The sequence below is a fragment of the Allobosea sp. OK403 genome (genome assembly GCF_900113835.1).
In the GTDB taxonomy this organism is placed as follows: Bacteria; Pseudomonadota; Alphaproteobacteria; order Rhizobiales; family Beijerinckiaceae; genus Allobosea.
In genome coordinates, this window is sequence record NZ_FOQV01000001.1 from 518,128 (window position 1) to 572,670 (window position 54,543).

The following is a 54,543-nucleotide window of genomic DNA, read 5'->3' on the forward strand; positions in this document are numbered from 1 at the left end:
GCTTTCGGGGCGGCAAGGGCGTCGCCACCTATCTCGGTATCCTGATCGGGCTGAAATGGCCGATTGCTGTCACTTTTGCCGCGATCTGGCTCAGCGTCGCCTATCTCAGCCGATATTCCTCGGTTTCGGCGCTGCTGGCGAGCGTGCTGGCGCCGCTCCTGCTCTGGTTCTGGGCGCATGAGTACCAGATGGCGGTGGGAATGGCGCTGCTCACCGTGCTGCTCTGGTGCATGCACCGGGAGAACATTGCGCGGCTGCTCGGCGGCCGCGAAGGCAAGATCGGCCAGAAGGACTGAACGGGCATGGCTGGCGTCGCCCTCACCGATCGCCAGCGCCTGGATTGGCTGAGACTGATCCGCAGTGAAAGCGTCGGCCCACGCACCTTCCGCGCGTTGATGAACCGCTTCGGCGGCGCGGCCGCTGCGCTTGAAGCCTTGCCGGATCTCGCACGGCAGTCCGGCCGCACGCTGCGGCTCTGCACGGAGGCTGAGGTCGAGCGTGAGTTCGCGGCTCTACAGCATCAAGGCGGCCGTTTGATCGCCCTGGGCGAGGCGGCCTATCCGAGGCCATTGCAGGCGATCGATTCGGCGCCGCCCTTGCTGGCGGTGATCGGGGCTGCGGACGCGCTGCTGCGGCCTTGCGTTGCACTCGTCGGCTCGCGCAACGCCTCCGCCGCCGGGCAGAAATTCACAGCCAGGCTGGCGCGCGATCTTGGGGAGGCGGGTTTCGTCGTGGTCTCCGGGCTGGCGCGCGGCATCGACACCGCAGCCCATGAAGCGAGCCTCAAGACCGGAACGATCGCCGTGCTGGCCGGCGGTCTCGACCAGGTCTATCCGCCTCAGAATGAGCCCTTGTTCCAGCGGCTTCTGGAGACCGGTGCCGGGATCAGCGAGATGCCGATGGGCTGGGCCCCGCGTGGGCGCGACTTTCCGCGCCGCAACCGGCTCGTCTCCGGTCTGTCATTGGGAACAGTGGTGGTCGAAGCGGCCCGCAAATCGGGCTCGCTGATCACGGCGCGCTTCGCCAATGAGCAGGGCCGGCAGGTTTTTGCGGTTCCCGGTTCGCCGCTCGATCCGCGCGCCGAGGGCGGCAACCACCTGATTCGTGAGGGCGCGACGCTTTGCGCGGAAGCCGCTCACGTCATCGAGGCGTTGCTGCCGCTGGTCGAGTTCGACCAGAGGCCTGGCGGCGGAGCCGTGATGCGGGATGGCGCGGGAGAGGCTCCGCCTCAGGCGCTGTGGGACGAGCTCGATCTGCCAGGGATTACGCCCGCGCCGAAGACGGAGCTCCCGGCGGAGACGGCTCGGCAGGACAAGGCTTGGCAGGACAAGGTCTTGCCGTCGGAGACGGGCGATCAGGGCATCAATCTGCTCGATCTGCTTGGTACGGCGCCGATCTCGATCGACGATCTCGTGCGCGCCAGCGGCCGTTCCGCTCGCGATGTCAGCCGGGAGCTCTTGGAGCTGGAACTCTCAGGCACAGTTTTACGACAGCCAGGCGGCCTGCTGACGCGCCTGATGCCCTGAGGTCATCCGGCTCTAGTGATCGGGGCGGCAACGCTTGATCTGGTCGCTCGCTTCTTGGCGCGTGAGTTCGAGGAAATAGACCAGATGCCGTAGATCGGCGGCGCGCGCCATCGTGCCGAGTTCGATGAGCAGCAATTCGATATAGTGCGAGACCTCGAACTGAAGCTGGCGTTGCTGGGCGACGCAGCCATCGATCGCGCCAGCCGGTGCCGCGGCCACGGGAGACAAAGCTTCGCCGCCCTTGCGCGGCTGGGTTCCAGGGAGGGCTTGGCTGGGTTCGGCAACTGCAGTCACGTCTATGCCTCCATGGGGTGCAATTGCGCTAGAATGCAACCTGTAGTTTAATAAAGATTGACCTGGCTTTGCCCTCTGCCTTGCAGGTTCACATCAAGGTCGCGCCGGCCTCGCGCTTGAGCTGGACGGATGCTTCGAGCCGCGTCATGTCCAGGAAATAGGCAAGGCTCTCCAGGCTGGCGGATTTCGCCATCCCGAGCATGTCTGCGCTCATGCGCTCGATGTAGAGCGCAGTCGCCTGCTGCAATTCGGAGAGCTGCGGCTCTTCGGTGAGAATCGCGTCGGGCGAGGCGGAAGCGGTGCCGCTAGCTCCGCCGTGCGCGGCGCCGCCGGAGCGTGGGAAGGTAACTCGTCCTCGCGATATCATGGGGCTGAACTCCCGTGACAATGTGCGCGACGTCGCGCGACATCTGGACCCCAATCATACTCGCGGCGTCTTATAAAAACGCAATCAATGCGTGTAAAATTGAATAGTAACGTCCTAAACGTAACGGAGACCACTCAGGTGAGGACGAGCACGGCCAGCGGCAGGGTGCCGAGTGCGAGCAAAGTCTGCATCGTCGTGATCTCGGCCATCAGCGGCGCGTCGCCGCCGAGGTCGCGTGCCAGGAAATAGGCGGCCGTGGCTGTCGGGACTGCGGCGGCGACCACCGTCATCGTCAGGGCAGGCCCCGAGACGCCGAGTTGCCGGGCGAGCGTCCAGGCCAGCACCGGCATGACGACGAGCTTGAGCGCGATGGCCAGGCCATGAGCGAGCCGGGGCTTGGCGAGGCGGCCCAGATCGAGCCCGGCCCCGACCACCAGCAGCCCGATGCCGAGCGCCGCGCGGCCCAGAATGTCGACATAGGTCGCGACCGCGACCGGGAGCAGCCACTGCAACTGGTTGAGGATGAGCCCCAGCGCCGACGACCAGATGAAAGGGTTGAGCGCGACCGAGCGCAGCGTTGCGCCTGGGCTCATCGGCTGCCCGTTGGCGTAGCGCGCCAGCACGATCACGCACATCACGTTCAGCAGCGGGATCATCGCCGCTACCGCGATCGCCATCATCGTCGCGCCGTCGCGGCCAAGGAGCCCCGAGGCGAGCGCCAGGCCCACAAAGGTGTTCCAGCGCACCGAGCCCTGGAAGATCGAGGTGAAGGCCGGGCCCTCAATCCCGAGACGCCGCAGCAGGGGGCGGCTCAACAGAAGAGCCGCGGCGACGCAGAGTATGGTCAGGATCAGGCTCAGGCCCATTGCCAGCACGGGCAGGCGGCTCAGATCGGCGACAGCCAAGGTATGGATCACGACCGCGGGGAACAGCACCTGATAGGTCAGGCGCTCGACGCCGCTCCAATGCGCCGCCGTGACGAAGCCCGCGGTCTTCAGACCCCAACCGGTTGCGATCACCAGGAAGACGGCGACGAGGCTGTTGATCATCGGGCTCATGTCGCGGGCGGATCCAGGTGACGGCAGCTGGTCACGGCGGGCTGGCGGCGCCCGGAATCGGAACAAGCGGCCGAGACGCTCGTTGTTGAGACCGAGAGCATCGTCAAGGCGGGCCATTCTCCTGTCATGATGATGATGCCCGGACAAGGGCGCAGAGGAATGGGCGGGCTGCTGTCGCCGCAATACTGCCGCGATTGGTTCAGGCCGTGTTCAATCCGGCGCAGGCATCTTGTGGATGCTGCTGCTGACCACCTCAGGAGATACCAACATGGCTTCCAAGAGGAGTGTTTTGATCGCGGGCGTGACGGCTGCGGCTATCGCAGGTGCAGGGCTCGTGACGCCTGCCTTCGCAAGCGAGGCGCGCCTGCGGGTCGATGCGCAGAGGCTCGATGCGGCCCCGGCCGAGTACAGCTATTATCGCGGCTATCGTCGCGGTTGGCATGGCGGGCGCGGTGCGGCCATCGCCGGCGCGGTCGGCCTTGGTGTTCTCGGCGCGGCGGCGATCGCCGCGAGCCGCCCGGCCTATGCTGATCCCTATGACGGCTATGACGACGGCTATACCGTTTATGCCCCGCGTCGCCCGATCTATTACGAGCCGGAGCCGGTCTATGAGGCGCCGGTCTACGCTCCGCGCTATCGCTACTATCAAGGCGGCTACGACTCGGGCTATCGCTCACGCAACGGAACGGTCGATCCGTCTCGCGGCGGTCGTTGACCACATAGACAGACCCGGTCTTTCCGGCCGGGCCTGCCGACATGATTTGGGGGAATTCGATGTCTTACGATCGCAAGGCGATATGGCTTTGCCTTGGCCTCGTCGTGTCCGCCATTGGCGGGGCCGGGTCGGCCTCGGCCCAGTATTATCGCGGCTATGACCGCGATCCCGACTATGATCGGCGCAACGGCTACGAGCGCAGGGACGGCTACGAGCGCAGGGACCGCTATGAGCGGCGCGATGGTTACCGCCGCGATGATCGCGGTGGCTACGATCAGGGCCGGCGTGGCTATGATCAAGGTCCCGGAGCACGTCCCGGTCCGGGTCGGGGGAACAGCAATCCTCTCGCCGGCATGAGCCTCGAGGACCAGAAGCGCGCCATCAAGAACCAGCGCGAGGCCGAGAAGAAGCTGATCAAGCGCGGGCTCCTCGGGCAGTGAATCAGGCTTTTTAGCCCGCCTAACGCGACGCGTCGGCTTCATCCGGCGCGGCGTCGTCATGTCCGGTATCGCCCGGCTCCATGCGCATCAACCTGTCGAGTGCACCCTGCAGGATGTAGGCGGCAGCCATCTTGTCGACGACCTCGGCCCGCTTGGCGCGCGAGGCGTCGGCGAACAGCAAGGTGCGGGTGACGGCCATGGTCGACATACGCTCGTCCCAATAGGCCACCGGCAGCGGCGTGAGCGGTGCCAGATTGCGCACAAAAGCGCGCGTCGACTGGACGCGGGGCCCTTCCGAGCCATCCATGTTGAGCGGCAGGCCGATGATCAGCCCCGCGACGGCGTGGCTCTGTGCGATCTTGAGCAGGGCCGCCGCATCAAGCCCGAACTTGACCCGGCGGATCGTCTCCAGAGGCGTCGCGATCTGCCGTTCGACGTCGGACAAAGCGAGCCCGATCGTCTTGGTGCCGAGATCGAGCCCGAGCAATCGGGCATGGTCTGGCAGATCCAGGAAGGTCTCGAGCGGCACGACATTGCTTGACATGCCATGGCCGGTAGCACGCGCCGCCTATCGAGGCGAGCGGCGCGTGCTTGCGTGCCTAGAGCGTTTTCGAGCGAAGTGGGTACCGGTTCGCGTAAAGAAAACGCGTCAAAACAAGGATTTAGAGCAATTGAACGATCCAGTCCGATCGGAAATTGCTCTAATTCACATTTTGCGGCGTGATACCGGCAGCCTGCAGCGAGGCCGCCCATTTCGCGATCTCCGCATTGAGGCGCTTCGCATGCGCCTCGCGGGTCCAGTCGCTCTCCGGGAAAACCTGGGTGCCGGCCGATTTGAAGCGCTCGAGCACTGTGGGATCCTTGAGCGCCGCCCTGAGCGCGCCGTTGAGTTTGTCGAGCACAGGGGTGGGCGTGCCCTTCGGGGCGTAGAGCCCGTGCCAGATCGTCATCTCGAGATCCGTGCCGGTTTCGCGCGCCGTCGGCGTGTTGGGCAGGACATCGAGGCGCTGGGGCGAGGTTACGGCATAGGCGCGGATTTTGTCGCCCTGGATCTGCGGCACCGCCGTGGTCGACTGGTCGCAAAGCAGATCGACCTGCCCGGAGACGAGATCGTTCATTGCCGGCCCTGTGCCGCGATAGGCGACTTGGGTGAATTTCACGCCGAGCGCCTGGCCCAGCAGCACGGCGCAGAGATGCGCGTTCGAGCCGATGCCGGCATGGGCGATCGTCAGCTTCTCGGCCTGGAGCTTGGCATAGGGAAAGAACGCCTTGGCATCGACCGGCGGCAAGGCGAGCTTGCCTGCGAGCACCATTGGACCGGCATTGATCAGGCCGACCGGCGCGAAGGCCGTGCGTGTGTCATAGGTCAGATTGCCGTAGAGCGCGGGCGCCGCGGCGAGGGCGAGATGGTGGATCAGCAGCGTATGTCCATCCGGCTCTGCCGCCGCGAGGCGTCGCGCTCCTGCCGTGCCGCCGGCGCCGGCGACGTTCTCGACGAGGATCGGCTGACCGAGCGTGCGCCCCATATGGTCGCCGACCAGGCGGGCGATGACGTCGCTTGGCCCTCCGGCGGCGAAGGGCACGATCAGGGCGATCGGCTTGCTGGGAAAGCTCTGGGCCCAGGCTGGCATGGCAAGCCCCAGGGCCAGCAGGCCTCCGAGTGCTAGGGCAATTTTCGATCCTATTGGATCGTTCAATTGTTCTAGCCCTTTGTTTTGTCGCGTTTTCCTAGCGCGAACCGGTATCCACTTCGCTCGAAAACGCTCTAGGCGTCTTATGATGTTCGCTGGCATCCATTTCCTCCGGTTTTGAAACCGCTCTGCGGCGGCTTGGTGGGAAAGCGAGCGATCGGACCTGGCGCGTCAGCGCAGGTCGGACAGGTAGTGGGCCTCCTTGGTCAGGCAGATGCTCAGGCGTCGCTCGACCGGCGAGCCATCGAGCGAAAAGGCGATGCGGTCGATCCGCAGGGCAGCTGTGCCGACCGGGGCTGCGAGCAGGCCGGCCTCGTCGGCGTCGAGCGCCACGGCCTTCAAGCGCTCCCGCGCATTGGCGATCGTCACACCGTAGCGGGCGGCGAACAGGCTGTAGAGATTATTGGGGATCGGCCCCGCCTCCAGCCCTGGAAAGACGCGCTGCGGCAAGGTCAGCGTCTCCAGAATGATTGGGACGGCATCGAGCGACCGCAGTCGGCGGATGCGGATGACATCGGCTTCTCCGTCGAGGTCGAGCGCCACGCATTCGGCGTCATCGGCCTTGCCGGTCTCCACCCCCAGCACGGTGCTGTCAGGAAAGCGGCGCTCGCCATCGTCGTGAACCAGCTTGAAGAACTGGAACAGGATGCGCCGCTCGTCATGCTCGGCGACGAAGGTGCCGCGGCCCTGGCGGCGAACCAGCAGGTTCTCGGCAGCGAGCTCGTCGAGCGCCTTGCGTACCGTACCCTGGCTGACGCCGATCTCGGTGGCGAGCTGGCCTTCGCTGGGCAGGCTTTCGCCCGGCGCCCAGACGCCATCCACGAGCCGCCTGACGAAGATCGCCTTGACCTGCCGGTAGAGCGGCCGGAAGCCGAGTGGCTCGGCTGTGTCGGCGATGCGGCGCCCGGGATTTTCTGTCTTGTGCACACTCATATGTCTTATATAAGACTTGGTCTCATCAAGGTCGAGCGCCGATTTGCCGGACCGATCTGGCGTCACCCCCGGAGGAGCCCCGAATGAGCAAGCCCCATCTCCTGGTCCATGAAAAGAAGGACACTGTCGGTGTCGTCGTCGTTGAAGGCCTCAAGGCCGGCACCGACATGCTCGGCGTCGTCACTCACGACAATTCCGATTTTCGCCTGACCGCAAAGATGGACATCCCGATCGGGCACAAGGTCGCGCTCAAGGACATCAAGGCGGGCGATACGATCTGGAAATACGGCCAGGACATCGGCAAGGCCGTCGCCGATGTGAAGCGGGGCGAGCATCTGCACATCCACAACGCCAAGACAAAGCGTTGGTGAAACAAACAAACCCGCGCAACGGCCTGAAAAGAATCAGCAATGGGCTCCCGGCAAGGTTGAGCCCGCAATGAATAGAGGAAGCGCCATGTCGATCGTCGCCAATTTCGATCTCGTGAAGGGCAAGCTCGGCCGCATCAAGGGCCGCAAGATCGAGGTGCCGGAATTCAAGGCCCCGATGGTCCGGCGTCCGACCGGTCGCAGCCTCGATGCCTTCCATGGCTGGCGTCGTGAGAATGGCCGCGTCGGCGTGCGCAACCATGTGCTGCTGCTGCCGCTCGATGACCTCTCGAATGCTGCCTGCGAGGCCGTCGCCAACAACATCAAGGGCACGCTGGCGATCCCGCACGCCTATGGTCGGCTCCAGTTCGGCGAGGACCTCGATATCCATTTCCGCACCCTGATCGGCACCGGTGCGAATCCCAATGTCGCGGCCGTGGTCGTGATCGGCATCGAGGACGGTTGGACCAAGCGCGTCGTCGACGGCATCGCCGCCACCGGCAAGCCGGTCGTCGGCTTCGGCATCGAGGGCCATGGCGACATCGCCACCATCGCCAAGGCCTCCTATGTCGCCAAGGAGTTCGTGCAATGGGCGAGCGAATTGCAGCGCGAGAAATGCGGCATCGAGGAGCTATGGGTCTCGACCAAATGCGGCGAGTCCGACACGACCACGGGGCTCTCCTCCTGCCCGACGGTCGGCAACATGTACGACAAATGGATCCCGCGCGGCATCCATGGCGTCTTCGGCGAAACCTCGGAGATCACCGGCGCCGAGCATCTCTGCAAGGCGAGGGCTGCGACGCCCGAGGTCGGAGAGCGCTGGTACAAGATGTGGAAGGCCTATCAGGACGACGTCATCGAAGCCCACAAGACCGACGATCTTTCGGATTCACAGCCAACCAAGGGCAACATCGCCGGCGGCCTGACCACGATCGAGGAGAAGGCGCTCGGCAATCTCGAGAAGATCGGCCGCGAGTGCAAATACATCGACATCCTGCAGCCGGCCGAGGCGCCGTCGAAGGGGCCAGGCCTTTATTATATGGACACCTCATCGGCCGCGGCCGAATGCGTGACGCTGATGGCGGCGGGCGGCTATGTCGTGCACACCTTCCCGACCGGGCAAGGCAACGTCATCGGCAATCCGATCGTTCCGGTCATCAAGATCACCGGTAACCCGAAGACGATGCGCACCATGCCCGAGCATATCGACGTCGACGTCTCCGGCATCCTGCGCCGCGACCTCACCATCCCCCAGGCTGGCGATGCGCTGATCCAGAATATCGTGCGCACCGCCAATGGCCGGCTGACCGCGTCCGAAGCATTGGGGCATCGCGAATTCTCGATGACCAAGCTCTACCGCTCGGCCTGATCCGCTGCTATCAGCCGGAGCGGCGACGCGAGCCGTCGCTTCGGCCCTGTTCTTGCTGAAGTCATTTGCCGAAGCCATCTCGACCAGACGAGTCGGAGCCGCGTTCTTGCCCGTTGCGACAACCTCACCGCTGAGCGCCTGGCGCCCCCTTTTCGAGGGCATCGCGCTCTCGGTCGTCGTCGCCATCGCCTCCGTGCTGGTCGAGCCGCTGCTCAAGGCCGCAGCCGGCGGCCGCGTCGGCGTCCCCGCCGTCGTGATCGCGCTGGTGATCGGCATGCTGCTGCATCCCTTCGCCAACACCGCCCGCTTCGAGCCGGGCATGACCTTCTGCGTCAAGAAGCTGCTGCGCTGGGCGATCGGGCTGCTGGGCCTGCGCGTCGCGCTTGGCGACATCATCGCATTGGGCCTTTCGACCGCTCTGCTCATCATCGCCTCGATGATCGTGACCGTGATCTGCGGCTTCCTGCTGGCGCGCTGGCTCGGCCGCGAGGCAGGGGTCGGCGCGCTCGCCGGCGTTGCGACAGCGGTCTGCGGGGCGTCGGCTGCGCTCGCGACCGCGACCGTGGTGCCCGATTATCGCGGCAAGGCGGCCGATGTCGCCTTCACCGTCATCGCCATGAACGCCTTCGCGACCCTGGCGATGCTGGCCTATCCCTTGATCTGCGCCTGGCTCAATCTCTCGCCGATGCAGACCGGCATCATGCTGGGCGCGACCATCCATGACGTCGCCCAGGTCGTCGGCGCGGGCCAGGCGGTCTCCGACGAGGCCGCCAATGCGGCGATTATCGTCAAGCTGTTCCGGGTGTTCATGCTGCTGCCGGCGGTGCTGGCGGTGGGCTGGTGGATGGTGCGCGAGGGTGGGCATGCCGAGCATGCGAAGGTGCCGGTCCCGGTCTTCGCGATCGTCTTCCTCGGCCTGTGCCTGCTCAACAGCCTGCTGACGACGCTGCCGGCGCTGGCGGGCATCTATCTGCCGCTGCGCGACGCCTTGCTCGAGGTTTCTCGCTGGGGTTTGCTGATCGCCATCGCGGCACTTGGGCTCGGCACCTCCATGGCGGCGATGGCCCGCCTCGGCTGGCGGCATCTCGTGCTGGTCACGGGCACAAGCCTCGTCATTCTCGTCATCGTCACCGGCGGCCTTCTGGCGCTGGGCTGATCAGGGGAGCGCGAGAAGCGGAAGGCTGCTTCAAGGCGATCTCACCTTTCAACGCTCGAACGAGAGCCGGCCGGAGACCCCATGGCAGATATCATCATCACCGAATTCATGGATGACGCCGCCGTCGCGATGCTGCGCGCGCGCTACGAGGTCCATCACGATCCCGAGCTTTTCGGCAAGCCGGACGAACTGGCTGCGCTGGTTGCGACATCGCCCGCCTTGATCGTGCGCAACCAGACGCAGGTGAGGGGTGCCGTGCTTGCTGCGGCCAAGGCGCTCAAGGTCGTCGGGCGGCTCGGCGTCGGGCTCGACAATATCGACATGGAAGCCTGCACGGCGCGCGGCATCAAGGTTTTCCCGGCGACCGGCGCCAACAGCCTGTCCGTGGTCGAATACGTCATCGGCAGCGCCATGGTGTTGCTGCGCGGCGCCTATTTCGCCAATGCTGCGATGGTCGCCGGAGAATTTCCCAAGACCAAGCTGATCGGCCGCGAGATCGCCGGCAAGCGGCTCGGCCTGGTCGGCTTCGGCGCAATCGCGCGCGACACCGCCAACCATGCCCGATTGCTCGGCATGAACGTCGTCGCCTACGATCCCTACGTGCCAGAGGACGATCCGGCCTGGCAGGCGGCCCAGCGTCTCGACCTCGACGCCGTCCTTTCCAGCGCGGATGTCATCAGCATCCATTTGCCGCTGACGCCGGAAACGCGAGGATTGATCGGCAAGAAGGCCTTTGCCCGGATGAAGCCGGACGCCGTGCTGGTCAATGCGGCGCGCGGCGGCGTCATGGATGAGGAGGCGCTGATCGCGGCGCTGAAAGGTGGCAAGCTCGGCGGCGCGGCGCTCGACGTCTTCGAGGAGGAGCCTCTGCGCGAGGGTGGGAAGCGCTTCGCCGGAACGCCCAATCTGATCCTGACGCCGCATATCGCGGGCAACACGGTCGAGTCGAATGGCCGCGTCTCCGGTCTCGTCGCCGAGCGCGTCATGGCCGCGCTGGAGGGGCGAATATGACAAAGCTGTCGTTTGAGGCGGTCGAAACCAGGCTCGCGGACCTGTTCGCAGCGGCTGGCGCATCTCCCGCCAATGCGGCCTCGGTCGCCTGGGCGCTCGTCATGGCCGAGGCCGACGGGCTCAAGGGCCATGGCCTGTCGCGCGTGCCGACCTATCTCGCCATGCTCAGATCCGGCAAGATCAACGGGCAAGCGGTGCCGATTGCACGCAAGCCGAAGCCCGGCGTTCTGGCGATCGACGCTTGCCATGGCTTCGCCTATCCGGCGATTGATCTCGCCGTCATCGAATTGCCGGCGCTCGCGCGAGAGCAGGGCGTGGCGATCGCCCCGATCCGGCGTTCGAACCATTGCGGCGCAGCAGGCCTCCATGTCGAGCGGTTGGCCGAACAGGGGCTGGTTGCACTGCTTTTCGCCAACACGCCGGCGGCGATCGCGCCTTGGGGCGGGGCGAAACCCGTCTTCGGCACCAACCCGATCGCTTTTGCCGCGCCGCTCGCCGGCCGCGACCCGCTGGTCATCGACATGGCCCTGTCGAAGGTCGCACGTGGACCGATCGTGGCAGCGAAGCAAAAGGGCGAGGCCATTCCCGAAGGCTGGGCGCTCGATCCGGCCGGGAAGCCGACAACCGATGCCGCCGCCGCACTCGCCGGCACCATGGTTCCGCTTGGCGACGCCAAGGGCGCGACGCTGGCGCTCATGGTCGAGATCCTGGCTGCCTCGCTGGTCGGCGCGCATTTCGCTTTCGAGGCCTCCTCCTTCCTTGACGACAAGGGCGGCCCGCCCGACACCGGCCAGCTCATCCTCGCGATCGATCCCTCCGCCATGGGCGGTCATTGGTTCGATGAGCGTATGCGGATGCTGGCGCATGCGATCGAGGACCAGGACGGCACGAGGCTGCCAGGCGTCAGACGCTTGAATTTGCGTGCGAAGGCGAGGGCGGAGGGGATTGATGTCGCTGAGGAATTTCTGGCGGGCACCTGACCTTGATCAGGGGGCGCCATCATCGAGAAGGCCCGCCAGATCGCGCCCACCATAGAGGACGCGCAGGACTGTGACTGTGTTTGCATCGATACGGAATGCAATCGTCACGCGACGATCGAGGCCATAGATGCGCAAGCCCGGCACGAGGTGATCCCGTCGCGTTCCGCGCTCGGGAAACAGGGACAATGATTCGAAGCTCGCACGGATGCGCAGGATGAAGCCCTTGGCGGTTGCCGGGCTGCTGCTGTAGGCGATCCAATCGTAGAGCGAATTCAGATCGCCTTCGGCGAGCGGCGATAGCGCAACTTCATACGCCTTCACGATCGCGTGCCAATCGTTTCAGATGGCGCTCTTCAAGGCGTGCAAAGACCTCATCCATCGGAACCGAAGGCCGCGGATCGGCGAGCGCTTCTTCGACCTTGGCTTTCAGGATCGCGTCGAACTCGCGCTCCTCGCGCTCCAAGGCTCGCAAGCCAGCGCGTAGAACCTCGCTCGCCGAAGCATAGGCTCCAGACTCGACCCGCGCCTCCACCTTTGCCTGCATCTCGCCCAACGTCACTGTCATGGGGCGACTGGTTCTGGCCATAGATTGCTCCTTGCTTGCAGAGTGTATGACACAGTCATGCACTCTGCAAGAATGCTCACACGAAATCGAACCGGTCCACGTCGACCAGCCCCTTGTCGGTAATCTTGAGATGCGGGATCACCGGCAGCGTCAGGAAGGCCACTTGCAGGAAGGGCTCCGCCAGCACGACGCCAAGCGCCTTGGCGGCGGCGCGCAGATCCTCAAGCCCATGCCTGACGGTCTCGAATGGCTGGTCGCTCATCAGCCCGGCGACCGGCAGCGCCAGCTCGGCCGTCACGACGCCCCCATCGGCGACGGCGAAACCACCGCCGAGTTCGATCAATCGGTTGGCGGCGGCTGCCATCGAGGCTTCGTCGACGCCGACGACGCAGAGATTATGGCTGTCATGGCCGACCGACGAGGCGATGGCGCCATGCTTCATACCGAAGCCATGGACGAAGCCGGTGGCGATGCCGCCGGATTTGCCATGGCGTTCGATCACTGTGACCTTGACCGCATCCTGCGCCAGATCGGGCAGCGCTTCGCCGCCGCGTGAGGGCAGAGCCATGCCTAGTCGCTCGGTGATGATGCGGCCGGGCACGACGCCGATCACCGGTGTTTCGCCTTGGCGCGCCCGCGCCTTGAAATCCGCCGGCATGAGCTGCCGATTTTTGACACTGCCGAGCCCGACCGGTGCAACCGGGATGCGATCTGCGAACAATGCGTCCTCGACCAGCCGGCCGCCGGCAAAGACCACCTTCGGATGGCAGGTTGCGAGATCGTCGAGCAGCACGATGTCGGCGCGTTTGCCCGGCCCGATGAAGCCGCGATCGAACAGTCCGAAGTTCCGCGCGGCCGAGAGCGTCGCGACGCGGTAAGTCGCCAGCACATCCGCGCCATGGGCGATGGCGGTGCGGATCATGTAGTCGAGATGGCCTTCCTCGGCGATGTCGAGCGGATTGCGGTCATCGGTGCAGAAGGCGAGGAAGGGCGAGGCGTCGCGGCTGATCAGCGGGATCAGCGCATGCAGATCCTTCGAGACCGAGCCTTCGCGGATCAGGATGGCCATGCCCTTGGCGAGCTTTTCACGGGCCTCGTCGGCGGTCGTGGTTTCATGGTCGGTGCGGATACCGGCCGAGAGATAGCCGTTGAGATCCATCCCGCGCACAAGCGGCGCGTGGCCGTCGATATGCCGGTGCGAAAAGGCTTCAAGCTTGGCCAGGCAGCCGGGATCGCGATGCAGCACGCCCGGAAAATTCATGAACTCGGCCAGCCCGATCACCTTGGGGTGATCCATCAAGGCAACCAGATCGGGGGCTTCCAGCCGCGCACCGGCGGTCTCCAGATGGGTCGCCGGCACACAGCTCGAGAGCTGGACGCGCAGATCCATGCGCATCGCCTCGGCGCAGGCCAGGAAATAACGGATGCCCTCGACGCCCAGCACATTGGCGATCTCATGGGGATCGCAAATCGCGGTCGTCACGCCATGGGGCAGCACGCAGCGCTCGAATTCGAGCGGCGTCACCAGCGAGGATTCGACATGCAGATGCGTGTCGATGAAGCCCGGCACGGCGATGAGGCCGGATGCATCGACCTCGACCTTGCCCTGATAGGAGCCATAGGTGCCGACGACGGTGTCGCCGCAGAGCGCGATATCGGTCCTGGTCAGCCCGCCTGTGACGAGGTCGAGGAGCCGCGCGCCGCGGATGACGAGGTCGGCCGGCTCGTCGCCGCGTCCCTGGGCAATCCGGCGGGCGAGGGTTGCGGCGTCGGTCATGGCGCTGATTCCGTATGGCAGGGATGCGGAAGCCTGCACGCAGCCCGGCGGATTGTCGACTTGGAGGCCGCGTGTGCAAAACTACGAGGTCGTCCCGGGCAAGCGGCGTAGCCGCGCCGACCCGGGACCCATTCCGGAACATTGGCAAGTTATGTCTCAGCAGCCGCTGTCCGGCTCTTGCAATGCACCGTTCCGGAATGGGTCCCGGGTCTGCGCTTCGCTTCGCCCGGGACGACAGTGCACTATGATGCAATCATGTGGGTCTATCTTCTCGCGAGCAAGAAAGGCGGCACGCTTTATGTGGGCGTGACCAATTCGTTGTCGCGCCGCATTCTGGAGCACCGAGAAGGACGAGGTTCAGAGTTCGCTAGCCGCTACCGAGCGTTGCGCCTCGTCTACGCCGAGCATTACGAGACCCCCGAGGAAGCCATCGCGCAGGAAAAGCGCATCAAGCATTGGCGTCGACGCTGGAAGATCGAACTGATTGAGCGCTCCAATCCCGATTGGAATGATCTATACCCCACGACGCATCTCGATTGAGCGAGCATTCTGGAGACCGCGATGAAACTCACCTGGTACGGCCATTCCGCTTTTCGCGCCGAGATCGACGGCGCTGTCATCCTGATCGATCCTTTCTTCACCGGGAATCCGGCTTTCGAAGGCGACATCGCCGCGATCTCGCAGGGCGTGAGCCATATCGTCGTCACGCACGGCCATGGCGACCATGTTGGTGACACGCTCGCCATCGCCGAGAAGACCGGCGCGACGGTCATCACCAACTACGACCTCGCTATGCATCTGGCCTCGAACGGGCTGAAGAACTTCCAGCCGATGAACACCGGCGGCAGCGTCGATCTCGGCCCGTTCAGCGTGACGCTGGTACGGGCCGATCATTCGGCAGGCATGGGCGAAGGCGGCGTCAACGTGCCCGTTGGCAATGCCAATGGCGCGATCATCAAGGCAAGGGGCGAGAAGACGCTCTGGCACATGGGCGACACCGACATCTTCTCCGACATGGCGCTGCTTGCCGAGATCCACGGCGTCGAAGCCTGCATCTGCCCGATCGGAGATCGCTTCACCATGGGCGGCAAGGTCGCGGCGCTCGCCATGACCCGCTTCGTCAAGCCGAAACTCGCGATTCCCTGCCATTACGGCACCTTCCCGATCATCGACGCCAATGCCGATGCGTTCGTGGCGGGGTTGAAGGGCAGCAACGTGCAGGCGCTGGTGCCGAAGAAGGGCGAAGCGGTTTCGCTTTGATCAGTCAGTCATTACTGACTTACGTGTTTGACGCCCGCGCGCTATAGCGCGGGCAAATCATTTTTCAGGAGCCCGCCATGTCGGTCGACCTCGCCACCGTCAAGCGCGTCGCGCATCTCGCGCGCATTGCCGTTCCGGAAGCCGATCTGCCCAAGCTGCAAGGCGAGCTCAACGCGATCCTTGGCTTCGTCGAGCAGTTGAACGAGGTCGATGTCGCGGGCGTCGAGCCGATGACCTCGGTGACGCCGATGGCGATGAAGCTGCGGGCCGACATCGTGAATGACGGCGAGATCGCCGACACGATCGTCGCCAACGCGCCGGCGTCCGAAGACAATTATTTCATGGTGCCTAAGGTGATCGAATGAGCGGCTGAGACCGCTCATTCGATCATCCTCGGGGGCGCGAAGCGCAACCCGGGGATCTCCTGACGTTTGCTGAACGGATATCCCACGTGACCGATCTCACCCGCCTGACCCTGACCGAGGCCCGCGATGGGCTGAAGGCGAAGACCTTTTCCGCAACCGAGATCACCAAGGCCCATATCGCCTCGGTCGAGAAGGCGCGCGCGCTCAACGCCTATGTGCTGGAGACGCCCGAGCATGCCCTGAAGCAGGCGGCCGCCTCGGATGCGAAGCTTGCGAAAGGCGAGGGCGGCCCGCTTGAGGGCCTGCCGCTCGGCATCAAGGATCTGTTCGCGACGCAGGGCGTACGCACCACGGCCTGCTCGAAGATCCTCGGCAATTTCGTGCCGGCCTATGAATCGACGGTGTCGAGCCAGCTTTGGCGCGACGGCGCGGTCATGCTCGGCAAGCTCAACAACGACGAATTCGCCATGGGCTCGTCGAACGAGACCTCGGCCTTCGGCCCCGTGGTCAACCCGTGGCGCCGCAAGGGCTCGAATGTCGGGGCAGGGGCGACTGGCGCGATCGAGGGCGCCCATCTCGTTCCCGGCGGCTCGTCGGGCGGCTCGGCTTCGGCCGTCGCGGCCGATCTCTGCCTGGCTGCGACCGCGACCGACACCGGCGGTTCGATCCGCCAGCCCGCCGCCTTTACCGGTACGGTCGGCATCAAGCCGACCTATGGCCGCTGCTCGCGCTGGGGCATCGTCGCCTTCGCCTCCTCGCTCGACCAGGCCGGGCCGATCGGCAAGACGGTGCGCGACTGCGCCGTGATGCTGCGTTCCATGGCGGGCCACGACCCCAAGGACACGACCTCGGTCGATATGGCCGTACCGGATTATGAGAAGGCCGCCGGCCGCTCCGTGAAGGGCATGAAGATCGGCATTCCCCGGGAGTATCGGCTCGAAGGGCTCAATTCCGAGATCGATGCGCTCTGGCAGAAGGGCATCGACTGGCTGAAGGCGGCCGGCGCCGAGATCGTCGAGATCTCGCTGCCGCATACGAAATACGCGTTGCCAGCCTATTACATCGTTGCCCCGGCAGAGGCCTCGTCCAATCTCGCGCGCTATGACGGCGTCCGCTACGGCCTGCGCGAGCAGGGCCGCGATATCGTCGAGATGTATGAGAAGACCCGCGCCGAAGGCTTCGGCGCTGAGGTCAAGCGCCGCATCATGATCGGCACCTATGTGCTCTCGGCCGGCTATTACGACGCCTATTATCTGCGCGCCCAGAAGGTCCGCACCCTGATCAAGCGCGATTTCGACCAGGCCTATGCCGCCGGCATCGACGCCGTGCTGACGCCGGCGACGCCGTCGGCGGCTTTCGGCATCGGCGAGAAGGGCTCGGCCGACCCGGTCGAGATGTATCTCAACGACATCTTCACGGTGACGGTGAACATGGCTGGCCTGCCCGGCATCGCCGTGCCGGCGGGGCTGGACAGCCAGGGGCTGCCGCTGGGCCTTCAGCTCATCGGCCGGCCCTTCGACGAGGAGACGCTGTTCTCGCTCGGGCAGGTGATCGAGGACGCGGCCGGACGTTTCCCTGTGAGCGAGCGCTGGTGGGGCTGATGGCGGACCGCGATCTTCTCAAGGTTCCTGCTCTCGCGGGGCTGAGGCGGGAGATCGACGCCATCGATGCCGAGCTCGTGGCGCTGCTGCGCCGGCGGCTCGACGTCGTCGAGCGCGTGCTGGTGGTCAAGCGCGGCGACGGCCTGCCGGCGAACATACCGGAGCGGGTCGAGCAGGTGGTCGAGACCGTCAGGGAAAGGGCGCAGGAGGCGGGGCTTCCGCCGGAACTGGCCGAGACCCTGTGGCGGCCGCTGATCGGCTGGACAATCGCCTATGAGGAAGGTCGCCTGACGCGGATCTGATCTAAGAGTTCGGCGCGACCGACGCCATCAAACGGAAAGGGCCTTCCGCGCTGTGCGCGGAAGGCCCTTCTTTTGTCAGTGTGTGGGCTGTGCTGTGTGAGGCGTCGGGGTGACTGCCCTCTTCTTGCCGCGGAGCTCCGCCAGCCAACGCACGATGACGTAGAACGCCGGAGTGAAGATCAGACCGAAGAAGGTCACGCCGATCATGCCCGAGAACACCGCGACGCCGAGCACCTGGCGCATCTCCGCGCCAGCGCCGATCGAGATCGTCAAGGGCAGCACGCCGAGGATGAAGGCGAGCGAGGTCATCAGGATCGGCCGCAACCGGGTCCTGGCCGCGGCGACCGCGGCTTCACGCCGGTTCATGCCCTCGTCTTCGGCTTGCCTGGCGAACTCGACGATCAGGATCGCGTTCTTCGCGGCCAGGCCGACGAGCACGACGAGACCGATATCGACCAGCACGTTGCGGTCGAAGCCCTTGTAGCCGACGCCGATCATCGCCGCGAGAATACACATCGGCACGATCAGGATGACCGCGAGCGGCAAGGTCCAGCTCTCATACAGCGCCGCCAGCAGCAGGAAGACGAAGACGACGGCGAGACCGAAGGCGATGATCGCGGTATTGCCGGCGAGCTTCTCCTGCAGCGCAATCTCGGTCCATTCGAAGCCGAAGCCGGTCGGTAGCACTTGGCTCGCGATCTTCTCCACGGCTGCGATGCCCTGTCCCGTCGAGTAGCCGCGCGCCATCGAAAGCTGCACCTCGGCTGCCGGATAGAGGTTGTAGCGCGGCACGCGATAGGCGCCGGTCGTGTTCGAGAAAGTCGCGACCGAGCCTATCGGCACCATCTCGCCATCGGCATTGCGCGTCTTCAGGGCGGCGACGTCACGGACGTCGAGCCGATAGGGGTTGTCGGCCTGTGCCGTCACCCGGAAGGTGCGGCCGAGGATATTGAAGTCGTTGACATAGGCCGAGCCCATATAGATCGACAGGGTCTCGAACACACGCGTCACCGGCACACCGAGCATTTCCGCCTTGGTCCGGTCGATATCGGCAAAGATCTGCGGCGTTTTGGTCGAGAACAGGGTGAAGGGCTGCTGGATGCCCGGAGAGTGCCCTGCTGTTCCCGCCACGGCCCAGGTCGCGCCTTCCAGCGCCGCGAGGCCGCGTCCACTGCGATCCTGAACATAGCCCTTGAGACCGCCGCCATTGCCGATGCCGGGAACGGCCGGAGGCTCGATCACCAGGGAGAAGGCCTCGTTGATCTGGAACAGCTGGGTGCGCAGGTCGTTGAGGATGCCTTGGGTCGTCAGGCCAGCCTTGGCCCGTTCCCTGAAGTCCGAGAGGGTGACGAAGGCGACGCCGGCATTGGGCGCCAGGGTGAAGGTCGCGCCATCAAGACCGGCAAACGCAACCGCATGAGCAACGCCAGGTCGCTTCAGCAGCATGTCTGTCGCTTTGCGGATGACCGCGTCCGTTCGCGGCAGCGAGGAACCCGCAGGAAGCTGGAAGACGGCGATGAAGTAGCCGCGGTCGAGCTGCGGCACCAGGCCTGTCGGGATTGCAACGAGGCGCTGGCCGGCGACCGCGATCAAGGCGGCATAGACCAGAAGCATCAGGACGCTGACGCGAATGAGACGCGAAGTCACCGCGCCATAGCCGCGCGAGAGCCAGTCGAAACCCTTGTTGAAATACTTGAAGAACCAGCGGATCGGCGCGCCGAGCGCTGCGATGAACCCCTTCGGCTCCTCATGGCTGTGCGGCTTCAGCAGGATCGCCGACAGCGCCGGCGACAGCGTCAGCGAGACGAAGCACGAGATCATCGTCGAGGCTGCGATGGTCACCGCGAACTGCTGGTAGAACGTGCCTTGCAGACCGGTGATGAAGGCGGTCGGGATGAACACGGCGCAAAGCACGAGGGCGATCGCCAGCAGGGCGCCGCCGACCTCGTCCATGGTCTTGTGCGCCGCGTCCTTGGCGCTCATCCCTTGCGCGAGATAACGCTCGACATTCTCGACGACGACGATGGCATCGTCGACGACGATGCCGATCGCCAGCACGAGGGCGAGCAGCGAGATCGTGTTGAACGAGATCCCGACCGCGCTCATGATCAGGAAGGTGCCGACCAGCGAAACCGGAATGGCGATGATCGGGATGATCGCGGCGCGCCAGGTCTGCAGGAACAGGATCACGACGATGACGACGAGCACGATCGCCTCGAGCAGCGTCTGCACGACCGCGGAGACGGATTCCCCGATAAATTCCGTCGGATTGTAGACGATCCGGTATTCAAGCCCGCCCGGGAAGTCCTTCGACAACGTCTGCATCGTCTTGATGAGGGATTCGGAGGCCGCGAGCGCGTTTGAGCCCGGACGCTGGAAGACACCGATCGCGACCGCTTCCTTGTTGTCGAGATAGGAGTTCGACAGGTAATCCTGCGCACCGAGTTCGACGCGAGCGACGTCGCGGACGCGGATCGTGCCGCCATCGGCGTCGGAGCGCACGACGATGTCGTAGAACTCTTCGATGCTGGTGAGACGTCCGAGCGTATTGACCGATAGCTGGAAGGCGCCGTCCGACTTGGCCGGTGGCTGGTTGATCGCGCCCGCCGCGACCTGAATGTTGGCGGCGCGGATCGCGGCGACGACATCGCCGGCGGTCAGGTTGCGCGACGCGACCTTGGCGGGATCGAGCCAGACCCGCATCGAGTAATCACGCGCGCCGAAGACCTGGACGTCGCCGACGCCATCGACACGGGTCAGCACGTCCTTGACGTTGAGCGTGGTGTAGTTCGAGACATATTGCTGGTCGCGCGAGCCGTCGGGCGACAGCATGTGGATGACCATCAGGAAGTCGGGCGAGGCCTTGCGGACCTGCAGGCCAAGCGTGCGCACATCCTGAGGCAGGCGCGGCTCGGCCGCGGAGACGCGGTTCTGCACCAGCACCTGAGCCTGGTCGACATCGGTGCCGGCCTTGAACACGACGCTGATCGTGACGCGCCCGTCGCCGGTCGATTGCGACGAAATATAGAGCATGTCGTCGACGCCGTTGACCTCCTGCTCGATCGGGGCCGCGACCGTCGAGGCGACGACCTCGGCCGAGGCGCCGGGATAGGTCGCCGTGATCGTGACCGTCGGCGGGGCGATCTCGGGATATTCGGCGATCGGCAGACCGCGCTGGGCGATCGCGCCCGCGATGGTCAGAAGGATCGACAGCACGGTCGCGAAGATCGGCCGGTCGATGAAGAAATGCGCGAAACGGAACATGGGCGTTTCCTGGCCGGAAGGCAGGGCGGACGGCGAAGTGCCGTCCGTGGCTCAGATCGGGTGGCGAACGGTCAGTTCGTAGCGGTCGGCTTGATCTCGCCGGGTTGTGGCGTCACCGTCCCGCCCGGCCGCACCATCGGGTTGGCGAGGCCGCCGATGATGACCTGGTCGGTGGGGCTGAGGCCCTCGCGGATGACGCGGAGGCCATCGGTGATCTGGCCGAGCACGACGGGCTTGGGCACGACCTTGTTCTCGGGGCCAACGGTCATGACGATCTTGCTGGCCTGGTCGGAGACGATGACGGTGTCGGGCACGAGCAAGGCATCGGCCTCGCCGGCGAAGAGGCGCAGCCGCCCGAAGGTGCCCGGCGTCAGGAACTGGTCCTTGTTCTCGAACACGGCGCGGCCGCGGATGGTGCCGGAGCGGGCGTTCAGAGCATTGTCGACGAAGTCGATTTTGCCCCTGCGCTTCCACTCGTGCTCATCCGCCAAGCGCACCTCGGCTGGGCTGCCCTCGTTGCGGCTGGTGACCTTGCGAAGGTTTCCAGCTAGCCGCGAATAGCGCAGATAATCCGCCTCAGAGGTATCGAAGACGAAGTTGATCGGGTCGACGGCGACGATCGTGGTCAGCAGGGTCGCCCCCGATTGCCCGCCGGCGACAAGATTGCCCGGGTCGACACGCCGGTTGGAGATGCGGCCCGAGAGGGGCGCGCGCACCTGGGTCCATTCGAGGTTGAGCTCTGCCGTCTTGAGGTTGGCCTCGGCTCCCTGCAGGGTGCCGATCGCACTGTTGAGGTTGGCGCGGCGCTGGTCGATGTCGCGGGCCGTGATGGTGCGGTTCTGGGTCAGGCCCTCGGCGCGCTCGACCTCGTTCTGCGCCAGCTCGACCTGCGCCTTGGCGCGCGCCACATCGGCGCGCGAGACGTCGACCGAGAGCCGGTAGGGGCGCGGATCGATGGTGAAGAGCAGGTCGCCCTTCGTGACGAGATCGCCGTCACGGAAATGCAGCGAATCCAGGAAGCCCGAGACCCGGGCGCGAATTTCGACCTGTTCGCTTGCCTCGAAGCGGCCGGTATACTCGTCCCAGTTGGTGACGCGCTTGGCGAGTGGAGCCGAGACCTGCACGGGTGGCGCCGGCGGCGCACCCTGGGCGAGGGCCGCGGTGGCGGCAAAAGTCAGCGCGGCGGAAGCGAAGACGAGTCCGAAACCTGTGGCGCGGCGATATGTCATGGACGGACTCCGGAATAGCAGGACCGGCGCAACCAGCGAAGGTTTCCGGATTTTGCTGCAAGAAGGGGGGCGGACTGACGATTGTCAAGATCGTTCACTCGACACTAAGGCCAACAAGGGGCAAATACGCCACAATACGGCCAAGTGGTGACAGGAGGGCAACAGCCGCTTGCCGGCCGCGCGCCGAAATCGTAACCCGTAGCCGAGATTTTCAAGTCGAAAGAGCCAAGATGAACGCGCATGTTCGCCCCGCCGACCCCAAGAAGCTGATCAAGGGAGCGACCGGCGATTGGGAAGTGGTGATCGGCATGGAGATCCATGCACAGGTGACCTCCAATGCGAAACTCTTCTCCGGCGCCTCCACGGCGTTCGGCGCCGAGCCGAACGAGCATGTCAGCCTCGTCGATGCCGCCATGCCGGGCATGCTGCCGGTCATCAATGCCGAGTGCATCCGTCAGGCCGTGCGCACTGGCTTGGGTCTCAACGCCCAGATCAACAACCGTTCGGTCTTCGACCGCAAGAACTACTTCTATCCCGATCTGCCGCAGGGTTACCAGATCAGCCAGTACAAAAGCCCGATTGTCGGTGAGGGCGAGGTCGTCATCGACCTGTCGCCGACCGAGCAGATCACGGTCGGCATCGAGCGACTCCACCTGGAGCAGGACGCCGGCAAGTCGATCCATGACCAGCATCCGACGATGAGCTTCGTCGATCTCAACCGCTCGGGCGTGGCGCTGATGGAGATCGTCTCGAAGCCGGATCTGCGCTCGGCCGAAGAGGCGCGCGCCTATGTCACCAAGCTGCGCACCATCCTGCGCTATCTCGGCACCTGCGACGGTGACATGGAGAAGGGCAATCTGCGCGCCGACGTGAACGTTTCGGTCCGCAAGCCCGGCGCGGAGCTGGGTACGCGCTGCGAGATCAAGAACGTCAACTCGATCCGCTTCATCGGCCAGGCGGTCGAGGTCGAGGCGCGCCGCCAGATCGGCATCATCGAGGATGGCGGCACGATTGACCAGGAGACGCGGCTCTACGATCCCGGCAAGGGCGAGACGCGCTCGATGCGCTCCAAGGAAGAGGCGCATGACTACCGTTATTTCCCGGACCCGGACCTGCTGCCGCTCGAATTCGACGACGCCTTCGTCGCGAAGCTGAAGAGCGTTCTGCCGGAATTGCCGGACGCCAAGAAGGCGCGCTTCATCGCGGAATACGGCCTCTCGCCCTATGATGCCTCGGTGCTGGTCGCCGAGCGCGAGCAGGCCGACTATTTCGAGGCCGTGGCGAAAGGCCGCGACGGCAAGGCCGCCGCGAACTGGGTGATCAACGAGCTCTTCGGCCGGCTGAACAAGGAGGGCCAGGATGTCGGCTCCTCGCCGGTCTCGGCTTCCCAGCTCGGTGGGCTGGTCGAGCTGATCGGCGAGGGTGTCATCTCGGGCCGGATCGCCAAGGACCTGTTCGAGATCCTCTGGTCGGAAGGTGGAGATCCGCGTGAGATCGTCGAGGCCCGCGGCATGAAGCAGGTCACCGATACCGGCGCTATCGAGAAGGCGGTGGATGAGCTGATCGCCGCCAATCCCGACAAGGTCGAGCAGGTCAAGGCGAAGCCGACCATGTTGGGCTGGTTCGTCGGTCAGGCGATGAAAGCTTCGGGCGGAAAAGCCAACCCGCAGGCCCTGAACGAGATCCTGAAAGCCAAGCTGGGCATCGAGTGACACCAGACGGTCTCATCATCCGCGACGCGCTGCCCGCCGATCTCCCGGCGGTGCGCGGTCTGTTGGTCGAGACCTGGCATGCGACCTATGACGGCATCTATGGCTGGCAGCGCGTCGCCGAGATCACCAATGCCTGGCATTCGCTGGAGAACCTCTCGGCCCAGCTCGGGCGCGACAGCGGAGCCTTTCTCGTCGCTCTGGTCGGCGAGGAGATCATCGCGACCTCCTCGGCGCGGCTGGAGCGCGACCGCGCTGCGCTGCTGACGAGGCTCTACGTCCTCCCAAGCTATCAGGGCATCGGTGTCGGTCGCACGCTGCTGCAGGTGACGCTGGCCTGTTTTCCGCAAGCCCCGGTGGCGCGATTGGAGGTCGAGGGCCAAAACGAGCCGGCCATCGCCTTCTACGAGCGCATGGGTTTTTTCCTGCAGCGCCAGGCCCGCTTCGACGGGCGCGAGGACACGCCGAACACGCTGCTGATGGCGAAGCGGCTTTTCGCCGAGTGATCGTTCCAACGATTGGGGCGCCGGCGAGTTTCGAGTGATGACGAGATCAAGGACCAGAGCATGAGCCACAGCGCCATCGATCCCGCGGAGATCACGATCCGCGAGGCCGTGCGGGCCGACGCGCCCCGCATCGCCACCCTGATCATGCTGGGCGCGGCGCGGCAGGCCAAGAGCCCCGAGGAGATCGCTGTCGAGGTCGCCCATCCAGCTTATCTCGACGCCTTCGACGAAATCGCCGCCAGCCCTCACAATACCTTGTTCGTAGCGGAGCGGGTGGGGCGGGTCGTCGGCACCTTCCAGGTCACGCTGATCCCCGGGCTCGTCGCGCGCGGTCGCAAGCGGGCCAAGATCGAAAGCGTCCATGTCGCGCCGGAGAGCCGCAGCCTCGGCATCGGCGCCGTGATGATGCGCCACGCGCTCGCCTTCGCTAGGGAGAAGGGAGCAGGCCTCGTCGAGCTGACCTCCGACAAGGCTCGGGCCGATGCGCACCGCTTCTACGTCAATCTCGGCTTCGCCCAGAGCCATGAGGGCTTCAAATTCGTGATCGCGCCGTAGCGGGCCGACCCGTCAGGTCTCAAAAGGCTTGCAGAATCCAGAGAAGCTGCATCGAGAGATGGAGGGCGGCCACGGCGATCTGCACGGATCGCCGTGCGACGAGGAAGCCTATGAGGCACAGGGCGAGGCCGATGGGAATCTGCAGCAGATAAGCGCTGCTCAGCTGGCTCCAGCGCTCCGACCCCTTGATCAGCGTATCCATCACATCAAGGGCAAAGGTCGCTGCCAGCAGGCTGAAGAACCAGCGGCGCCTTTTGATGAAGAAGTCCTCATAGCCCGCATATTCAGAGATATTGTCCGGAAAGAGCAGGGCTGCCAACACGTAGAGGACGACGGCATAGCCTATGAGGAAGGTGAAGACGCCGAAATTCCAGACGGGAATCCGCGAGAGTGCGAATTCCCACCACCAGAACAGGATCAGTTCGAGCAGGATCGAGCCGACCCAGAGCAGGTGGATCAGCGACAGGCGGTGACGGGCAGGATGCTGGATGAAGCCAGCGGTGCCGGTCAGCAGCCGGGTCACGCCGAGCCCGGTGACCATGCCCATGACGATTCGGACATGAGCGAAGAGTTCTTGCGACGGAACAGTCTCCATGGGGCGTCCATAACCTGCTTGCTGCGACGCGCCTAGAGCGTTTTCAGGCGAAGCGGATGCCTGGTCACGTGAATAAATCGCGTTAAAACAATAATTTAGCGCATTTTTTGATCCAACGAGATCGGAAATTATGCCTGTGCCTCGGCTGAGGATGTGGAGGCCGGTTTGGAGAGGACGCTGCAAAGACAAGGCGCCGCGGCTGTTCGAACCTCGGCGCCGCCGCCTTCTCCGATCGCGCCTTTCACCCGACCTCACGACATGGTGAGGCCGCTCACGGCGCAGGTCCCGGCGCTTCCAGGACGGTGTGGGCGAGACTAGATCTGTCGCATCCAGCAACCGACGGGAAGCGCAGCATGGCACAGGTTCAGACCAAGCCGATCGATCTCCATTACTGGCCGACGCCGAATGGCTGGAAAATCACCATCATGCTCGAGGAGTGCGGGCTGCCCTACACCGTCATTCCCGTGAACATCGGCAAGGGTGACCAGTTCAAGCCGGAATTCCTGGCGATCTCGCCCAACAACCGCATGCCTGCGATCGTCGATCCCGAGGGGCCGGACGGGAAGCCGATCTCGGTCTTCGAATCCGGAGCGATCCTGCAATATCTCGGTCGCAAGACCGGCAAGTTCTATCCAGCCGATGAGCGCGGCCGCGTCGCGGTCGATGAATGGCTGTTCTGGCAGATGGGCGGCTTTGGTCCGATGCTCGGCCAGACCCATCATTTCCGGCTCTACGCGCCCGAGCAGGTGCCCTATGCCATCGAGCGCTATACCAATGAGGCGAACCGCCTCTATGGCGTCCTGAACAAGCGCCTCGCCGGCCGCGACTACATCACCGGCGATTATTCGATCGCCGATATGGCTTGCATCGGTTGGGCGCGCGGTTGGGAGCGCCAGGGCCAGGACATCAAGCAGTTCCCGCATGTCGAGCGCTGGATCGCGACGATGCTGGCGCGCCCGGCCGTCGCGCGTGGCCTTGCCGTCGCTTCGGAGCTGCGCAAGCCGCCGGAGCAGCGCACGCCCGAGGAACACGCGATGCTGTTCGGCCAGAAGGCGCGCTGAGGTTCAAAGCCGTCATGCTCGCCCTTGTGGCGAGCATCCACGTCTTGAACACGATCCGCGACCAGCGAAGACGTGGATGGTCGGGACGAGCCCGACCATGACGATGATGCCGCGGTTGCCCCTACGCTTCGCGGGTCAGTTCGCCCTTGCCCACTTCACCGAGCGGCAGATCAGCCCGCCGAGCACGCAGCCCGATGTCGTCAGCGCGTCGCCTGCCAGCGTCATCGTGCCGGAATAGGTCTTTCCGTCCTCGGGGTTGAAGGCGCTGCCGCTCCACTTGCCGGCGCCGGCCGGCTTCATGTCGTAGAAGATGCGCTGGCCGATCTTGGCAGGGCCGTTGGGATCCTTGAGCCAGGCGATGGTGCCGCAAACCGCTTCACCGCATTTGGCGAAGCGGACGCGCGAGGCGCCGGTGTCACGCAGCCATGTGCCGGTGACATCCTGGGCCATGGCAGGCGTCGCGGCCATTCCGATCAGGAGTCCGAGTCCCAGAAGCCCGCAACGGCCCGCGAGTGCATGCTTGTTCATGTCGATCCTCCCTTGTCCGACCAGCTATGCTGCATGGTTCAGATATGAACCATATCGGAGGCGGGATGGGTCTCCAAGCCTGCTTTAACGAGAGGATGAAGCGGGTAACCGCGCGCCAAGGTGAATAGCGCGTCAACGTGGCGAATGCTGACCCAACGGGAGGCTTTTGAAATCACGCGGTTTTTCGCGCTGGCAGCATGAATCGATCGTTGATTTAACCCGGCGATTACATCTCGTTGAGCTTCGATTCATCGCGATTTTTAGCGGCCTCTTTAAGGGCGGCGGCCAAATCTCGTCGTCACAAGCCGCGGCCTCTGACGGGGACCCGGCGCAACAGGACAAGAGGGTGGCTATCATGGCACGCATGGAAATGAGCGCGATCCCCGCTTCGCTGGTGATCCCGACGGAAGCCTCCGCCGAGGCCTATTACGAGCTTGGGCTGATGTATGCCGCGGGCCGCAATCAGCCGGTGGACCTCGTCGCGGCGCAGAAATGGTTCAACGTCGCCCTGGCGCGTGGTTGTGGCCGGGCAGCCGCCCATCGCCAGGAACTGGCGCTCGAAATGACCCGCGACGAGATCGCCGAGGCGCTGCGCGAGGCCCGCAGCTTCCTGACGCGCCACTAGGAGTTGAGAGCATCGCTCACGCGAAAAACCGGTACCCATTTCGCGCAATGCTCTGATCGCCGCAGCGATCCGCTGAAGCCTCGGCGAGCCTTGTGGGGCGGGAAGGCGGCCGCTATAAGCCGCGCACTCCCAGATTATCCCTAAGGAACCAACGATGGCTGTCCAGCGTACCTTCTCCATTCTCAAGCCCGATGCGACGCGGCGCAATCTCACCGGCGCGGTCAACGCGGTCATCGAGAAGGCCGGCCTGCGTATCGTCGCGCAGAAGCGCATCCAGATGACCAAGGCCCAGGCCGAGACCTTCTACGCGGTTCACGCGGCTCGTCCCTTCTTTGGCGAGCTGGTCGAGTTCATGATCTCCGCTCCGGTCGTGGTGCAGGTTCTCGAAGGCGAGAACGCGATCGCGACCTATCGCGACGTGATGGGCGCCACCAACCCGGCCAATGCCGCCGAGGGCACCATCCGCAAGCTCTTCGCCCAGTCGGTCGGCGAGAACACCGTGCACGGCTCCGACGCGCCTGAGACCGCCGCGATCGAGATCGCGCAGTTCTTCGCCGGCAACGAGATCGTCGGCTGATCTCTCAAAATCCACGCCGTTGTCTTGGGCAAGCCGCATAGCGGCGCAGTCTCAGGATGACGGTGGGTTGCATGATGTGCAGGCGGGCTCTCGAGCCCGCCTTTTTTCGTTCACGCCACGCGGTGATCGTGCAGACAGTGGCCGTGATCGGCGAGCGACTCGATCACACGGCATTCGGCCACGCGGCCGTGCTGGCATTCGCCGACCATGCGCTGGAGCTCGCCGCGCAGCGACTGGAGCTGGGCGATGCGCCGCTCGACATCGGCGAGATGGCGTTGCGCGATGCTGTCGGCACGGTCGCATGAAGCTTGCGGCTCGGCCGCCATCGCCAGCAATTCGCGGATATCGTCGACGGCGAAGCCAAGATCGCGCGCATGCCGGATGAAGCGCAGGCGCTGCAGATGAGCGTCGCCATAGCTGCGACGGTTGCTCTGCGTGCGAATGGGGGCGGGCAGGAGCCCGATCTCCTCGTAGAAGCGGATCGTCGGAACCTTGACGCCTGTCGCTTCCGACAGCGCGCCGATCGGCATCTGCTCCATGGCGGCGGCCTCCCAATCCTCTGCATCGGCCGGCTCGAAGACCGGGAGCCGGTTTTCGGGCCGATGCTCTAGTCTCTAGAGGATATAGCGCGCAGGCCTCACCGATGAAACCCCGTGACCTGATCCTGGCTCACGGGGCTCGGAGTTCGCGCTTAGAAGCCGAGATCGAAGGCGTAGCTCGCCGAGATGCCGAGCGTGATCGAGTCGCGCGAGCCATAGGTTTTCACGATCGGTGCCTTGGCTGCGTCGCCGACCAGGCGCTTGTACTCGATATAGGTCGTGGTCGAGAGGCGCTCGGACCAGTTATAGGTTGCCTGCGCGATCGCGCCGTAGGAATGGACCCCGGCATTGAAGCGCTGCAGCAAGCCGCCGGTGCCGGCGGCGCCGGGATAGGAGCCGAAATAGGTCCGCAGATAGTCGGCGCCGACGATGCTCATGCGCGGACCGGCACCGAACGACCACTGGCCGACTCGGGCGATGGCGTCGAGCTTGAGTTCGGCGACCAGCGCGTCATGGGCGATGAAGCCGCGCCGCAGATCGACGCGGGCGCGCAGCCAGGAGGCCGGGTAGAACTCGGCGAAGCCGCCGGCCTCGAAGCCGAATTTCGTGTCGGGAACCGCGACCAGAGCGGGGTTGGTGCTGGCCTTGCGCTCCCAGAGCAGGTTGCCGGAGAAGCCGATGCGCCAGCCCTTGCCGGAGAAGAAGCCGATCGAGAGCGCATCATCCTCGGCCACCCACCAGGTGCTTTTCACGCCCTTGCCGAGCGAGATGATCGGGCGCGGCCGGAAGACGTAGTTGTTGGAGCCTGAATAATCGGGCTGGTAGCGCAGGCCGGCTCCCAGCGTCAGATTCCAGTGCTGTGCGGATTCGGGCGAGGTGAGGGTGGTGTAGTCGCTCGACTGCGCAAAAGCGCGCTGGCCGGACGAAAGGGCGAGACAGGCCAGCAGGCCCGCCAGGAACACAACGCAACGCATCGATGAGAACTCCGGCGCCAGGGCGCCTTTACCGAACACAACCTCACTCAACTTGACTCGTTAGTGTTAACCGCCGGTTGACACTCGCGCGCCGGCTGCGTCGAGAGGTGCCGAGAAAGGTGTGGCTGCGCGGGCCCGACATTTCTCCTGCACTGAACTTCGCATAGATCACGTCGCAATCGGACGGTTTCGTCCGATTGCGACGTGATCGATTCTAAAAGTTTAGAGCATTGCTCACACGAAAAACCGGTACCCACTTTTTCGCGCAATGCTCTAATAAGCAGCTATGACCGAGCTTCCCCGCATCGCCCATCTGCCATCCGTTTGCCCGCATGACTGCCCTTCCGCCTGTTCTCTGGAGGTCGAGGTCATCGATGGGCGCAGCATCGGGCGGGTGCGCGGCAGCAAGCGCCAGAGCTACACGGACGGGGTGATCTGCGCCAAGGTCGCGCGTTATTCGGAACGCATCCACCATCCCGACCGGCTGCTTCATCCGCTGCGCAGGACCGGTCCGAAGGGCTCGGGCCAGTTCGAGCGGATATCCTGGGACGAGGCGCTCGACGAGATCGCGCGCCGTTTCCTGGCGATCGAGCACGAGCACGGTGCGCAGGCCGTCTGGCCCTATTATTATGCGGGTACGATGGGCCTCGTCATGCGCGACGGCATCAACCGCCTGCGCCATGCCAAGCGCTATTCCGGCCAGTACTCGACGATCTGCACAACCATGGCCTGGACCGGCTTTATCGCCGGCACCGGCCGCCTCGCAGGCCCCGATCCGCGCGAGATGGCCAAGTCAGATTGCGTGGTGATCTGGGGCACCAACGCCGTACATACCCAGGTCAATGTGATGCACCACGCCGTCAAGGCGCGGAAGACGCGCGGCGCCAAGATCGTCGCGATCGACATCTATCACAATGCCACGCTCGCCCAGGCCGACCTCGCCTTGGTGCTGCGGCCGGGCACGGACGCGGCGCTGGCCTGTGCGGTGATGCATGTCCTCTTCCGCGATGGCCATGCCGACCGTGACTATCTGGCGCAGCACACCGATGCTCCAGACGAGCTGGAAGCGCATCTCGCCAGCCGCACGCCGGAATGGGCGGCCGCGATCACCGGGCTCGAGGTCGCGCAGATCGAGGAGTTCGCAGCCCTCGTCGGCACGCGCAAGAAGAGCTTTTTCCGGCTCGGCTATGGTTTTGCGCGCCAGCGCAATGGTGCGGTCTCGATGCATGCGGCGCTGTCTGTGCCAACCGTTACAGGAGCCTGGCAATACGAGGGCGGCGGCGCCTTCCACAGCAACAGCGGCATCTATAAATGGCGCAAGAGCCTGATCGAGGGGCTCGACCTCATCGATCCCAAAATCCGCCAGCTCGATCAGTCGCAGATCGGCCGGGTGCTCACCGGCGATGCGGAGGCGCTGCGCCAGGGTGGGCCGGTCAAGGCGCTCTTCATCCAGAACACCAATCCGGTTTCGGTCGCGCCCGAGCAGGAGCTGGTCAAGCAGGGCTTTGCTCGCGACGACCTCTTCACCGTCGTGCATGAGCAGTTCATGACCGAGACGGCCGGGATGGCCGACATCGTGCTGCCGGCGACCCAGTTCATGGAGCATGACGATATCTATCAGGGGGGCGGCCACCAGCACATCATGTGGGGCGGCAAGCTGGTCGACCCGCCGGGCGAATGCCGCTCGAACCATGAGGTCATCTGCGCGCTCGCCGAGCGGCTCGGTGCGCAGCATCGCGGCTTCCAGATGTCGCCGCGCGAGATCGTCGACTGGACGTTGCGCGAGAGCGGGCGCGGCACGCTCGACGAGTTGATCGCCAATGATTTCCACGACGTGCAGCCGGATTATCGCACGGCGCATTATCTCGACGGCTTCGGCTACCGCGACAAGAAGTTTCGCTTCAAGCCCGATTGGCCGAAGGTGCCCAACGCCAATGCCGGCACGGTCGGCCCTTACCAGGAGATGCCGGCGCTGCCCGACTACTGGGCCGTCATCGAGAACGCCGACGCAGAGCATCCCTTCCGCCTGGCGACGAGCCCGGCGCGCAGCTTCCTGAACTCGACCTTCACCGAGACCCCGGGCTCCCAGAAGAAAGAGGGGCGGCCGACGCTGATGCTGCATCCCGGCGATGCGGAAAAGCTTGGCATCGCGGCCGATGACGAGGTCATGGTCGGCAATAGCCGCGGCAGTGTGTATCTCCATGCCGTGCTGTTCGAGGGGCTGGTGCGCGGCGTCGTCATCGCCGAGTCGATCTGGCCCAATGCGGCGCACAAGCATGGGCGCGGCATCAACACGATCACGGGGGCGGATGCCGTCGCCCCCTTCGGTGGCGCTGCTTTTCATGACGTGAAGGTGTGGATCAAGCGAGCGTGACCTTCCGCGCTCTTGACCTTTGCGAGGCGCTGTGAACCATCGCCGACGCGCGGGCGAGGCATGAATCATGCGATCAGGGGCCCGTTTTCTTAGGGCTTGTGAAATCATGATGATGCGGCGGATGGGTGCGGTCGTTTTGGCCGGTGGGTTCTCTGTGCTGATGGGCTCGGTCGTGCTGGCCGCGAGCAGCTCCGCGCCGCTTCCGCCGCCGGACCCGACGGCGAAAAATCTCACCCCCTATATGATCCAGCTGCGCGCCTTCGACGCCTGCCTGCACACCCAGTCGCAATTGCTGCAGACGACCCGCGAGGCGGTGCATACGCCGTGCAGCTGCTACGCCAAGGGCACGGTCAACGCCATGTCCAAGGATGAGATCCAGGCCTTCCGCGACACCGGCTATTTCAACGACACGGCGCGCGAGAAGGGTCTTGAGTTCCTCGACAAGTGCAAGCTCAAGCGGCCGCTTTGACGGCTGCCGCTTCCGGAAAGAAACGCGCCCTGATCCGCGCTTCATAAGCGACGAGATTGGGGTGGCTTTCGACGACACCGCGAATGGCGGAGTCGAAGACCGGGCTGAGCGCCGACATCGTGAAGGCGCCCAGCGCCGCGTCGGCGCCGCAAGGCGTGTCGCCGAGCAGGAACTGGCGCTCGCCCAGAATACCGACGATCGCGGCATAGGCGCGTTTGGTCAGGGCCAGACGCTCCTCGGCGCTGTGTCGCCCGATGCCCTGGCCGTCGAGATTGTTCCGCACCTTGCGTTTCACCATGGCTATGACCAGCGGGCGCAGCGGGGCCGGCACTGTCTTGAAGAAGTGACGCGGGCCGCGGTCGAAATTCCCGCTGTCGATCCAGCGCTCGTGCACGACGATCCAGTAGAGCTGCTCTTCCAGCATCTTCTCCACGGCCCAGGCGACACCGCGCTGCTCCGGCGTCAGGCCCGCGTCAAAATCGATGCCGTATGCGCTCTCCAGATGGAAGCGGATGAAGCTCGAATCCGCAATGGTGACGCCGTTGTCGACGATGATCGGCAGCTTGCCCTTGGGTGCGTTGCGCATGTTCCCCGTCACGCGCTCGAACGGTAGCCCCGACATCCGCAGCAGGATCTCGGTCTTGATGCAGAACGGGCTCGGATCGGGCAGGCCGAAGCCTGGCCCGAAGCTGTGCAGGATGATCATGTCGCGGTTTCCTCTTGGCATTCTCGTTGGCCTGGAGCTACTGCCACGCTCCTGACAGAATTCGTCAGCAGCCTGGGCCATTCTGAGCCCGACGAAGCTCGGGTGGAAATCAAGAACATGCAGCGCGCCGAACGATTGCTCGATCTGATCCAGAGTTTGCGCCGTCGGCGCCGGCCCGTGACGGCCGATACGCTCGCCGCCGAGCTCGATGTCTCGGTTCGCACCGTCTATCGCGACATCGCCGCATTGATGCGACAGGGCGTGCCGGTCCGGGGCGAGGCTGGCATCGGCTATATCCTCGACGCCGGCTTCGACCTGCCGCCGCTGATGCTGTCACCCGATGAGATCGAGGCTGTTCTGGTCGGCATGCGCTGGCTCAGCGAGCGGGCGGACCCTGTTCTGGCGCGCGCGGCGGAGGATGTTGTCAGCAAGGTCGCGGCCGTGCTGCCGGCGCATCTCAAGCCGATTCTGCTCGATGGTGCCTTGTTCGCTCCCGCCTATGGCTCGGAGAAGCCGGTCGACCAGGTTGACGTCGCCGGCGTCCGCGCCGCGATCAGGCAAGGCCGCAAGCTCTCGATCCGCTATCGCGACGAGGCGGGACGGGAATCGCAGCGCATGATCTGGCCGATCGGCATGACCTTCTACGAGCGAGTGCGCATCGTCATCGCCTGGTGCGAGCTGCGCGAGGCGTTCCGCCATTTCCGCACCGACCGCATTACCGACCTCGCCTTGCGCGAAGAGCGCTACCCGGCGCGGCGCGCCGATCTGTTGCGACGCTGGCAGCAGCAGGAGGATGAGCGCGACAGGGCCGCTTGCGAGCAGCGGGAGGCGGCTCAGAGCCGCGCGATCACGCCATCGACCAGCGCGACACGGCCCGAGGCGACCTCGGCGAGCGCGCGCGGATAAAGCGTGTGCTCCTGCGCCAGCACGCGCTGGCTCAGGCTGTCCTCGTCGTCGCCCGGCAGAACGGGCACCTTGGCCTGGGCGATCACCGGTCCGGCATCGAGCTCGGGCACGACGAAATGCACGCTGCAGCCATGCTCCGTGACGCCGGCCTCGAGCGCCTGGCGGTGCGTATGGGTGCCCTTGAACAGCGGCAGCAGCGAAGGGTGGATGTTGATAAGCCGCCCTTCCCAGCGCCGGACGAACCAGGGCGTCATTATCCGCATGAAGCCGGCGAGCGCGATCAGCTCGATCTGGTTGATGCGCAGGACCTCGTCCATGGCGCGCTCGAAGGCCTCGCGATCCCTGTTGAAGGCACGATGATCGACAGTCGCGGTCGCGATGCCCAAGGCGCTGGCGCGTTCGAGCCCGCCGGCGCCGGGGATGTTCGAGAGCACGAGCGCGATCTCGGCGGGGAAATCATCCGCCTGCGCGGCTTCGGCCAGCGACAGCATGTTGGAGCCGCGCCCGGAGATCAGGACGGCAGTGCGCTTGCGGAGAATCAGCGTGCTCACAGGGCGAGCTTGCCGCGATAGCTGACGGGCTCGTCGCCGGCGGCGAGCGAGACGACCTCGCCCAGCCGGATGGCGGGTTCGCCGGCGGCCTTCAGGGCTGCCTCGACCTCATCGGCCTTGGCGGCGTCAGCGGCGACGATCATGCCGATACCGCAATTGAAGGTGCGCAGCATCTCGCGCTCGACGACGCCACCGGTCGCTGCGAGCCAGGCGAAGACGGGCGGGACGGAGATGGCCGACAGATCGAGCGAGACGCCGAGCCCTTCGGGCAGGACGCGAGGGATATTGTCGGGAAAGCCGCCGCCGGTGATATGGGCGAGCACCTTGATGCCGTCCGTCGCCTTCAGCGCCGCGAGCAGGGTCTTCACATAGATCCGCGTCGGGGTCAGCAGCGCCTCGGCCAAGCTCTGGCCAGGCGCGAAGGGGGCGGGCGCATCCCAGCTCAGTCCGGCAAGCGCAACGATGCGGCGGACCAGCGAATAGCCGTTGGAATGCACCCCGGAGGAGGGCAGGCCGAAGACGACGTCGCCGGCCGCGAGATCAGCACGCGGCAGCAACGTGCCGCGCTCGGCGGCGCCGACCGCAAAGCCCGCGAGATCGTAATCCTTGTCGGCATACATGCCGGGCATCTCGGCGGTCTCCCCGCCGATCAGCGCGCAGCCCGCCTGCCGGCAGCCATCGGCGATGCCGCGCACGATCTCGACGCCGACCTTGGGGTCGAGCTTGCCGGTGGCGTAGTAGTCCAGAAAGAGCAGAGGCTCCGCTCCTTGGACAACCAGGTCGTTGACGCACATCGCGACGAGATCGATGCCGATCGTCGCATGCAGGCCGCTCTCGATCGCGATCTTGACCTTGGTGCCGACGCCGTCATTGGCGGCGACCAGAATCGGATCGTTGAAACCGGCGGCCTTGAGATCGAACAAGCCGCCGAAGCCGCCGATCTCGGCGTCGGCGCCGGGACGGCGTGTCGAGCGCACGAGAGGCTTGATGGCGTCGACCATGGCGTTGCCGGCGTCGATGTCGACGCCTGCCTGCGCATAGGTCAGTCCGTTCGCGCCGGGCTTTGTCATGATCTGCGGCCTCATCCTGTTTGAGGCGAGCGATAGGCAAGCGCGGCGCTGCTTGCAAGCCAGGACAGCGCTTTCGCCCTTGCCGATCCACCGATTCGGGTTCTAGCGTCACGGCCCCGCCTGCGCGAACCCCATCGCATGACGCTTCCCAACCTGATCACCATCGGCCGCCTCATCCTGGTGCCGCTCGTGATCGTGATGATCATCGATGCGCGCTGGCAGCTGGCCTTCATCATCTTCGTGGCGGCGGGCGTGTCGGACGCCGTCGACGGCTTCATCGCCAAGCGCTTCGACATGGCCAGCGAACTCGGCGCCTATCTCGACCCCGTGGCCGACAAGGCGCTGATCGTCTCGATCTACATCACCCTGGCCGTGGTCGGGGCCATACCCTCCTGGCTCGTCATCCTGGTCGTGTCCCGCGACGTCATGATCGTCTCGGCCGTGATCCTGTCCTGGGTGATGGAGCGGCCGGTCGAGATCGCGCCCTTCATCGTCAGCAAGCTCAATACCGCTGCGCAGATCGCCTTCGCTGCGCTGGTGCTGGGCTCGCGCGCCTTCGGTGTCGATCCGGGGCAAGCCATGCAGCTCGGCCAGCTTCTGGTGGCTCTGTTGACGCTCGGCTCGATGACAGCCTATCTCACCTTCTGGTTGCGGCACATGGCGGCGTGAGGCTCTGGCGGCGTGAGGCTGCTGGCCGCGCGGAAGGGTAACGACGATCTCGGGCCCCTAGAGCAGGATGCGAAAACGTGGAGACCGATCTTTCGCATCGATCCTGCTCTAACTCTTTGATGAGAGACGGATTCAGATTTCAGATGGGATCACTTCGTGGTTCCATCTGAAATCATCCGGCTCTTGGAACTTTCATCCGCATCGCCCATTTGTGCAGCGCATGATCGCCGACCCACAAAGCCTTGAGTCCGCTTCTGATCGACAAGTGAGAGCAGGATTGGTGAGAGCAGGATCGATGCGAAAGAGCGGTTTCCACTTCTTCGCATCCTGCATGAGGGGCCTGGATCGATGACCTTGCAACGTCAAATCGGCTTCTGGCTGGTCTCGCTCGTCGTGTTCGTGCTGCTGCTCGTGCTGCTGCGCGACGTGCTGCTGCCCTTCGTCGCGGCGCTGGCGCTCGCCTATCTGCTCGATCCCCTGGCCGACCGGCTGGAAAGGATGGGGATGGGCCGGCTCGCGGCGACGATCGTCATCCTTTTTGTCTTCCTGCTGGTCTTCGTGTTGGCGCTGGTGTTGCTCGCGCCGCTGCTCGGCCAGCAATTGGCCGGGCTGGTCCAGCGTCTGCCCGCTGACGCGGCAAAGCTTCAGGCGCTCGTGCTGGAGCGCGGCGCTCCCTGGCTGGAGCGGCTTGGCGGCGCGAAGCTCGCTACCGAGGCCCAGAGTTCGCTCGGCAATCTCGTCGGCGAGGGCACCAAATGGGTCGGCAGCGTGCTTCAGTCGCTCTGGACCGGCGGCACCGCCATCGTCGGGGTGTTCTCGCTCCTGGTGCTGACGCCGGTGATCGCCTTCTATCTGCTTGTTGATTGGGACCGCATGATCGCGACCGTCGACGGCTGGCTGCCGCTCGACCATCGCGATACCATTCGCGGCCTGCTTCATGAGATGGACGTCGCCATCGCCGGCTTCCTGCGCGGCCAGGCGCTGGTCTGCCTGCTGCTCGGCATCTTCTATGCGGTGGGTCTGAGCCTGCTCGGCGTCAATTTCGGCGCGTTGATCGGCATCATCAGCGGCTTCCTCTCCTTCATTCCCTATGTCGGCTCGCTGACGGGGCTCGTGCTCGCGGTCGGCGTCGCCATTGTCCAGTTCTGGCCGGACTGGACCTGGCCGCTGGCGACGCTCGCCGTTTTCGCCGCGGGCCAGTTCCTCGAAGGCAACATCTTCCAGCCGAAATTCGTCGGCGGCTCGATCGGTGTGCATCCGGTCTGGCTGATGTTCGCGCTGCTCGCCTTCGGCTCGCTGTTCGGCTTCGTCGGCCTGCTGCTGGCGGTGCCGCTGGCGGCCGTCATGGGCGTGCTCTGTCGCTTTGCGCTCAGACAATACCTCGCCAGTAACATCTATCATGGCGGGGACGCGACCAGGGCCGCGAAGGTCCGCGCGCGCGCCGGGGCGGATATCTGATCTCCATGTCCGATCTGCCAAGCCGCCCCCGCCAGCTTGCGCTCGACTTGCCGGTCGACAGCCGCCACGGGATCGAGGATTTCCTGATCGGCCCTTCCAACGAGGCCGCCTATGGCCTGGTCGAGGCCTGGCCGAACTGGCCTGAATCCTGGCTGCGGCTCGTCGGGCCGCAGGATGCCGGCAAGACCCATCTCGCCGCAATCTGGGCGAAGATCGCCCATGCCTGGACTGTTTCGGTCGCCGAGGTCACGCAGGAGAGCGTCCCGCATCTGATCTCCGGCGGCGCGCTCGTGGTCGAGGATTGCGATCAGGGTGTCCGCGACGAGCCGGCGCTGTTCCACCTGATGAATGCGATGAAGGCGAAGGGCGGCTTCCTGCTGCTGACAGCGCGCAGTGCCCCCGATCTCTGGGGGCTGCGCGTGCCCGATCTGTTGTCGCGCCTGAGGCTGGCGCCGCAGGCGACGATCGCGCCGCCCGACGACGCGCTGCTGCGGGCGGTGCTGGTCAAGCTCTTCATCGACCGGCAGCTCATCATCGATGCCGGCATCATCGAGATGCTGGCGCTCAGGATGGAGCGTTCCTTCGCGGCAGCGCGCGCGCTGGTCGATACGCTTGACCGGCTTTCGCTCGAACGCGGTCGCCGCGTCACCCGCGCGCTCGCAGCCGAGGCGCTGGCCGCGTTGTTCCCGGCCGAGTGATCAGCCGCGCGGCGGGGCCGCTGATGGCTGCGAGACCAGCCGGGCATACATCGCCTCGGTCAGCAGGTCATGGGCGCGCGCCGCGATGGCATCGAGCGAGGGTGTCTTGACGAACATGGCGGCTGCTTTCTCCGCCAGCTCCTCGCGCGTCGGCAGGACCGGCAGATGCAGTTGCGCCAGCGCCTCATGCGCCTGCTGCTGCATTTCGACCAGGCGATCTCCGGCGCGATGCTGCAGATCGGCCAGTGCCGTGCGCAGATCGGCCAGCGTCATGGTCGGCAGATTCAGATCTGACAGGCTCGGCGTCGCGGCATAAGCCTCCCAGAAGGCTGCGATGGCGCGTTCCAACGGCACGGAGGCAGCTAGTCGCTCGGCCGAGCGCTCGATCACGCGCGGCGGCAGCGCCTGCGAGCGCTCGATGACCGCTTGCGGCGGCTCCCTCAGTTCCCAGACCAGCCCGAGCTTGGAGAGCCCGAGGATGATGTAATAGGTCGGATCCCACTGCCACCAGCGAAAGCCCTGGCGCACGCTGTACTGATAGGCGTGATGGTTGTTATGCCAGCCTTCGCCCATGGTGATGACCGCCAGCCACCAATTGTTGCGGCTCTCGTCGCCGGTGACATAGTCCTTGTCGCCATGCACATGCGCCAGGGAGTTGATGCAGAAGGTGGCGTGGAAGACGCAGACCGTCGACCAGAAGAAGCCGACGAACAGCCCCGCCCAGCCATCGATCGCAAAGCAGATCAAGGCGAGCAGGACCGCGGGCGCGATTTCGAAACGATGGAGCAGGCGCAACTCCTGAAACTTCGTCAGATCCGTGATCGTCGACGGATCGAAGCGGGCATGGCCGCGGGCGAAGATCCAGCCGAGATGCGAATAGACGAAGGAAGTCAGCACGGGCGAATGCACGTCATGCTCGGTGTCGGCGTAGCGGTGATGATGCCTGTGCTTGGAGGCCCACCAGAGCACGCTCTTCTGCGCTGTCGACTGCGCCAGCAGCGCCAGCAGGAACTGCCCGAAGCGGCTGATCTTGTAGGTTCGGTGCGAGAAATAGCGGTGATAGCCGCCCGTCACCGCAAACATCCGCAACCAGTACAGGCCGATCGCCAGCCAGACCGAGGTCCAGGTCACGCCGCTCCAGATCGCGCCCAGACAGGCGAGGTGCACCAGCACGAAGGGGATGGCGGCGGGATAGACGATGTCGCCATCGTCGTGAGGGGTCTCGATCTGGGACAAGTCGTTTCTCTGATTTGAAAGGCAGGCTGCAAGGGGGCGGTGCAAAGGGTGGCGTTGCGCGACAAGAACAGGACCGGCCAGGCTCGCGCAAGTGCGGTATTATGATCCAGCCGTCGCCGTCGCGGCGTTCAGAGGCTTCCTGGGCAAGCAAAGCCGGAGAGCTAGGACCGCGATCAGCACTGTGATGAAAGGCCAGTAGAACGGGTCCATGACCGCGCGCTTGCCGAAGGTTACCATGAAGCTGAGCCAGATGTAATAAGCCCCGCACAAATGGAGCCAGCGCCAGGCTTTCGGGCCGATCATTGCGGCGGTTCTGTCGAACGATGTTGCGGCCATGGCGAGGATGAAGAGATAGGCGAGCCCGCCCGAGATCAGTGTTCCCGTGTTGCTGAGCTGCTTGAACAGGGTCGGGGCCGTGCTGGCCAAGGCGATGATGGCAAGTCCGTGCAGCCCATGGGAGAGGGCGAAGGACAGTCCGAGATAGCGCCGGTTCCGTCTTTGCCAGCGCGTCCAGATACTGGGGCAGGCCAGGAACAGGGCTGAGGCCGTGAAAGCGAGGCAGAACAACACCAGAGATGTTCGCGCCGTGATGCGGATGACCAGCCGGATGCCGTCGCTTCCGCCGGACGAGGTTGCAAGCGCAGCAAGCGCGCCCAGAACGAGTCCGGATGAGAGCAGCCCAAGCAGTGGCCAGCCTTCCAGCAGGCCTGCCGGAAACGATGGCTTCGGCTCGTTCCGCGCGATTGTCATGTCGATGCCGTTCTGTGAGAGGCGTGCGCCGCTATTGAGCGACGATTGCATCGGCCGGCGCTCCAGGCAATAAATGTAATCAATGATTACATGATTGTGATACGAAGGCGCTTCTCCTGCTTTCGGAACGGGTTCACTCCTTTGCTGGCGGGTTTCCTCCTGTGCCGGAACGTGCACTAGCTTCGATCCATGAGCACCGTGAAACCGACTCGGACCGGAGACCGCCAGGCGGGCGAGGGCAGTCCGGCCTATCATCACGGCAATTTGCGCGAGGAGCTCGTCGAGCAGGCGCTCAAGCTGGCTGAGGAAGGGGGCCTCTTGGCGGTGAGTGTCCGGGCGGCGGCGCGATTGGCCGGGGTCTCGCCGGCAGCTCCGTTCCGCCACTTCCCGGACAAGATGACGCTGATGACGGCGGTGGCCGAGGAGGCTATGCGGCGCTTCAGGGCCGAAATCGCGCTGGCGCTGGCGCAGGAGGTGGATGATGATCCGATGCTGCGCATACGCGCCATCGGACGGGCCTACCTCGATTGGGCCAGACGCAATCCGACCCATTTCGAAATCATCTCGTCACGGCGCTCGATCGATTTCGACGGCTCGCCGTCGCTGGGCCGGGAGAACGCCGAAATCCAGGCTCAGATCGAGGCCCTCTTGCTGGAGGCGGCGCAACGCGGGCTTCTACGTTGCAACGACCGGCACCTGATCCAGATTGCGGCGCGTGCGTTGGTGTATGGTCTCGCGCGCATGCTGGTCGATGGCCATTTCCCGAGTTGGCAGGTCGCCGATGCGGACATCGAAGGAACCATGGCCAAAGTGCTCGATCTGTTCGTGGACGGGCTGGTCAAGGAGCGGCCGCGCCCTGAACTGTGATCTGGCAGGTGCGATCGAGATGAAGGCCGGGACCGAATGTCATCGAAGCGTCACGCTAGGGTGGCTTCAAGGGCGGATGGGATCGAAGCGGCGGAACTGACGTGGCACGAGCGGCGGCAGGGGCAAAAGCGAAGCAAATGAACGCGCGAACGGCAGAAACCATGGATCTCGACATCCCCACCATTGACGCCCACGGCGCCGATACCCCGCTGCGGCAATCGCCCGCCCGCTTCATGAACCGCGAGCTGTCCTGGCTGCAGTTCAATCGCCGCGTCATGGAAGAGGCCTCGAACCGCAATCACCCCCTGCTGGAGCAGCTGCGCTTCCTCTCGATCTCGGCCGCCAATCTCGATGAATTCTTCATGGTCCGCGTCTCCGGCCTGCGTGAACAGCTCAAGGCCGGTGTGGTCACGAAGAGCCAGGATGGCCTGACCCCGGCCGAGCAGCTCGCAGAACTAGGCAAGGCGGTCTCGGCGCTGACGGACGACCAGCAGGCGCGTTGGGTCCAGCTGAAGCGCGATCTCCATGAGAACAAGATTCACCTGCTCGGCCCGAGCGAGGTCGGCAAGCAGGAGCGGGTCTGGCTGGAGGATTATTTTCTCCACTATATCTTTCCGGTGCTGACGCCGCTGGCGATCGACCCGGCGCATCCGTTCCCCTTCATCCCCAATCTCGGCTTCACGCTGGCGCTGGCGCTGGAGAGGATCAGCGACGGGCGCCAGCTCGACGCGCTGATACGCGTGCCGATCAAGATGGACCGCTTCATCGAATTGCCGGATCTGGGGCGCGAGGGGCTGCATCGCTTCATCACGCTGGAGGACGCGGTCTCGCTCTTCATCGGCAAGCTCTTCCCGGGCTATGACGTCAAGGGCACCGGCTCGTTCCGCGTCATCCGCGACACCGATCTCGACATCGAGGAGGAGGCCGAGGATCTGGTGCGCGTCTTCGAGACGATGCTGAAGCTGCGTCGGCGCGGCGTCGTCATCCGTCTCGAGGTCTCGACCGGCATGCCGGCGCATCTGCGCAAGCTGATCGTGCGCGAGCTCAAGGTCGACCCCGACGAGATCGTCGATGTCGCCGGCATGATTGGCCTCAACGAGCTCTCGCAGCTTGTCGGCGTCGACCGCCCCGACCTCAAGTTCAAGCCCTACAACGCCCGCTTCCCCGAGCGCATTCGAGAGCATGCTGGCGACTGCTTTGCCGCGATCCGCCAGAAGGACCTGATCGTCCACCATCCCTATGAGAGCTTCGACGTCGTCGTGCAGTTTCTGCAGCAGGCGGCGCGCGATCCCAGCGTGGTCGCGATCAAGCAGACGCTCTACCGCACCTCGTCGAACTCCCCGATCGTGCATGCTCTGGCCGAAGCGGCGGAGGCCGGCAAGTCAGTGACCGCCCTGGTCGAGCTCAAGGCGCGCTTCGACGAGGAGGCCAATATCCGCTGGGCCAAGGATCTGGAGCGCGCCGGCGTCCAGGTCGTTTACGGCTTCATCGAGCTCAAGACCCACGCCAAGCTGTCGATGGTGGTGCGCCGCGAGGCCGGCCAGCTTGTGACCTATTGCCATATCGCTACAGGCAACTACCACCCGATCACGGCGCGCATCTACACCGACGTCTCCTTCTTCACCGCCGACCCGGTGATGTCGCAGGATGTCGCGCGCATCTTCAACTTCATCACCGGCTATGCCGAGCCGGCTGAGCTGGAAAAGATGTCGGTGTCGCCAGTGGGGCTGAAGCAGCGCCTGCTCTCCGACATCGCCGAGGAGGTCGCCCATGTAAAGGCCGGCCGCAAGGGCGCGATCTGGGGCAAGTGCAATTCGCTGGTCGATCCCGAGATCATCGACGCGCTCTATGATGCGAGCCAGGCGGGCGTCGAGATCGACTTCGTCGTGCGCGGCATCTGCTGCCTGAGGCCCGGCGTTCCCGGCCTGTCCGAGAACATCCGCGTCAAGTCGATCGTCGGCCGCTTCCTGGAGCACACCCGGATCTACGCTTTTGGGGCAGGCCACGGCCTGCCTTCGGCGAAGGCCAAGCTCTACATCTCCTCTGCCGATCTGATGCCGCGCAACCTCGACCGTCGCGTCGAGGCGCTGACCCCGATTTTGAACGCTACGGTCCACCAGCAACTGCTCGAACAGATCATGCAGGCCAATTTCCTCGACAACGAACAGAGCTGGACGATCTTGCCCGATGGCGGTTCGCAACGCATTGTCCCGGCCCCGGGCGACGAGTCGTTCAACGCCCATAAATATTTCATGACCAATCCGAGCCTGTCCGGACGTGGAAAATCCCTCTCCAACTCCAGCCCCAGAAGCCTCCCCAAGCGGGCGGCCAAGAAAAGCTGAGATGACCGGCATGGGCCTCGTTGCGGGGCGGCTGAGCCTTGGCGAGACGATCGCCATCATCGACATCGGTTCGAACTCGGTTCGCCTCGTCGTCTATGAGATGCTGGCGCGCTCGCCTGCCCAGGTCTTCAACGAGAAGGAAATGGCGGGACTCGGTCGGCAGGTCGCCACCACCGGCCGGTTGGCCGAGGAGGCGATGGAGCGTGCGCTCGAGGCGCTGCTGCGCTTCCGCATCCTTTGCGAGGCTATGCAGGTCGGCGAGATTCGCGTCATCGCCACCGCTGCCGCGCGCGAAGCCGCCAATGGACCGGCCTTCCTCGCCAAGGCGGAGCAGGCGATCGGCCAGCGGATTGAACTGATCTCCGGCGGCCGTGAGGCTTATCTTTCCGGGCTTGGTGTGATTTCCGGATTCGCCGAGCCGCATGGCGTCGCAGGCGATCTCGGGGGCGGTTCGCTGGAGCTTGTCGGGGTCGATGGCAACCGCGTCGGGCCGGGCATCAGCCTGCCGATCGGCGGCCTCGCGCTGATGGACAAGGCGAAGGGCCAGATCAAGCTGGCCGAGAAGATCGTTCGCGAACAGCTGGATCATCACCCACAATTGGCGGCGATGCGCGGCAAGGATTTTTTTGCTGTCGGCGGCACCTGGCGGGCGCTTGCGACGCTGCATCAGCGCCAGTCCGGCTACCCACTCAGCGTCATGCACGGTTATACCGTGCCGGCCCGCGACGTCGCGGATTTCGCCCGGCTGGTCGAGCGCGCCGATGCTTCGGTCCTGGAAGCGATCGACGCCGTCTCCTCCGCGCGCCGGCCGCTCCTGGCCTATGGCGCGCTGGTGCTCGATCTGCTGATCAAGCGCGGCCGTCCGCGCGCGGTGGTGATCTCGGCGAGCGGTGTGCGCGAGGGCCTGCTATACGACATGCTCCCGGAGGACGAGCGCCGGGTCGATCCGCTGCTGCGCGGCGCCCAGGACTACAACCAGTTGCGCGCCCGCGAACCGCGCCATGCCGCCGACCTGATTGAGTGGGTGCGGCGCCTCGTTGCCAGCGCCGGCTTGCCGGACGATCCCGCCGGCGGCCGCCTGCAGGACGCCGCCTGCCTGCTCTCCGATATCGGGTGGCGCGCCCATCCCGATTATCGCGGCGAGCAGAGCCTCAACGTGATCGCGCATGCCGCCTTCAGCGGCGTCGACCACCCGGGCCGTGCTTTCCTCGCCCTGACGGTTTTCCATCGCTACGCCGGCGCAAAGAGCGATTCTCCCGCTGCCGCCGGTCTGAGGCAGTTGCTGACGCCGCGCCTGCTGGAGCGCTCGCAGCTTCTCGCCAGCGCCTTCCGTGTTGCCTATCTGCTCTCGGCCGGGATGCCCGGCATCCTGCCGCGCGCGACGCTGGCCTGCGTCGACAGCCGGCTCGTCCTGCGCCTCTCCGGCGAACTCCATGCCTTGTCGAGCGAGCGCGTGACGGGCCGATTGAAGCAACTCGCCAAGCTGCTCGGCCGCGAATACGAGATCAGCCTCGGCTGACGCGGCCTTCCAGGCTCGGATCACAGGGATCTCGCGCGTTTTTCGGGCTGTCTGATCCGTCATTGCGAGCGAATTGAAGCAATCCAGGAGGTCTCGCTCTGCGCCCTCGTGGATTGCTTCGTCGCTAGAGCCGGATGATTTCAGGCGGAGTCACAAAGTGACTCCGCCTGAAATCTGAATCCGTCTCTCATCAAGGAGTTAGAGCAGGATTGCTGCGAAAAACCGGTTCCCACTTTTTCGCATCCTGCTCTAGCGCGCCTCGCAATGACGGTTCGAGCCGGTCGGAAAACGCTCTAAGCGACGGAAACCCGACCGCGCACGATCCTGAGGCCCAGATTACCGTTCTTGAGCGCGATCGCCTTCTCGCCGAAGACCTCGCGCCGCCAACCCTTCAGCGCGGGCACGTCGGCCTCGTCGTCGAAGGAGATGGCTTCCAGATCGTCGGAGGAGGCGATGATCTTCGGCGCCACGCGCTCGGCATCCGCAACCGCCTTGAGCAGCACCTTGAGCAGATCGAGCACGGCGCCGTTCGTGGCGCGGCCGCGCTCCCGCTCCAGCCGGGGCAAGGTCTTGGGATCGAGCGCAAGCCCGCGCCCGACCGCCGCCAGCACCTCGCCGCCGGCGCGCGAGCGCTCGAAGCCGTTGGGCACCGAGCGCAGCTCCGCCAGCGCCTCGACCGAGACGGGCCCGCGCTGCACGATGTCCATCAGCGCATCGTCCTTGAGCACGCGCTGGCGCGGCACGTCGCGGCTCTGCGCCTCGCGCTCGCGCCAGGCGGCGAGCTCCATCAGCAGTGCCAGCTCCTTGGGCTTGCGGATCCGGCCCTTCAGGCGCTGCCAGGCGTTCTCCGGCTTGACCTCATAAGTGCCGGGCGAGTTCAGGACCGCCATTTCCTCGGCGACCCAATTCTCGCGGCCGCTGGCTTTGATGTCGGCGTCGAGCGCGAGATAGATGTCGCGCAGATGGGTGACGTCGGATTCCGCATAAACCAATTGGGCCTCGCTGAGCGGGCGGCGCGACCAGTCGGTGAAGCGCGAGGATTTGTCGATCCGCGCCTTGGCAAGGTCATTGGCGAGCTGCTCGTAGCCGACCGAGTCGCCGTAGCCGCAGACCATGGCGGCGACCTGCGTGTCGAAGAGCGGCTTGGGGATCAGCTTGCCGATGATCCAGACGATCTCGAGATCCTGCCGCGCCGCATGAAAGACCTTGGCCACGGCCTCATCGGCCATCAGCGCCAGGAAGGGCGCGAGATCGAGGCCGGGCGCGAGCGGGTCGACCAACACGGCCTCGTCTGGCGAGGCGAGCTGGATCAGGCAGAGCTTGGGGTAATAGGTCGTCTCCCGCAGGAACTCGGTGTCGACCGTGACGAAGGGATGCGTAGCCAGACGCGCGCAGGCGTCGGCCAGATCCTGGGTGGTTGTGATGAGGCTCATGAGGTCGGCTCATAGCAGACAGAGTATCGCCATGTCGCGGGCGTTCTTGACAATCCGCGCCGCGGCGTGTGCTTACCCCCGAAACCGTGCGCGCGCCTGCGGCGGACGGCCTTGACCTCCGAAGAGACCAGTACCGTGACCTTGCATCGTTACCGTTCCCACACCTGCGGCGCCCTTCGCGAGAGCGACATCGGGGCCCAGGTCCGCCTCTCCGGCTGGTGCCACCGCATCCGCGACCATGGCGGCGTGCTGTTCATCGATCTGCGTGACCATTACGGCATGACCCAGGTGGTCATCGATCCGGATTCTCCGGCCTTCGCCGATGCCGCTGCGGTGCGCTCGGAATGGGTCGTCCGCATCGACGGCAAGGTCAAGGCGCGCTTCACGGGCACCGAGAACGCCAATCTCGCGACCGGTGCCGTCGAGGTCTTCGCGACGGGCATCGAGGTTCTCGGAGCTTCCGGCGAATTGCCGTTGCCGGTCTTCGGCGATCTTGAATATCCCGAGGATACCCGGCTGAAGTACCGCTTCCTCGATCTGCGCCGCGAAAAGCTCCACAACAACATCATGTTGCGGACGAAGGTGATCGACTCACTGCGCAACCGGATGAAGACCTCCGGCTTCTCCGAGTTCCAGACGCCGATCCTGACGGCGTCCTCGCCCGAGGGCGCGCGTGACTTCCTGGTGCCGAGCCGATTGCATCCCGGCAAATTCTACGCGCTGCCGCAGGCGCCGCAGCAGTACAAGCAGCTCCTGATGATGGCGGGCTTCGACCGTTACTTCCAGATCGCGCCCTGCTTCCGCGACGAGGACCCGCGCGCCGACCGTCTGCCGGGCGAGTTCTACCAGCTCGACGTCGAGATGAGCTTCGTCGAGCAGGACGACGTCTTCGCCACGATGGAGCCGGTGATCGCCGGTGTTTTCGAGGAGTTCGGCGGCGGCAAGTCGGTGACCAAGAACTGGCCGCGCATCCCTTATGCGGAAGCGATCAGAAAATATGGCTCCGACAAGCCGGATCTGCGCAACCCGCTGGTGATGCAGGACGTCTCCGCACATTTCCGCGGCTCGGCGTTCAAGGTCTTCGCGCGCATCCTCGAGGATGAGAAGAACCAGGTCTGGGCGATTCCCGCTCCCGCGGGCGGCTCCAGGGCCTTCTGCGACCGGATGAACTCCTGGGCGCAAGGGGAAGGGCAGCCGGGCCTCGGCTACATCATGTGGCGCGAAGGCGCGGGCGCAGGTCCGATCGCCAACAATATCGGCCCCGAGCGGGTCGAGGCGATCCGCGTCGCGCTCGGCTTGAAGGATGGCGACGCAGCCTTCTTCGCCGCCGGCAACCCCGACAAGTTCTACAAATTCGCCGGCAATGCCCGCAACAAGGTCGGCCAGGAACTCGGCCTGATCGACGAGAACGCGTTTGCCTTCGCCTGGATCGTCGATTTCCCGATGTACGAGTACAACGAGGACGACAAGAAGGTCGATTTCTCGCACAACCCGTTCTCGATGCCGCAGGGCGGCCTCGAATCGCTCGAGAACGACGATCCGCTGGCGATCAAGGCCTTCCAGTACGACATCGCCTGCAACGGCTACGAGCTGGCCTCGGGCGGCATCCGCAACCATCGCCCCGAGGCGATGGTGAAAGCCTTCGAGATCGCAGGCTATGGCGAGGAGACGGTGATCGAGCGTTTTGGCGGCATGTATCGCGCCTTCCAATATGGCGCACCGCCCCATGGCGGCATGGCGGCGGGCATCGACCGCATCATCATGCTCTTGGCCGGCGCGACGAATCTGCGCGAGGTCGCGCTGTTCCCGATGAACCAGCAGGCCGTCGATCTGCTGATGGGCGCGCCGTCCGAAGCCTCGCCCAAGCAGCTGCGCGAGGCTCATCTGCGCGTGAACCTCACCGAAAAGAACGGCTGACCCTCGATGCCTGCCTCTGTCGTCGCGCGCCCGCTGGCGCTCGCCTGTCTGCTTGCGCTGCCGCTGGGGGCTTGCGTCCAGGGTTCGGCCAATCCGGGCGCGGGGAGGGGCGCGGAATTGGCCAGCCTCGTCTCGCGTTCGATCGCCTGTCGGGCGGGAAATCCGCGCGCCAGCACGCTGGAGCGTTTCATCGCCTCCGAGCGTGAGCGCGGCGCGACGCCCGATCAGATCGCCAGCGCACGCTCTGCCTATGTCACCGTCTCCGAGGCGGAGACGATCAACCAGGACATCCGCCCGCAAGCCTGCACGCCCGAGGAACGCGCCGCGCTCAAGGAGCGGATGACGCAGGTCCGGGCCGGGCGCTTCGACGCGCTCTGAGCGACGGCTGCCCGATGTTTTTCGCCAAGTCGTGCCGCGCCAAGTCATGCCGCGCCAAGTCATGCCGCGCCAAGTCATGCCTTGCCGGGCTGTCCCTGCTTGCTCTCACCGCCTGCACCAGCACCATCACGGCCTTGCCCGGAACGCCCGAATTCGCGGCTGCCCAGGTGTCGCGCGGCTATGATTGCGGACTCAAGGTGGACCGCCAGGGCGTGCTGGCGCGGGTCGCGCGCGAAGACCGTCAGCGCTTTCTCTCGACCTCGGCAAGCCTGGCAGTGAAATCCTACAAGGCTCCACGCCGCTGCGACGCGGCGGAGCGTTTTGCTGTGCAGCGCGAGCTGGCGCTCCTGAGCCGGCGCTGATTTTCGCTTGCCTGCGGCCACGCCTTGCCGCCAAACAGCCATCATGTCGCAGGCTTTAGCAGACGCCGTCACAGCCATCGTGGTCGCCTATGACAGCGCCCAGGTTCTGCCTGCGTGCTTGGCGGCTTTGGCGGGGGAGGGCGTGCCGGCGATCGTGGTCGACAATGCAAGCCAGGACGAGACGCGCGCGATCGCGCAGGCGCAAGGTGCCCGGACGCTCGTTAACACCTTGAACGAAGGCTATGGCCGCGCCAATAATCGCGGCGTGAACGCGGCCGAGACGCCTTACGTGCTGATCGTCAATCCCGATCTCGAACTGCAGCGTGGTGCGGTGGCTGCGTTGCTGGCGGCCGCGGAGCGCTATCCCGACGCCGGCATGCTCGCGCCGCGCATCATCGAACCCTCCGGCCGCATCTTCCTGCAGCCGCGCTCTTTACTGTCGCCGCCCTACCTCAATCATCCCGGCGAGGCCATTATTCCAGAAGGGGATGCCTGCCTGCCTTTCCTCTCGGGCGCTTGCCTCCTGATTCGCCGTGACGCCTTCCTGGCGCTGGGCGGCTTCGATCCGGCGATCTTCCTGTTCTATGAGGATGACGACCTCTGCCGCCGCATGCGCGACGCTGGCCACAGCCTCGTCCATGTCGATGCGGCGGAAGCTCGGCACGGGCGGGGCCGCTCCAGCGCACCTTCGCCGCAGCGCCGCCTTACGGCCCGCTGGCACCTCGCCTGGTCGGAACGCTATGTCTCCAGCAAATTCGGCCTGCCGGCTCCGGGAGTGTTCAAGATCATAGAAAATGCTTTTAAAACAATCGGTTATGGATTGATCTTGAATCGAGATAAGATGTTCGCTCATGCCGGCTCCGTCGCCGGAGCGCTGGCCTGGCTGCGGGGTGCGAGCGCGCTCTCGCGGCAAGGGCTGGAGGCGAGGTCGTGAGGTCTTCGCGCTTGTGTTGCGTTAGCGACGGGATGATCTGCGGCTCGAATAATTTTGGAATTCTGCGCCTCGTCCTGGCGCTCGCCGTGGTCGTCTCGCACGCTTTCAGCGTGGCGACGGGCCGTCTCGATGCGGAGCCGCTCATGCACGCCACCGGCTTCACGCTCGGAGAGCATGCGGTCAACGGCTTCTTCGCCATTTCCGGCTTCCTGGTGACGATGAGCTATGAACGGCGCGGCTGGCGCGACTACGGGCTGGCTCGCCTGCTCAGGATCGTGCCCGGCCTGGTTGCGGCCACCCTGTTCGTTTCACTCGTCATCGGAACCGTGATGACCAGCCTCGATTGGGCGTCCTATTTCGCGGATGGACAACTCTGGCGTTTCATCCAGGGCACGCTGACCACCTTCAAGAGCGCGGCAGCGCTGCCAGGCGTCTTCGACCAGAATCCGCTGTCCTTTCCGATGGGGACGGTCTGGACCCTGAAATATGAATGCCTCTGCTATCTCGGTGTCCTTGGCGCGGGCTTGGCGGGATTGTTGTGTCGGCGCAACTGGGTGCTTTGCCTCTGGGTCCTGCTGCTGGCCGCCGTCATCCTGCGCGAGATCATCGCTCCCAACGGCGCCAAGGGCGTGGAGACCGGGCTGCGGTTGCCGCTGATCTTCGTGACCGGGGGCGTGATCTATCTCTGGCGCGAGCGTGTGCCGCTGTCCGTATGGGGGCTTTGCGGACTTGCCGTCCTTGTCACATTGCTGGCGAGAACCCCGCTCTACAAGGCCGCACTCTTCTCGGGCACGGCCTGGGGCGCGATCGTGCTGGCTCTGGCGCCGGCCCTGACAGCTTGGCGCAGCACCCCTGAGGCCGATTTGTCCTATGGCGTCTATCTTTATGGCTGGCCCGTACAGCAGGTGTTCTATGCGCTGTTTCCCGCAGCCGGCGCGCTGACCCTGCTCGCGCCTTCCTTGTTGCTGACCCTGCTCCTGGCTGCGGCGAGCTGGTACGCCGTCGAGCGCCCGGCGCTCGGGCTCAAGCGCCGCCTGCTCTGCGGTTGATCTCGGCCACGAGGTCTTCGACCTGCCCTGACATCAGGAGCGGCAGCAGGTCGGCGACCTGGTCTCGGGGCAGCTCCCACCAGCGCGTCGCCAATAGTGCCGAGATCTGCGCATCCTCGAAGCGCCTCCTGACCACCCGTGCCGGATTGCCGGCGACGATGGCATAGGCGGGCACGTCGCGCGTCACCACGGCGCGCGCCGCTACCACCGCGCCATGGCCGATCGTGACGCCCGACATCACCATGCATTGCGAACCGAGCCAGACATCATGCCCGATGACGACGTCACCGCGCGAGGTGTCGCTGCCGCTGATCCCGGCAGCCTCCGGCCAGAGCCGGGGCAGGGCCGGAAAGGGATAGGTCGTCACCCAATCGAGCCGGTGATTGCCGCCGAGCAGGATTTCGACGCCGTCGGCGATCGAGCCGTAGCGGCCGATGCGCAGGCGAACCCCGCTCTCAGGAAAGCGCACCTTCGGCCGGCCATAAGTATAGGCTCCGACCGCGATCTGGCCGGGCCGCTGCGCGATCAGCCGCGCCAGATGCAGCCGCGTCTGGTTGTCGGGGTTGATGTGGCGTCGCAGGGCGCCACGCAGCGCCGGGACCAGGCCCGCCCACCAGGTCGCGAGCGGGCCTGGTCGCCAGTCCTCGTCTTGCGGCGGCAGAATACCGCCCGGAGCAGCTTCCGATCCAGCTGGATCGTTCAATTGCTCCAGGCCCTTGTTTGAACGTGTTTTCTTCACGCGAACGGGTGTCCGCTTCGCGCGAAAACGCTCCAACTCACTCGGCATTGGCTTTGAGATCGATCTTGTCGAAGATCTCGGTCGGATCCGTGAGCGTGATCACATCGGCGAGACCGAGCCCGCTGCCGGACTTCGCGCTGGCCTGGACGGTGAGCATGCCGGGCTTGGCGACGAAGCGCGAGACCGCCGCCGTCAGCGTCTTGGCGGCATCGGACGGGCCCAGAATGGCGGCAAGCCCGAGGCTCGCCATCATGGCGTACTCCCGGCGCAGATCCTCGGGCTTGCGCTTGGCCTTGCGCGCCTCGTTGTCGAGCAGCTTCTCGAACAGGCCCTGATTCTGCAGCTTCGCCTCGACCAGGCGCGCGGTCGCGCCCAGCGCCGCGACCTGAGCCAAGGCGAGATCGCTCGAGAACAGATCCTTGGTGACGTTGCCGAGCGTGCCCTTGGCGTCGAGCTTGCCCATGCCGGCTCCGCCGAACGAGATCGCGCGGATGGCGAGCTCGTTGCGCGCCGCCTCCCAGGCGAGGTCGATCTTGGCCGAGAGGTCAAGCATGCGGTAGCCCATCGCGATCAGGTCGCGCGCAGCCGGATTGCCGCTGGCTTCCGTGACCGGGGCCATCAGGTTGTCGATCGTCAGGCCCAGGCTGGTGGGAACGCCGTTGAGCTGTTCGCCGGCCTTCAGTTCGAAGGTCTTCAAACCGACCTTCAATGGCGCCACGGCGGGCTGCCCGGGCTTGCCCGGTTGCGGCACATCGACCGAAAGCCCGTCCAGGCGCAGCGTCCCGATGGTGGGGATGAATTTGCGGAAATCGATCGTGTCGATCTCGGCATCGGGCTTGGCAAGCAGCGCCTTCAATTCGCTGAGGACGGAGCCTATCGCGAAGCCGGAATGGCTCAGCGAATCGATCTGGCCCTTGGCGCCGCCGGCGGCGAATTGCAGGCCCTCGACGGCGAAACCCGATTTCGCCGGCGCGTCTTCGCCGAAGGCGATCCGCGCGATCTTCATGTCGACGGTCTCGGATTTGGCGCTGGGCGTCGCCGGCGTGACGAAGGTCATCGCCATGTCGCGCATCTCGCCGCTGCCATAGGAGAAATTGTCGTAGAGCGCGAGCAGGGACAGGGCCATGCGCCGATCCTCCTCGCTCTTCAGCGAAGGCGGCTTGGCTCCGGGTTCCTTGGCGGCTTTTGCCTGAGCCTCCGACATGGCCATGAGCCGCGTGATCACCTCGCCGAGCGGCTCGTCGCCGACCCTGGCGGCAAAACCGCGCCCCGTCGTCTTGCCGAGCGACATCTTGCCGGCAGCGCCCATGTCGAGCGTGTAACCGTCCTGCTCGAAGCGGCCGAATACCGGCAGCATCGCTTCAGTGACGCCAGGTTGTGCCTTCTCGGTCAGCACACGCGCCATGTGCTTCAGGTCGAGCGCCTCGAAGCTGGTGCGGAGCAATTGGCCGCTGATGGACGTCGGGCCGGCGCTTGCGCCGCCGGCGATGGCCTTGGCCGCGTCGCCGAGCGCGCCGCCAGCGGACGGCGGCGTCGCGGGGCGTCCGCTGGCGGGAAGCGTCGCCGTAACCGTGCCGCTCGCTGCGGTGCCACGAGCGATCTTGCCGTCCTTCACATCGGAAAAGCGGATGTCGCGATAGCGCGTGACCTGCTTTTGCTCGCCGAGCGCCTGCTCGATGGTCAGCTCCGGCGCGCTGATCTCGGTGGCGTTGAGCTTGCTCATCCGGGAGACGGCGCTTTCGCCGGTGCTGCCGTTGAACAGGGAGACGAAGGCCTCGCGCTCCAGCGCGGAGCCCTTCACGTCGATCTTGGGCGCGGTGATCACCACGGCGCCGAAATCGAACTTCAGCCCGTCGATCTGGAAATCGGCGGCCCACGCCGGCTGCTGCGCGAGCGCGATGAGGATGGTGGCAAGAGCCGCGCTGCGGCAGCTCGTCAGCCGTTGGAGGGGCAAAGCGATCATGAAACTCTCCCGTTTGGGTGCGCGACCCTGCCGCAACGCCGCGACGAAGGGAAGCGGGGCGACAGGCTGTCCGCGACGAAATACTTGACCAATTCCGAGCTATCGCCGGTATCTGTCGGAAATTCGCCATCTCCTGGGTCGAGAGAGGGCGTCGTTTGCCGCAGCCGGGGAGCACTAAGCCATGCGGGCCGCCTTGTCTTTCATTACTGCCTG

57 protein-coding genes (1 of these 57 only partly in view) are annotated in these 54,543 nt (G+C 65.1%); 34 read left to right on the forward strand and 23 right to left on the reverse strand.

From position 1 onward, the window contains the following. Positions 1 to 296, forward strand: the end of a protein-coding gene (plsY, locus tag BMZ97_RS02185; RefSeq protein ID WP_092165010.1) for a glycerol-3-phosphate 1-O-acyltransferase PlsY. It extends 328 nt beyond the left edge of the window; the window shows 296 of its 624 coding nt (coding positions 329-624); its start codon lies off the left edge, out of view; it ends in the stop codon at positions 294 to 296. 6 nt (positions 297 to 302) lie between these two features. Beyond that, positions 303 to 1,526, forward strand: coding sequence for a DNA-processing protein DprA (dprA, locus tag BMZ97_RS02190; RefSeq protein WP_092165012.1), 1,224 nt, complete (start codon positions 303 to 305; stop codon positions 1,524 to 1,526). A gap of 12 nt (positions 1,527 to 1,538) precedes the next feature. On the opposite strand, the gene BMZ97_RS02195 is transcribed toward dprA, so the two are convergent. The 3 genes from BMZ97_RS02195 to BMZ97_RS02200 form a co-directional block, all read right to left on the reverse strand. Then, complete coding sequence (locus BMZ97_RS02195) at positions 1,539 to 1,820, reverse strand: hypothetical protein (protein WP_139221129.1); 282 nt, start codon at positions 1,818 to 1,820, stop codon at positions 1,539 to 1,541. A gap of 88 nt (positions 1,821 to 1,908) precedes the next feature. Next, positions 1,909 to 2,187 carry a hypothetical protein gene (locus BMZ97_RS30555; protein ID WP_139221130.1) on the reverse strand — a complete coding sequence of 93 codons (279 nt, stop codon included), beginning with the start codon at positions 2,185 to 2,187 and terminating at the stop codon, positions 1,909 to 1,911. A gap of 134 nt (positions 2,188 to 2,321) precedes the next feature. After that, positions 2,322 to 3,245, reverse strand: coding sequence for an AEC family transporter (locus BMZ97_RS02200; protein ID WP_175525397.1), 924 nt, complete (start codon positions 3,243 to 3,245; stop codon positions 2,322 to 2,324). A 268-nt stretch (positions 3,246 to 3,513) separates the two neighbouring features. On the opposite strand from BMZ97_RS02200, the gene BMZ97_RS02205 reads away from it, so the two are divergent. Further along, entirely contained in the window at positions 3,514 to 3,960 is a 447-nt protein-coding gene (locus BMZ97_RS02205) for a hypothetical protein (protein WP_139221131.1), read from the forward strand. A gap of 59 nt (positions 3,961 to 4,019) precedes the next feature. Further along, a complete protein-coding gene (locus BMZ97_RS02210) occupies positions 4,020 to 4,400 on the forward strand; it encodes a hypothetical protein (protein WP_092165020.1) in 381 nt (126 codons plus the stop codon). A 19-nt stretch (positions 4,401 to 4,419) separates the two neighbouring features. On the opposite strand, the gene ruvX is transcribed toward BMZ97_RS02210, so the two are convergent. From ruvX to BMZ97_RS02225, 3 genes are all read right to left on the reverse strand, one after another. After that, a complete protein-coding gene (gene ruvX / locus BMZ97_RS02215; protein WP_092165022.1) occupies positions 4,420 to 4,944 on the reverse strand; it encodes a Holliday junction resolvase RuvX in 525 nt (174 codons plus the stop codon). 157 nt (positions 4,945 to 5,101) lie between these two features. Further along, positions 5,102 to 6,031: a tripartite tricarboxylate transporter substrate-binding protein gene (locus tag BMZ97_RS02220; RefSeq protein WP_092165024.1), complete on the reverse strand. Its 930-nt coding sequence runs from the start codon at positions 6,029 to 6,031 to the stop codon at positions 5,102 to 5,104. 231 nt (positions 6,032 to 6,262) lie between these two features. Continuing rightward, complete coding sequence (locus BMZ97_RS02225; protein WP_244546195.1) at positions 6,263 to 7,018, reverse strand: GntR family transcriptional regulator; 756 nt, start codon at positions 7,016 to 7,018, stop codon at positions 6,263 to 6,265. An 89-nt stretch (positions 7,019 to 7,107) separates the two neighbouring features. On the opposite strand from BMZ97_RS02225, the gene BMZ97_RS02230 reads away from it, so the two are divergent. From BMZ97_RS02230 to BMZ97_RS02250, 5 genes are all read left to right on the forward strand, one after another. After that, positions 7,108 to 7,395, forward strand: a complete 288-nt coding sequence (locus tag BMZ97_RS02230) for a UxaA family hydrolase (protein WP_092165028.1) — start codon at positions 7,108 to 7,110, stop codon at positions 7,393 to 7,395. A 175-nt stretch (positions 7,396 to 7,570) separates the two neighbouring features. Continuing rightward, positions 7,571 to 8,761 (forward strand): UxaA family hydrolase, encoded by a 1,191-nt coding sequence (locus BMZ97_RS02235; RefSeq protein ID WP_092166517.1) that lies wholly within the window; start codon positions 7,571 to 7,573, stop codon positions 8,759 to 8,761. A gap of 106 nt (positions 8,762 to 8,867) precedes the next feature. Then, positions 8,868 to 9,917 (forward strand): YeiH family protein, encoded by a 1,050-nt coding sequence (locus BMZ97_RS02240; protein ID WP_244546196.1) that lies wholly within the window; start codon positions 8,868 to 8,870, stop codon positions 9,915 to 9,917. A gap of 81 nt (positions 9,918 to 9,998) precedes the next feature. Continuing rightward, positions 9,999 to 10,928, forward strand: a complete 930-nt coding sequence (locus BMZ97_RS02245) for a hydroxyacid dehydrogenase (RefSeq protein ID WP_092165030.1) — start codon at positions 9,999 to 10,001, stop codon at positions 10,926 to 10,928. After that, on the forward strand, positions 10,925 to 11,908 hold the full coding sequence (locus tag BMZ97_RS02250) for an Ldh family oxidoreductase (RefSeq protein WP_092165032.1): 984 nt from the start codon (positions 10,925 to 10,927) through the stop codon (positions 11,906 to 11,908). Before BMZ97_RS02245 ends, BMZ97_RS02250 begins: the two co-directional genes overlap by 4 nt. A gap of 6 nt (positions 11,909 to 11,914) precedes the next feature. Here BMZ97_RS02250 and BMZ97_RS02255 read toward each other — a convergent pair whose 3' ends face one another. From BMZ97_RS02255 to ade, 3 genes are read right to left on the reverse strand one after another with little or no spacing between them, the layout of a single operon-like run. Next, complete coding sequence (locus tag BMZ97_RS02255) at positions 11,915 to 12,229, reverse strand: type II toxin-antitoxin system RelE/ParE family toxin (protein ID WP_092165034.1); 315 nt, start codon at positions 12,227 to 12,229, stop codon at positions 11,915 to 11,917. Next, the gene (locus BMZ97_RS02260; protein ID WP_092165036.1) at positions 12,216 to 12,494 is read right to left on the reverse strand and encodes a type II toxin-antitoxin system ParD family antitoxin; all 279 of its coding nucleotides are present in this window, start codon (positions 12,492 to 12,494) and stop codon (positions 12,216 to 12,218) included. The genes BMZ97_RS02255 and BMZ97_RS02260 overlap by 14 nt, the downstream gene beginning before the upstream one ends. 55 nt (positions 12,495 to 12,549) lie before the next feature. Continuing rightward, positions 12,550 to 14,250 carry an adenine deaminase gene (ade, locus tag BMZ97_RS02265; RefSeq protein ID WP_092165037.1) on the reverse strand — a complete coding sequence of 567 codons (1,701 nt, stop codon included), beginning with the start codon at positions 14,248 to 14,250 and terminating at the stop codon, positions 12,550 to 12,552. A 255-nt stretch (positions 14,251 to 14,505) separates the two neighbouring features. Between ade and BMZ97_RS02270 the strand changes: the two genes are divergently transcribed. From BMZ97_RS02270 to BMZ97_RS02290, 5 genes are all read left to right on the forward strand, one after another. Beyond that, complete coding sequence (locus BMZ97_RS02270) at positions 14,506 to 14,790, forward strand: GIY-YIG nuclease family protein (RefSeq protein ID WP_092165038.1); 285 nt, start codon at positions 14,506 to 14,508, stop codon at positions 14,788 to 14,790. A gap of 21 nt (positions 14,791 to 14,811) precedes the next feature. Beyond that, a complete protein-coding gene (locus BMZ97_RS02275) occupies positions 14,812 to 15,510 on the forward strand; it encodes a metal-dependent hydrolase (protein ID WP_092165039.1) in 699 nt (232 codons plus the stop codon). Positions 15,511 to 15,587: 77 nt separating this feature from the next. Beyond that, positions 15,588 to 15,875, forward strand: a complete 288-nt coding sequence (gene gatC / locus BMZ97_RS02280) for an Asp-tRNA(Asn)/Glu-tRNA(Gln) amidotransferase subunit GatC (RefSeq protein ID WP_069691306.1) — start codon at positions 15,588 to 15,590, stop codon at positions 15,873 to 15,875. Positions 15,876 to 15,961: 86 nt separating this feature from the next. Next, positions 15,962 to 17,476 (forward strand): Asp-tRNA(Asn)/Glu-tRNA(Gln) amidotransferase subunit GatA, encoded by a 1,515-nt coding sequence (gene gatA, locus BMZ97_RS02285; RefSeq protein ID WP_092165040.1) that lies wholly within the window; start codon positions 15,962 to 15,964, stop codon positions 17,474 to 17,476. Continuing rightward, the gene (locus BMZ97_RS02290; RefSeq protein ID WP_092166521.1) at positions 17,476 to 17,778 is read left to right on the forward strand and encodes a chorismate mutase; all 303 of its coding nucleotides are present in this window, start codon (positions 17,476 to 17,478) and stop codon (positions 17,776 to 17,778) included. The genes gatA and BMZ97_RS02290 overlap by 1 nt, the downstream gene beginning before the upstream one ends. Before the next feature lie 75 nt (positions 17,779 to 17,853). Here the strand turns inward: BMZ97_RS02290 and BMZ97_RS02295 are convergent, their stop codons facing one another. Then, complete coding sequence (locus BMZ97_RS02295; protein WP_092165041.1) at positions 17,854 to 21,042, reverse strand: efflux RND transporter permease subunit; 3,189 nt, start codon at positions 21,040 to 21,042, stop codon at positions 17,854 to 17,856. A 71-nt stretch (positions 21,043 to 21,113) separates the two neighbouring features. Next, positions 21,114 to 22,271, reverse strand: coding sequence for an efflux RND transporter periplasmic adaptor subunit (locus BMZ97_RS02300; protein WP_092165043.1), 1,158 nt, complete (start codon positions 22,269 to 22,271; stop codon positions 21,114 to 21,116). Positions 22,272 to 22,501: 230 nt separating this feature from the next. Here BMZ97_RS02300 and gatB point away from each other — a divergent pair, with 230 nt between their 5' ends. Genes gatB through BMZ97_RS02315 form a run of 3 tightly spaced genes read left to right on the forward strand, consistent with a single transcriptional unit; the run spans position 22,502 to position 25,041 of the window. After that, positions 22,502 to 23,983 carry an Asp-tRNA(Asn)/Glu-tRNA(Gln) amidotransferase subunit GatB gene (gene gatB, locus BMZ97_RS02305; protein ID WP_092165045.1) on the forward strand — a complete coding sequence of 494 codons (1,482 nt, stop codon included), beginning with the start codon at positions 22,502 to 22,504 and terminating at the stop codon, positions 23,981 to 23,983. Further along, positions 23,980 to 24,486: a GNAT family N-acetyltransferase gene (locus BMZ97_RS02310; protein ID WP_175525398.1), complete on the forward strand. Its 507-nt coding sequence runs from the start codon at positions 23,980 to 23,982 to the stop codon at positions 24,484 to 24,486. Before gatB ends, BMZ97_RS02310 begins: the two co-directional genes overlap by 4 nt. Before the next feature lie 60 nt (positions 24,487 to 24,546). Next, positions 24,547 to 25,041, forward strand: coding sequence for a GNAT family N-acetyltransferase (locus BMZ97_RS02315; RefSeq protein WP_092165048.1), 495 nt, complete (start codon positions 24,547 to 24,549; stop codon positions 25,039 to 25,041). A 19-nt stretch (positions 25,042 to 25,060) separates the two neighbouring features. Here BMZ97_RS02315 and BMZ97_RS02320 read toward each other — a convergent pair whose 3' ends face one another. Continuing rightward, the gene (locus tag BMZ97_RS02320; protein WP_139221132.1) at positions 25,061 to 25,636 is read right to left on the reverse strand and encodes a hypothetical protein; all 576 of its coding nucleotides are present in this window, start codon (positions 25,634 to 25,636) and stop codon (positions 25,061 to 25,063) included. 353 nt (positions 25,637 to 25,989) lie between these two features. On the opposite strand from BMZ97_RS02320, the gene BMZ97_RS02325 reads away from it, so the two are divergent. Beyond that, a complete protein-coding gene (locus BMZ97_RS02325) occupies positions 25,990 to 26,697 on the forward strand; it encodes a glutathione S-transferase N-terminal domain-containing protein (RefSeq protein WP_092165052.1) in 708 nt (235 codons plus the stop codon). Positions 26,698 to 26,832: 135 nt separating this feature from the next. On the opposite strand, the gene BMZ97_RS02330 is transcribed toward BMZ97_RS02325, so the two are convergent. Next, positions 26,833 to 27,225, reverse strand: coding sequence for a DUF2147 domain-containing protein (locus BMZ97_RS02330; protein ID WP_092165054.1), 393 nt, complete (start codon positions 27,223 to 27,225; stop codon positions 26,833 to 26,835). 355 nt (positions 27,226 to 27,580) lie between these two features. On the opposite strand from BMZ97_RS02330, the gene BMZ97_RS02335 reads away from it, so the two are divergent. Then, complete coding sequence (locus BMZ97_RS02335) at positions 27,581 to 27,850, forward strand: SEL1-like repeat protein (protein WP_244546197.1); 270 nt, start codon at positions 27,581 to 27,583, stop codon at positions 27,848 to 27,850. A gap of 154 nt (positions 27,851 to 28,004) precedes the next feature. Then, a complete protein-coding gene (gene ndk, locus BMZ97_RS02340; RefSeq protein ID WP_092165056.1) occupies positions 28,005 to 28,427 on the forward strand; it encodes a nucleoside-diphosphate kinase in 423 nt (140 codons plus the stop codon). 110 nt (positions 28,428 to 28,537) lie between these two features. On the opposite strand, the gene BMZ97_RS02345 is transcribed toward ndk, so the two are convergent. Both BMZ97_RS02345 and BMZ97_RS02350 read right to left on the reverse strand, forming a co-directional pair. Next, on the reverse strand, positions 28,538 to 28,966 hold the full coding sequence (locus tag BMZ97_RS02345) for a MerR family transcriptional regulator (protein WP_092165058.1): 429 nt from the start codon (positions 28,964 to 28,966) through the stop codon (positions 28,538 to 28,540). 152 nt (positions 28,967 to 29,118) lie between these two features. Beyond that, entirely contained in the window at positions 29,119 to 29,940 is an 822-nt protein-coding gene (locus BMZ97_RS02350) for a MipA/OmpV family protein (protein ID WP_139221133.1), read from the reverse strand. 286 nt (positions 29,941 to 30,226) lie between these two features. Between BMZ97_RS02350 and BMZ97_RS02355 the strand changes: the two genes are divergently transcribed. Together BMZ97_RS02355 and BMZ97_RS02360 are read left to right on the forward strand one after the other, a co-directional pair. After that, entirely contained in the window at positions 30,227 to 32,314 is a 2,088-nt protein-coding gene (locus BMZ97_RS02355) for a molybdopterin-containing oxidoreductase family protein (RefSeq protein ID WP_092165062.1), read from the forward strand. 121 nt (positions 32,315 to 32,435) lie between these two features. Then, the gene (locus BMZ97_RS02360; protein ID WP_139221134.1) at positions 32,436 to 32,783 is read left to right on the forward strand and encodes a hypothetical protein; all 348 of its coding nucleotides are present in this window, start codon (positions 32,436 to 32,438) and stop codon (positions 32,781 to 32,783) included. Here the strand turns inward: BMZ97_RS02360 and BMZ97_RS02365 are convergent. Further along, positions 32,767 to 33,489, reverse strand: coding sequence for a glutathione S-transferase family protein (locus tag BMZ97_RS02365; RefSeq protein ID WP_092165066.1), 723 nt, complete (start codon positions 33,487 to 33,489; stop codon positions 32,767 to 32,769). The two genes, BMZ97_RS02360 and BMZ97_RS02365, sit on opposite strands and share 17 nt — an antisense overlap. Before the next feature lie 117 nt (positions 33,490 to 33,606). Between BMZ97_RS02365 and BMZ97_RS02370 the strand changes: the two genes are divergently transcribed. Beyond that, positions 33,607 to 34,395: a helix-turn-helix transcriptional regulator gene (locus BMZ97_RS02370; protein WP_092166524.1), complete on the forward strand. Its 789-nt coding sequence runs from the start codon at positions 33,607 to 33,609 to the stop codon at positions 34,393 to 34,395. On the opposite strand, the gene purN is transcribed toward BMZ97_RS02370, so the two are convergent. Beyond that, positions 34,323 to 34,946 (reverse strand): phosphoribosylglycinamide formyltransferase, encoded by a 624-nt coding sequence (gene purN, locus BMZ97_RS02375; protein WP_092165068.1) that lies wholly within the window; start codon positions 34,944 to 34,946, stop codon positions 34,323 to 34,325. The two genes, BMZ97_RS02370 and purN, sit on opposite strands and share 73 nt — an antisense overlap. Continuing rightward, the gene (gene purM / locus BMZ97_RS02380; RefSeq protein ID WP_092165070.1) at positions 34,943 to 36,016 is read right to left on the reverse strand and encodes a phosphoribosylformylglycinamidine cyclo-ligase; all 1,074 of its coding nucleotides are present in this window, start codon (positions 36,014 to 36,016) and stop codon (positions 34,943 to 34,945) included. The genes purN and purM overlap by 4 nt, the downstream gene beginning before the upstream one ends. A gap of 138 nt (positions 36,017 to 36,154) precedes the next feature. Here purM and BMZ97_RS02385 point away from each other — a divergent pair, with 138 nt between their 5' ends. From BMZ97_RS02385 to BMZ97_RS02395, 3 genes are all read left to right on the forward strand, one after another. Beyond that, positions 36,155 to 36,685, forward strand: a complete 531-nt coding sequence (locus BMZ97_RS02385; RefSeq protein WP_092165072.1) for a CDP-alcohol phosphatidyltransferase family protein — start codon at positions 36,155 to 36,157, stop codon at positions 36,683 to 36,685. Between the two features lie 348 nt (positions 36,686 to 37,033). After that, complete coding sequence (locus BMZ97_RS02390) at positions 37,034 to 38,143, forward strand: AI-2E family transporter (RefSeq protein ID WP_092165074.1); 1,110 nt, start codon at positions 37,034 to 37,036, stop codon at positions 38,141 to 38,143. 5 nt (positions 38,144 to 38,148) lie between these two features. Further along, positions 38,149 to 38,841 (forward strand): P-loop NTPase family protein, encoded by a 693-nt coding sequence (locus BMZ97_RS02395; protein ID WP_244546198.1) that lies wholly within the window; start codon positions 38,149 to 38,151, stop codon positions 38,839 to 38,841. On the opposite strand, the gene BMZ97_RS02400 is transcribed toward BMZ97_RS02395, so the two are convergent. Both BMZ97_RS02400 and BMZ97_RS02405 read right to left on the reverse strand, forming a co-directional pair. Next, the gene (locus BMZ97_RS02400) at positions 38,842 to 40,077 is read right to left on the reverse strand and encodes an acyl-CoA desaturase (protein ID WP_092165076.1); all 1,236 of its coding nucleotides are present in this window, start codon (positions 40,075 to 40,077) and stop codon (positions 38,842 to 38,844) included. It lies immediately after the preceding gene. 99 nt (positions 40,078 to 40,176) lie between these two features. Beyond that, positions 40,177 to 41,004: a hypothetical protein gene (locus tag BMZ97_RS02405; protein WP_244546199.1), complete on the reverse strand. Its 828-nt coding sequence runs from the start codon at positions 41,002 to 41,004 to the stop codon at positions 40,177 to 40,179. A 12-nt stretch (positions 41,005 to 41,016) separates the two neighbouring features. Between BMZ97_RS02405 and BMZ97_RS02410 the strand changes: the two genes are divergently transcribed. The 3 genes from BMZ97_RS02410 (at position 41,017) to ppx (ending at position 45,555) form a co-directional block, all read left to right on the forward strand. Next, positions 41,017 to 41,694 (forward strand): TetR/AcrR family transcriptional regulator, encoded by a 678-nt coding sequence (locus BMZ97_RS02410; RefSeq protein ID WP_092165078.1) that lies wholly within the window; start codon positions 41,017 to 41,019, stop codon positions 41,692 to 41,694. Between the two features lie 161 nt (positions 41,695 to 41,855). Beyond that, entirely contained in the window at positions 41,856 to 44,036 is a 2,181-nt protein-coding gene (locus BMZ97_RS02415) for an RNA degradosome polyphosphate kinase (RefSeq protein WP_244546257.1), read from the forward strand. Between the two features lies 1 nt (position 44,037). Further along, positions 44,038 to 45,555, forward strand: a complete 1,518-nt coding sequence (gene ppx / locus BMZ97_RS02420; RefSeq protein WP_092165082.1) for an exopolyphosphatase — start codon at positions 44,038 to 44,040, stop codon at positions 45,553 to 45,555. A 293-nt stretch (positions 45,556 to 45,848) separates the two neighbouring features. Here the strand turns inward: ppx and rnd are convergent, their stop codons facing one another. Then, positions 45,849 to 46,988, reverse strand: a complete 1,140-nt coding sequence (rnd, locus tag BMZ97_RS02425; RefSeq protein WP_092165084.1) for a ribonuclease D — start codon at positions 46,986 to 46,988, stop codon at positions 45,849 to 45,851. 141 nt (positions 46,989 to 47,129) lie between these two features. On the opposite strand from rnd, the gene aspS reads away from it, so the two are divergent. Genes aspS through BMZ97_RS02450 form a run of 5 tightly spaced genes read left to right on the forward strand, consistent with a single transcriptional unit; the run spans position 47,130 to position 51,628 of the window. Continuing rightward, entirely contained in the window at positions 47,130 to 48,905 is a 1,776-nt protein-coding gene (gene aspS / locus BMZ97_RS02430) for an aspartate--tRNA ligase (protein ID WP_092166534.1), read from the forward strand. Positions 48,906 to 48,911: 6 nt separating this feature from the next. Beyond that, positions 48,912 to 49,283 (forward strand): hypothetical protein, encoded by a 372-nt coding sequence (locus BMZ97_RS02435; protein ID WP_092165086.1) that lies wholly within the window; start codon positions 48,912 to 48,914, stop codon positions 49,281 to 49,283. 14 nt (positions 49,284 to 49,297) lie between these two features. Further along, a complete protein-coding gene (locus tag BMZ97_RS02440; RefSeq protein ID WP_092165088.1) occupies positions 49,298 to 49,645 on the forward strand; it encodes a hypothetical protein in 348 nt (115 codons plus the stop codon). Between the two features lie 43 nt (positions 49,646 to 49,688). Beyond that, the gene (locus BMZ97_RS02445; RefSeq protein WP_092165090.1) at positions 49,689 to 50,579 is read left to right on the forward strand and encodes a glycosyltransferase family 2 protein; all 891 of its coding nucleotides are present in this window, start codon (positions 49,689 to 49,691) and stop codon (positions 50,577 to 50,579) included. Beyond that, entirely contained in the window at positions 50,576 to 51,628 is a 1,053-nt protein-coding gene (locus tag BMZ97_RS02450) for an acyltransferase family protein (protein WP_244546200.1), read from the forward strand. The genes BMZ97_RS02445 and BMZ97_RS02450 overlap by 4 nt, the downstream gene beginning before the upstream one ends. On the opposite strand, the gene BMZ97_RS02455 is transcribed toward BMZ97_RS02450, so the two are convergent. Beyond that, positions 51,603 to 52,220 carry a CatB-related O-acetyltransferase gene (locus tag BMZ97_RS02455; protein ID WP_244546258.1) on the reverse strand — a complete coding sequence of 206 codons (618 nt, stop codon included), beginning with the start codon at positions 52,218 to 52,220 and terminating at the stop codon, positions 51,603 to 51,605. The two genes, BMZ97_RS02450 and BMZ97_RS02455, sit on opposite strands and share 26 nt — an antisense overlap. 184 nt (positions 52,221 to 52,404) lie before the next feature. Further along, positions 52,405 to 54,330 carry a hypothetical protein gene (locus BMZ97_RS02460; RefSeq protein WP_092165096.1) on the reverse strand — a complete coding sequence of 642 codons (1,926 nt, stop codon included), beginning with the start codon at positions 54,328 to 54,330 and terminating at the stop codon, positions 52,405 to 52,407. Between the last annotated feature and the right edge of the window lie 213 nt (positions 54,331 to 54,543).

What these genes read in the sequence shown, in the direction of transcription:
- dprA (WP_092165012.1), top strand. Translation starts at nt 303, where the DNA reads ATGGCTGGCGTCGCCCTCACCGATCGCCAGCGCCTGGATTGGCTGAGA.
- BMZ97_RS30555 (WP_139221130.1), bottom strand. Translation starts at nt 2,187, where the DNA reads ATGATATCGCGAGGACGAGTTACCTTCCCACGCTCCGGCGGCGCCGCG.
- BMZ97_RS02200 (WP_175525397.1), bottom strand. Translation starts at nt 3,245, where the DNA reads ATGAGCCCGATGATCAACAGCCTCGTCGCCGTCTTCCTGGTGATCGCA.
- BMZ97_RS02205 (WP_139221131.1), top strand. Translation starts at nt 3,514, where the DNA reads ATGGCTTCCAAGAGGAGTGTTTTGATCGCGGGCGTGACGGCTGCGGCT.
- BMZ97_RS02210 (WP_092165020.1), top strand. Translation starts at nt 4,020, where the DNA reads ATGTCTTACGATCGCAAGGCGATATGGCTTTGCCTTGGCCTCGTCGTG.
- ruvX (WP_092165022.1), bottom strand. Translation starts at nt 4,944, where the DNA reads ATGTCAAGCAATGTCGTGCCGCTCGAGACCTTCCTGGATCTGCCAGAC.
- BMZ97_RS02220 (WP_092165024.1), bottom strand. Translation starts at nt 6,031, where the DNA reads ATGCCAGCCTGGGCCCAGAGCTTTCCCAGCAAGCCGATCGCCCTGATC.
- BMZ97_RS02230 (WP_092165028.1), top strand. Translation starts at nt 7,108, where the DNA reads ATGAGCAAGCCCCATCTCCTGGTCCATGAAAAGAAGGACACTGTCGGT.
- BMZ97_RS02235 (WP_092166517.1), top strand. Translation starts at nt 7,571, where the DNA reads ATGGTCCGGCGTCCGACCGGTCGCAGCCTCGATGCCTTCCATGGCTGG.
- BMZ97_RS02245 (WP_092165030.1), top strand. Translation starts at nt 9,999, where the DNA reads ATGGCAGATATCATCATCACCGAATTCATGGATGACGCCGCCGTCGCG.
- BMZ97_RS02250 (WP_092165032.1), top strand. Translation starts at nt 10,925, where the DNA reads ATGACAAAGCTGTCGTTTGAGGCGGTCGAAACCAGGCTCGCGGACCTG.
- BMZ97_RS02260 (WP_092165036.1), bottom strand. Translation starts at nt 12,494, where the DNA reads ATGGCCAGAACCAGTCGCCCCATGACAGTGACGTTGGGCGAGATGCAG.
- ade (WP_092165037.1), bottom strand. Translation starts at nt 14,250, where the DNA reads ATGACCGACGCCGCAACCCTCGCCCGCCGGATTGCCCAGGGACGCGGC.
- BMZ97_RS02270 (WP_092165038.1), top strand. Translation starts at nt 14,506, where the DNA reads ATGTGGGTCTATCTTCTCGCGAGCAAGAAAGGCGGCACGCTTTATGTG.
- BMZ97_RS02275 (WP_092165039.1), top strand. Translation starts at nt 14,812, where the DNA reads ATGAAACTCACCTGGTACGGCCATTCCGCTTTTCGCGCCGAGATCGAC.
- gatC (WP_069691306.1), top strand. Translation starts at nt 15,588, where the DNA reads ATGTCGGTCGACCTCGCCACCGTCAAGCGCGTCGCGCATCTCGCGCGC.
- BMZ97_RS02290 (WP_092166521.1), top strand. Translation starts at nt 17,476, where the DNA reads ATGGCGGACCGCGATCTTCTCAAGGTTCCTGCTCTCGCGGGGCTGAGG.
- BMZ97_RS02295 (WP_092165041.1), bottom strand. Translation starts at nt 21,042, where the DNA reads ATGTTCCGTTTCGCGCATTTCTTCATCGACCGGCCGATCTTCGCGACC.
- BMZ97_RS02300 (WP_092165043.1), bottom strand. Translation starts at nt 22,271, where the DNA reads ATGACATATCGCCGCGCCACAGGTTTCGGACTCGTCTTCGCTTCCGCC.
- gatB (WP_092165045.1), top strand. Translation starts at nt 22,502, where the DNA reads ATGAACGCGCATGTTCGCCCCGCCGACCCCAAGAAGCTGATCAAGGGA.
- BMZ97_RS02315 (WP_092165048.1), top strand. Translation starts at nt 24,547, where the DNA reads ATGAGCCACAGCGCCATCGATCCCGCGGAGATCACGATCCGCGAGGCC.
- BMZ97_RS02320 (WP_139221132.1), bottom strand. Translation starts at nt 25,636, where the DNA reads ATGGAGACTGTTCCGTCGCAAGAACTCTTCGCTCATGTCCGAATCGTC.
- BMZ97_RS02325 (WP_092165052.1), top strand. Translation starts at nt 25,990, where the DNA reads ATGGCACAGGTTCAGACCAAGCCGATCGATCTCCATTACTGGCCGACG.
- BMZ97_RS02330 (WP_092165054.1), bottom strand. Translation starts at nt 27,225, where the DNA reads ATGAACAAGCATGCACTCGCGGGCCGTTGCGGGCTTCTGGGACTCGGA.
- BMZ97_RS02335 (WP_244546197.1), top strand. Translation starts at nt 27,581, where the DNA reads ATGGCACGCATGGAAATGAGCGCGATCCCCGCTTCGCTGGTGATCCCG.
- ndk (WP_092165056.1), top strand. Translation starts at nt 28,005, where the DNA reads ATGGCTGTCCAGCGTACCTTCTCCATTCTCAAGCCCGATGCGACGCGG.
- BMZ97_RS02345 (WP_092165058.1), bottom strand. Translation starts at nt 28,966, where the DNA reads ATGGAGCAGATGCCGATCGGCGCGCTGTCGGAAGCGACAGGCGTCAAG.
- BMZ97_RS02350 (WP_139221133.1), bottom strand. Translation starts at nt 29,940, where the DNA reads ATGCGTTGCGTTGTGTTCCTGGCGGGCCTGCTGGCCTGTCTCGCCCTT.
- BMZ97_RS02355 (WP_092165062.1), top strand. Translation starts at nt 30,227, where the DNA reads ATGACCGAGCTTCCCCGCATCGCCCATCTGCCATCCGTTTGCCCGCAT.
- BMZ97_RS02360 (WP_139221134.1), top strand. Translation starts at nt 32,436, where the DNA reads ATGGGTGCGGTCGTTTTGGCCGGTGGGTTCTCTGTGCTGATGGGCTCG.
- BMZ97_RS02365 (WP_092165066.1), bottom strand. Translation starts at nt 33,489, where the DNA reads ATGATCATCCTGCACAGCTTCGGGCCAGGCTTCGGCCTGCCCGATCCG.
- BMZ97_RS02370 (WP_092166524.1), top strand. Translation starts at nt 33,607, where the DNA reads ATGCAGCGCGCCGAACGATTGCTCGATCTGATCCAGAGTTTGCGCCGT.
- purM (WP_092165070.1), bottom strand. Translation starts at nt 36,016, where the DNA reads ATGACAAAGCCCGGCGCGAACGGACTGACCTATGCGCAGGCAGGCGTC.
- BMZ97_RS02385 (WP_092165072.1), top strand. Translation starts at nt 36,155, where the DNA reads ATGACGCTTCCCAACCTGATCACCATCGGCCGCCTCATCCTGGTGCCG.
- BMZ97_RS02390 (WP_092165074.1), top strand. Translation starts at nt 37,034, where the DNA reads ATGACCTTGCAACGTCAAATCGGCTTCTGGCTGGTCTCGCTCGTCGTG.
- BMZ97_RS02395 (WP_244546198.1), top strand. Translation starts at nt 38,149, where the DNA reads ATGTCCGATCTGCCAAGCCGCCCCCGCCAGCTTGCGCTCGACTTGCCG.
- BMZ97_RS02410 (WP_092165078.1), top strand. Translation starts at nt 41,017, where the DNA reads ATGAGCACCGTGAAACCGACTCGGACCGGAGACCGCCAGGCGGGCGAG.
- BMZ97_RS02415 (WP_244546257.1), top strand. Translation starts at nt 41,856, where the DNA reads ATGGATCTCGACATCCCCACCATTGACGCCCACGGCGCCGATACCCCG.
- ppx (WP_092165082.1), top strand. Translation starts at nt 44,038, where the DNA reads ATGACCGGCATGGGCCTCGTTGCGGGGCGGCTGAGCCTTGGCGAGACG.
- rnd (WP_092165084.1), bottom strand. Translation starts at nt 46,988, where the DNA reads ATGAGCCTCATCACAACCACCCAGGATCTGGCCGACGCCTGCGCGCGT.
- BMZ97_RS02435 (WP_092165086.1), top strand. Translation starts at nt 48,912, where the DNA reads ATGCCTGCCTCTGTCGTCGCGCGCCCGCTGGCGCTCGCCTGTCTGCTT.
- BMZ97_RS02440 (WP_092165088.1), top strand. Translation starts at nt 49,298, where the DNA reads ATGTTTTTCGCCAAGTCGTGCCGCGCCAAGTCATGCCGCGCCAAGTCA.
- BMZ97_RS02445 (WP_092165090.1), top strand. Translation starts at nt 49,689, where the DNA reads ATGTCGCAGGCTTTAGCAGACGCCGTCACAGCCATCGTGGTCGCCTAT.
- BMZ97_RS02460 (WP_092165096.1), bottom strand. Translation starts at nt 54,330, where the DNA reads ATGATCGCTTTGCCCCTCCAACGGCTGACGAGCTGCCGCAGCGCGGCT.